Genomic DNA, 57,671 nt, shown 5'->3' with positions numbered 1-57,671 from the left:
GGCGACGAGGTGGAGAACGAGGAGACCCTTGAGGACGAGGGCCTCGAGGTGACCGACGGCCGCCTCGACGGCGCCGACCGCCCGGGCGGACCGTCGCCCGGCCCGCAGCCCAACCCGCCACGCCGCCCCGGCGAGCAACCACCGGTCTGAGCACTTCGGCCTGACCGCTGCCCCGGCCGGAGGACGGCCCGTCCGCCGAGCCGGGGCAGTGGACTACCGTGTTCGGACAGCTATCGCCGAGCCGGAGGGGGTCACCGTGGCCGTGACCATGCGTGACGTCGCGCGGCACGCCGGCGTGTCCCCGAAGACGGTTTCGAACGTGATGAACGGCTACCCGTTCATCCGCGAGGACACCCGCCGCCGGGTGCTCGACGCGATCGAGGCCCTCGGCTACCAGATGAACATCTCGGCCCGGAACCTGAAGTCCGGCCGCACCGGCATCATCGGCCTGGCCGTGCCGGAGCTGAGCCTGCCGTACTTCGCAGAGCTGGCCGACGCGGTGATCACCGCCGCCGAGCAGCACGGACTGACCGTGATGATCGAGCAGACCGGCGCTGTGCGCGATCGCGAACTGGCAGCTCTGGCCCGTCCCCGCGGCCATCTGGTCGACGGCCTGCTCTTCAGCCCGCTGGCTCTCGGCCCGGACGACGCGGAGCACCTGCGCACATCCACCCCGACGGTGCTGCTCGGCGAGCGCATCTTCCACGGCCCGGTCGACCACGTGATGATCGACAACGTCACCGGCACCCGCGCCGCCACCGAGCACCTGCTCGACCTGGGCCGCCGGCGGATCGCCGTGCTCGGCACGCACCCCGGCGAGAAGGTCGGCACCGCCGCCATCCGGTACGACGCGTACGCCGCCGCGCTGACCGACGCCGGTATCGAGCCGCTGAGCGCGCTCGCGATCCCGGCCGAACCGTGGCACCGCTCGACCGGCGCGGAGGCGATGCAGTCCCTGCTCGCGACGGGCGTGGAGTTCGACGCCGTGCTCGCTCTCAACGACACGCTGGCCCTCGGCGCCCTCCGGGTGCTGGCCGAGCGCGGCATCCGGGTCCCGGACGACGTGGCGGTGGCCGGCTTCGACGACATCGACGAGGCGCGCTACAGCATGCCCAGCTTGACCACGGTCGACCCCGGCCGGGCTCAGATCGCCGCCACCGCGGTGGACATCCTGGTCGGCCGGATGAACGGCGACGACGCCGACCACCGCGAGATCGTCGCGGAGTACGCGCTGCACGTGCGCGAGTCCACCACCGGCCGCTGACCGGCACCGGCGGCCGCACCCTCTTGACGGGTCCGAACGCCCCGGGCATCATCTCTACACCGATGTAGAAACCGCACCGGCGGTCCCGACCCAGGAGCCGGTGAGGTGATCCAGCCTGCTCAGGATCCGTGCTCCACCGCCGCCAGGAGGACACGCAGATGACCGCTCCCCCGCCCGCGCCGACCCCCCGGCCGGCCACTGTCCCGCCGTCCCGCTTGTCCCGGAGAACGCTGCTCACCGGCGCGCTCGGCCTGGCCGGTGCCACCGCCCTGACCGGCTGCGGCTCGGTGGGCCGCAACGACGCCCGGGTCCGGGAGTGGAACCTGTTCGGCGGCGGCGACGGTGCCCGGCTGCTGCAGATCCACGAACAGTTTGTTGCCGAGCGCAAAGACATCGCCTTCGAGGCGTACACGCTGGACTGGGGGCCGCCGTTCTACACCAAGCTGGCGATGTCCGCCGCCGGCGGCCGCGCGCCCGAGGTGGCCACCCTGCACCTGTCCCGCCTGAAGGGCTTCAGCCCTGCCACCATGCTCGATCCGATCCCGGTCGACCTGCTGGCGAAGGCCGGCATCACCGAGCGGGACTTCCTGCCGGAAACCTGGAGCCGCTGCCAGGTCGACGGCCGGCTGTACGCCGTACCGCTGGACCAGCATCCCTTCGTGCTCTACTACAACACCGAGATCTGCCAGCAGGCCGGACTGCTCGGGCCCGACGGCCGGATCAAGCCGGTCAAGGGCGTCGACGCGTTCCTGGAGATGCTGCGCGCGGTCAAGGACGTGACCGGCAAGTTCGCCGCGTCGGTGGAGACCACGAACCCGTGGCGGATCTGGTGGACGCTCTACGGCCAGCTCGAGGGCGAGTTCTTCGACGAGAGCGGCCGGGAGCTGGTGCTCGACGACGCCAAGGCGCTGGAAGCCCTGCAGCTGATGGCGAAACTGTCCGCCGAGGGACTCACGCCGAAGTCCGCCAACTATCCGGCGCTGGTCGCGCAGTTCAGCAACGGCGACGCCGGGCTCAGCTTCAACGGCGAGTGGGAGGTGACGACGTACCAGGCCGCGAAGATGCCGTTCAGCATGGCGCCGTTCCCGGTCGTGTACGACGTCCCGAAGTTCGCCGGTGACGCGCACACGTTCGTGATGCCGCACCAGGCGGCCCGCAACGACGCCGACACCGCGGCGACGGTCGAGTACATCGCCTGGATGCTCAAGCACAGCGCGGCCTGGGCCGCCGGCGGCCACATCCCGGCGTACCAGCCGGTGGTGGCGAGTCCTGAGTACCTGAAGCTGAAGCCGCAGGCCGAGTACCGCTCGGTCGCACCGGACGTGCTGCTCGACCCGGACGCGTGGTTCAGCGGCTCGGGCGCGCAACTGCAGAACGAAGCGGGGGCCGCCTTCTCGGGGGTGTTCTCGGGCCGGACGACGCCTCGGCAGGCGCTGGACCAGTTCAAGGCCGCCACCCGGAAGCTGCTCGACACCCCGTCCCCGGTCTGACAGGAGCTGACCCGATGGCCGTGCAGACACCACCCCGTACCGGCACCACCCAGCCACCCGCGTCCGGGCCACCCCCGCGCCCGGGACCGCCCTGGACCGAGAAGTGGGGCGGCCTGCTGTTCGTCGCGCCGTTCGGTCTGCTGTTCGCGCTGTTCCTGCTCTGGCCGACGGTCTTCGGGTTGTGGAACAGCTTCTTCAACACCAGCCTGGCCGGCGTCCAGCAGGAGTTCCTCGGCCTGCGGAACTGGCGCGAGCTGTTCGGCGACCCGGCGGTCTGGGACTCGCTGAAGAACACCTTCGTCTTCACCGCGATGAGCACCCCGCCGCTGGTCGTCGTCGCGCTGGTGATGGCCCTGCTGGCCAACCGGCGTGGCGTCTTCGGCTGGTTCCTGCGGTTCGCGTACTTCGCGCCGTTCGTGCTGCCGGCGACCGTCGTCACGCTGATCTGGGTGTGGATCTACCAGCCCGGCTTCGGCCTGGTGAACGGGCTGCTGACGGCCGGTGGCTTCGCCGAGATCGACTGGCTGAACGCCGAGAACCGGGCGATGCTGGCGGTGGTGATCACGACGGTCTGGTGGACCGTCGGGTTCAACTTCCTGCTGTACCTGGCCGCGCTGCAGGGCATTCCGCAGCAGGTCTACGAGGCGGCTGCGATCGACGGCGCCAACGGGCGGCAGAAGCTGTTCCGGATCACGCTGCCGCTGCTGAGCCGGACCACCGGCCTGATCGTCGTGCTGCAGCTGGTCGCGTCGCTGAAGGTCTTCGACCAGATCTACCTGATGACCAACGGCGGCCCGAACTACGCCACCCGGCCGATCATCCAGTACATCTACGAGAGCGGCTTCACCAGCTACCGGATCGGGTACGCCTCGGCGATCTCGTACCTGTTCTTCGCGATCATCGTGATCGTCTCGGTCGCGCAGTTCAAGCTGTTCGGCGGCCGGAAGGAGGCGAACTGATGGCCACCGTCGCCGTCCCCGTCCGCAAGACCGGTGGACCGGTCGAGCCGCGGTTCACCTTCCCGAAGGTGGCGATCGCGGTCGGCGCCGTGCTGCTCGCGCTGCTCTGGCTGGCTCCGCTGCTGTGGGCGCTGGACACCTCGCTCAAGCCGGAGCCGGAGACGACCCGGACACCGATCACCTGGTTGCCTGAAGCACCTACTGCCGACGCGTACCGGAGCGTGCTGGAGCAGGGTTCGCTGCTGCGCTGGTTCCTGAACAGCACGATCGTGGCGGTGCTGGTGACCACGATGACGCTGCTGGTCTCGGTGCTGGCGGCGTACGGGTTCTCGCGCACCACCTTTCCCGGCCGCAAGCTGCTCTTCGGGCTGGTGATCGCCGGGATCCTGGTGCCGCCGCAGGTTCTGATCGTGCCGCTGTTCCAGGAGATGACCTCACTCGGGCTGGTCGACACCTACTGGGGCGTGGTGCTGCCGCAGGTGGTCGAACCGGTGATGGTCTTCGTGCTGAAGAAGTTCTTCGACGGGATCTCCCGCGACTACGAGGACGCCGCCCGGGTGGACGGGGCGAGCCGGTGGCGGATCGTCTGGAGCGTGATGGTGCCGATGTCGCGGCCGATCCTGGTCGCGGTCGCGATCTTCACCTTCATCGGGGCCTGGAACAACTTCCTCTGGCCGTTCATCGTGACCACCGACCCGTCGATGATGACGATCCCGGTCGGACTCGCCAACGTGCAGGGCTCGTACGGCCTGCGCTACGCCCAGATCATGGCCTCGGCCGTGCTCGGCGGACTTCCGCTGCTGATCATCTACGCGCTGTTCCAGCGGCAGGTGGTCCGTGGTGTCGGCGACGCCGGCATCAAGGGCTGACCCCTCACCGGACAACGACAGGAGCCACCGCTCGTGACCTCTGCCTCACTGATTCTCGATCCCGCCTTCACCGTCGCACCGGTCCGCCGGCGCACCTTCGGCACCTTCGTGGAGCACATGGGCCGCTGCGTCTACACCGGGATCCACGAACCCGGGCACCCGACCGCCGACGAGGACGGCTTCCGCAAGGACGTGCTGGAGCTGACCCGGGAGCTCGGCGTCTCGCTGGTCCGCTACCCGGGCGGCAACTTCGTCTCCGGCTACCGCTGGGAGGACGGCGTCGGCCCGCGGGAGGACCGGCCGCGCCGGCTGGAACTGGCCTGGCACAGCATCGAGACCAACCAGTTCGGCCTGGACGAGTTCATGCGCTGGTGCGCGAAGGCCGAGGTGGAGCCGATGATGGCGATCAACCTCGGCACCCGGGGCGTCCAGGAGGCGCTCGACCTGCAGGAGTACACCAACCACCCGGGCGGGACGGCGCTGTCGGACCTGCGGGGGCAGCACGGCGCGGCCTCGCCGTACGGGATCAAGGTGTGGTGCCTGGGCAACGAGATGGACGGGCCCTGGCAGATCGGGCACAAGACGGCGTCGGAGTACGGACGGCTGGCGGCCGAGACCGCCCGGGCGATGCGAATGGTCGAGCCGGGGCTGGAACTGGTCGCGTGCGGGTCGTCCAGCTCGGCGATGCCGACGTTCGGGAGCTGGGAGCGCGAGGTGCTGCGGGAGTGCTACGACCTGGTCGACCACATCTCCTGCCACGCCTACTACGGCGACGACAAGGGTGACCCGGCGTCGTTCCTGGCCTCGGCCGTCGACATGGACCGCTTCATCGACTCGGTCGTCGCGAGTGCGGACCACGTCGGCGCGGAGCTGAAGAGCAGCAAGCGGATCGACATCTCCTTCGACGAGTGGAACGTCTGGTACGGCGACCGGTCCCGCCGCACCGACGGCCCGGCCGACGCGTGGGAGGTGGCGCCACGGCGGATCGAGGACGAGTACAACCTCACCGACGCGGTGGTCGTCGGCAACCTGCTGATCTCGCTGCTGCGGCACAGCGACCGGGTCGCCGTCGCCTGCCTGGCCCAGCTCGCGAACGTGATCGCGCCGATCAGAACCGAGCCCGACGGCCCCGCCTGGCGGCAGCCGACGTTCCACCCGTTCGCGATCACCTCCCGGCTCGCGGCCGGTCAGGTGCTGCGGGTCGAGACCACCTCGCCGCTGGTCGCCACCGACAAGTTCGGCGAGGTCCCGGCGGTCGACGCCGTCGCGACGTACGACGAGGGCAAGCTCGCCGTGTTCGGTGTCAACCGCTCCCTCAACACCCCGATCGAGCTCACCGTCGACCTCACCCGCACCGGCGTCACCGGCGTCCAGGAGGCGCTGACGATGTCCGGCGAGGACCGGCTCGCGGTGAACTCCGCCACCCACCCCGACCGGGTCGTCCCGCACCCCAACGACACGGTGAAGCTGCGGGACGGCAAGCTCACGCTCACCCTGCCCGCGATCTCCTGGACGGCGCTCAGCCTGTCCTGAACCGGAGGACGCGCAGCCTGCGGAAGTGCGTGAGCCACACTCCCGGCGCCACCTCGGTCCGGCCCGTCTCCTGGTAGCCGCGGCCGAGGTAGAGCGTGGCGGCGGGAGTGTTGGCCGTGCCCGTGGAGACCAGGCTGGTCGCGCGCGGTTCGAGGTCGTCGAGGGCGTCGAGCAGGGCGCGGCCGTGGCCTTGACGCGCGTACGCCGGGTCGACGACGAGGCGGCTGATCTCCACCGTCTCGTCGTCGGGCAGCTCGTACGCGACGGCTCCGACGAGCTCGTCGCCGGCGAAGCAGCCCAGCCAGTGCTCGGTGGACGCCGTCAGCGCGGCCAGGTCCTCCTGCAGCGGCGGGATGCCGTCGAAGCCGATCAGCTCCGCCTCCACGGCGTACGCGCGGTGCTGGATCTCGAGCAACCGCTCGGCGAGGGCGGGATCTGCGGGCCGGATGCGAAGGATCACCCGCCCACGCTAACGCCGTACCGGCCCACTCGCCGCCGATTGTGCGCCGGTCAGGAAGGACGCCAGTAGCCGAGCGCCTTCACCCGGTCCTTGGGCATCCGCAGCTCCTTCAGCGCGTACGCCGACAGCGTGCGGGTGATCACGGTGTCGCACGCGATCCACACGAAGGCCGTGGCGGGGTCACCGACCAGGTCGGACAGGCCGGCCTTGACGTCCCCGACCAGGTCCCCGGTGTCGCGGTGGACCGGCCGCAGTTCGTGCCGGACGGGGTCCAGGCGCAGCGGGAGCTCGAGGTCGGAGTCGTGGCCGATCTCGAACCAGATCGTCGCGGGCAGGTCCGGGACGGCGCCGAGCAGCGAGTTGATGGCCGGCAGCGACGCGGGGTCGCCGATCACCACCATCCGCCCGGGCAACGGGTCGGGGACCTCGAAGTCGGTGCCCTGCAGGGTCGCGTCGATGGTGTCGCCCGGCTGGGCCTTCAGCGACCAGTCCGCCGCGCAGCCGTCGTGCAGCGCGAACTCCAGGCTGAAGGTGCCGGCCTCGACGTCCGGGTCGACCAGCGTGTACGCCCGCTGGTGCGGCTTGCCCGCGTTGTCGAACCACAGCCGCACCCACATCGTCGGGTGCGCGCCGGCCGCCGCGAGCAGGCCGCCGTCGGTGAAGTGCACCCGCTGGTAGCGCTCCGTCACGCGCTCGGACCCGGTCACGGTGAAAACGAAGTCCTTGCCGCGCAACAGCTTGAGGACCACTCCCTCCCAGCCATGCCTCACGACGGTCTCCTTCGGTGAGAATGAGTTTTGCGGGCGGACAAGCTGACTTGTAAGTTAGCGCAGCCTAACCTAACGACGTGAGGATGCCGAGTTGAACGCCAAGGTTCACCGCGATGCCCAGGGCGTTCCGCACCTTCGGGCCGGTGACCCGCTCGCGCTCGCCTACCTGCAGGGCCTGAACGTCGCCGCCGACCGGGCCTGGCAGATCGAGCTGGAGCGCCGCCGGTACCTCGGCACCACCGCCGCCTTCCTCGGGCCGGAAGGCGTCGCCTGGGACGCGTTCGCCCGGCAGGCGCGGCTCGCCGACACCGCGGAACGCTGCTTGCAGTCGCTGGACGACGGCACCCGGGAGTGGATCGAGGCCTACGTCGCGGGCGTCAACCACGGTCTGCCCGGCGGTGCCGCGCGGGCTCCGGAGTTCGCGGCGACCGGGCTGACGCTGCAGGAGTGGGAGCCGTGGGCGCCGCTCGGGATCTGGATGGCGGTGCACATCCTGTTCGCCGGGTTCCCGACCAAGTTGTGGCGCGAGCAGGTCGCCCGGAAGCTCGGCGACGCGGCGATCGACGTCTTCACCTCCGAGGGCCCGCGGACGGCGGGCAGCAACGGCTGGCTGATTCCCGGTGAGCACACGGCGACCGGCGCGGCCCTGATCGCCGGCGACCCGCACCGGTACATCGAAAGCCCGGGCGTCTACCAGCAGATCCGGCTCGCCTGCCCGGAGTACGACGTGATCGGGCTGGCGGTACCGGGCATCCCCGGGATCGCGCACTTCGGCCACGCCGGGGACGTGGCCTGGGCGATCACCAACGCGATGGCCGACTACCAGGACCTCTACCGCGAGCAGCTCCGGCGGACGGCGGACGGGGTGGAGGCGCTCGGCCCGGACGGCTGGGAACCGGCCACCGCGCACACCGAGTCGGTCGCGATCGCCGGGCGCGACGCCGTCCAGGTCGAGGTGATCGAGACCGCCCGCGGCCCGGTCATCGCCGGCGGCCCGGACGACGACCACGCGGTCAGCCTGCGCTACCCGCCGCGGGTGTCCGGGCAGATCGGCTTCGACGCGTTGCCGAAGTTGCTCCAGGCAACCACCGTCGGTGACGTCGACGAGGCGGTCGGGCACTGGGTGGAGCCGGTCAACGTCGTCCTGGCCGCGGACACCGTCGGGGGGCTGCTGCACCGCACCGCCGGTCTGGTCCCGCGCCGCCACCCGGCCAACCGGCTGCGCGTCGTACCGGCCTGGGACAGCGCGCACGCCTGGCGAGGCTGGGAAGACGACCTGCCGCGGGCCGCCGTCGACGGCATCGCGGTGATGGCCAACGCCCGCGAACTGGCCGAGCCGCTCGGCGTCGAGTTCGCGGCGCCGCACCGGTCCCGCCGGATCCGCGAGCTGCTCACCGCGCGCGACGGCTGGACGGCCGACGACATGCCGACGATCCACACCGACACCTGGCTCGGCTCGGCCGGCCAACTGCTCGACCGGCTCGCCACCCTGGCGGACCTGTCGCCGGAGGCCGTCGATCTCCGTGACAGTCTTCAGCGCTGGGACCGCCGGATGGACGCGACCAGTACGACGGCCTCCAGCTACGCCGCGATCCGCAAGGCACTCTGCCGCCGGATCGCCGATCACCCGGTGCTGGCCCCGCTGGACGACGACTCCGGCTGCCCTGACCTGTTCCTTCCGTGGCTCGATCCGCTGACCCACATCTCCTTCGCCCTGGAGAACCTGCTCGCCACCGATCTGCTGCCGTCGATCGACTTCGACGACCTGCTCCGCGGCGCGCTCGAAGACGTCGCCGCCAAGGCACCGCGCGGTCCGTGGGGAGAGACCCACCAATTGTCGCCGCTGCACATGTTGCGCGGTCCCCTGTTCGCGCCGGGCGAGGAGCCGATCGACCTGGCGCTGTCCGGCGACCACCACTGCGTGATGTCGACCTCCAGCCTGCCCGGCATCACCGACGTCTGCATCCGCTCCTCCGCCGCCCGCTTCGCGTGGGACCTGGCCGACCGCTCGAACAGCCGGTGGATCGTGCCGCTGGGAGCGTCCGGCGTGCTGGGCGATCCGCACCACCACGACCAGCTGCCGCTGTGGCTGCGCGGCGAACTGGCCCCGATCGTGACCGACTGGGACCAACTGACACCGGACGTCACCGAGTTCGAGCAGGAATCACCGCTCGGCCGGATCCGGATCGTGCCGGTCGTGCCGGAGCGCGACCTCGACCTGATCGTCGGCTGGGTGCACGCCGAGCGGGCGCGGTTCTGGGGCATGACGGAGCTGTCCCGGGACGAGGTGCTCGGCATCTACACCTTTCTCGACGCGGCGCCGACGCACCACGTGTACCTGATCCACCTGGACGACGTACCGGTCGCGCTGTTCCAGACGTACGACCCGCAGGCGGATCCGGTCGGCGAGGTCTATCCGGTGCAGCCCGGCGACATCGGCACGCACATCCTGATCGCGCCGGGCGATCCACGCCCCGGCTTCACCGGCCGGCTCTTCGACGTGCTGTTCGGCTTCCTGCTCGGGCACCTGGGCCACCCGCGGGTGGTGGTGGAGCCGGACGCCCGCAACGCCAAGGCCGTCGCCCGGCTCGAACGCACCGGATTCGAGCTCGGGCCGGAGGTCGAGATCCGTCAGCACGACGAGACCTCGAAGCGGGCCCGGCTGGCCTTGCTCACCGCGGCCGGCTACCGCGCGTCGCAGCTCGGCTGACCAGCTGAGAACTTGTTCCGAGCGGCCAGGTACCGCGCCTGGTCGCCGGTCAGCCGGCCTCGGGTGAACGCCTCTGGATGCTCCTGCCGGAGCCGTTCGCCCGTCTCCGACCAGAACGCCGACGGTGGCAGCCGATCGGCCCCCTCCGGCAGGAACTCGAGCGACTGGTGCACGGCCTCGACGGCCAGGTCCCACGTCTCGGCGACGACGTCCCGGTCCGGCCGGGCGCGGCCGTCGTCCGCGAGGTCGCCGTGCCGGATCCGCTCCGCCGAGGTAGTTGCAACCAGCCACCATTGTGCGGCGTCGACGAGCTCGGACCGGCCGGCCCCGAAGCGGTGTGCGGCCGCGCGGCCGAACGGCACGGACACCTCGAGCCGCTGGAAGCCGAGGTCGCCGATCACCGACCAGGACTCCGCCCGCTCGACGAGCTGGACGTCGAGCGCCCACTCGCCGACGTCGGCCGCCATCAGATCGAGGTAGAGCCGCGCCTCCGCCAAAGTTCTGGCCTGCAACATCAGATCTCCTTTCTCACGGCCCACCCGTGCTGCCGCCGACTCCGCCCGCCCCGGCCTGGACGGTTCCCGCCGCACCGTTCCCGCTGCCCGTCGACGCCGCGGCCGGGAAGGCCGGTGGCGGATGCACCTCGACCGAGATCCCCTGAGCCCTCAACGCCGCCATGACCGCCGCCGAGAAGGTCCGCGAGGCCGCGGAGACGTCGTAGAGGGCGCGCAGGTCGATCCGGTGCCGGTCGGCCAGTGCGACGAGGGTCGGATGCAGGGTGGCGAATGCCTCGGCGAACCCCTCGTCGGCCGCGTCGCCGTGCAGCGTGCCGTCGGGCAGCGCCAGGTACGACCGCTTGCGCCCATCCGCTTCGGTCACCGTCAGCAGCACCTCCACCTGATCCTGGCGAGCCTGGTGCAGAGCGTCGGTCAGCACCCTCGACGGCGCAACCGGATCCGCCGACACCGATAGGGACCGGGTGCTCCGCGCGGTTCCGGTCGCGTGGCTCCACGCCGCGGCGAGCGTGTCACCCCGATCCAGCCGGGCGAGCATCGCGTCGTACTCGTGCTTGAACATCGTCAGGTACGCCTCGCCGGTGGCTGCGCCGGGCACCTGAGCGACCTTGAGCGACTTCTCACCGCCCTCGGCCGGCAGTTCCTTGCGTTCCAGCGTCAGGTCGTAGTCCACCCGGACCCGGGCGGTGACGATCGTGCCGTCCTGGAACCGGCTCCGCTCCGCGCGGACGCCGTACGCGTCGACGAACAGGTCCGACACCTGCTCGCCGCCGGTGACGCCGCCGTTGAGCCCCCACTGGCTGAGCTGGGACCCCTCGTCACCGCTGCTGGACAGGCCACCGTTGAGCGGGAGCAGCCGGCCGAGCAAGCACCGAGAGCGAGGTCGTCCACTGGCTGCGGTTCACCTCACCGAGCTCCCGGCCCTCGATCGGGCCGACAACCAGCTGGACGTCGGAGACCGCGGCGCGCACGGTGACGTCGACGACCTTGCGCGCGGAGCCCGGCACCGGGAGCCGGATCATCGCAGCTCCGTCGGCGGTGGCCATGCGGGAGAACGCGGCGTCCCTGGCCGATGTCGAGAAGTGGTGCTCCAGCTCGGTCCGGTGCATCCGGACGCCGACCGGGTGCAGCATGTCCCGGTGAGCGAGGTGTTCCGACACCGCCTCGAACAACTCGTCCTTGACAGCGTTCCCGCGGCCGAAGGGGATCGTGCCCTCCACGACGTAGCTGCTCGGCAAGGTCACTCTGCGGTGGTCCACCGGACCGTCCGCGGCGGGCGGCCGGAGATCGCTGCTGACCAGCTCCGCCGGCACGTACTGGACGATCGGGCCGGACAGTTCTCGCAAGCTGGTCCGCCCGTCGTTCTCGTGAATCACCTCGATCTCGAGGCGGAGGCCGCGTTCGATCCGAGCCATCCCGCCGGAGCTGCGCAGACGTTCCAGCCGGGTCAGTTGCTCACCGCTGGACACCGTCAGGCCACCGGCTCGATCGGTGCCCAGCGTGCTGGATCCCCCGTGGCCGGTGTCGTAGTTGCCTGAGGCACCAACGGACCGGCCGACGGCGGCGGCTCGGCCCTGCTCGCCGTACAGGTAGGCCTGGATGATGCCGAGCACGGTGGTGACCACCCCGTGGTTCTTCGCCGGTCCCTCGAACCGCGCCTTGACCCGCACCGTGACCTTCTGCTGAGCACCGCCGCCTGGAGGAGTCAGCGGGTAGCTGCGCACGAATCCGTTCGGACCGAGCATGTCGTCGAGCCGGCCCCACCACCGCTGGCCGGCCAGCTCGACGAACAGCCCCTCGGCCAGTACAGGATCCTGCTCGACCGGGATGCCCGTGGTCTCGGCCACCGCCGCGGCCACCGCGTCGAGCAGCCGGGTTGGTGCTCCGTCCTCGGACAGCGCCGCGCTGTCGACCAGAGCGGCACCCGTCGTTCGGTCGTAGTGCTCCGGGAGCCTCACCTCCTCGACCGGCTCGTCGGCCAGCTTGATGACGGCGTCGAGCCGCTCCTCGGGTGTGCCCGGGGGGAAGACGTACGGCTGCGTGATCAGCTTGCGGACCGCTTCGGTCAACTCGTCGGCAGTGTGCCCACGGGACAAGGCAGGCAGCGGTTGGCCTTGCTTGGCGGCCTCGGCGAGGTCGATCCGGTACTTGCGCATGACCTGCAGCGACAGCCGGCGCTCCCAGGTCGCCTTGCCGGTCACGAACCGCTCCACCGCGTCCGCCACCACGTCCAGCGGCAGGGCGAGCTTGTCGGCCGCGTACAGGCGCAGCGCGTCCGGCTCGGCGATCTCGAACAGCACCGACCCCGGGGTCCGGCCGGCCTCGGTCGGGCCGGTTCCCTGCTGGTTGCCGGTGACAGTGCCGTCGGTCACCGAGACCGCGAAGTTCACCGAAGCCTTGAAGACGTAGTGCCGGCCGGTCCTGATCATCAGCAGTTCCCGGCCCCAGATCAGCATCCGGCTGAAGATGCCGGACCGATTGCCGCTCCGGCCGCCGCCCACTCCGCCCGTCATCGCCGGATCCCCGGCCTGGGTACCCCCGAACCAAGCTTTCCAGCCTCGGCCTCTCGAACTGCTGTGGGTGGTTCCGTGGCTGCTCAACGGCAGGGTGACGCGGCCGTTGACACCGTCTCGCTGCCCGACGAACACCGGATTCTCGATCGAACCCGTCACCGACACCTGCGCCCGCCCCGGCAGCGCACCGCCGCGGACAGCAACCTGGGTGCGGTACGGCGTCTCGGTCCACTCGGGGTGGCACATCATGGCGCGGGAGTTGAAAAAGGCCGACAGGTGGAACAGCGCGGTCGGGTCCGAGCGCAGGGCGGCCGGCACCGAGGACAGCAGCCGGCCGGTCTCCAGGGCGAGCATCGTCGCGTAGCCGAGCACCTCGGAGCTCACTCGCCCAACCACAGCCGGTGCCAGCGTTCCTGACGGCGCGGGCGTTCCCGACGGTGCCGGCGGATTCGGCGAGGTCGCGGTGGCCGCCGGTGCCGGCGTTCCTGACGGCGCGGGCGTTCCCGACGGTGCCGGCGGATTCGGCGAGGTCCCGGTGGCCGCCGATGCGGTTCCCGGCGTTGCCGTCGATGGCGGCGACGGATCGGCGGCCGGGAGCAGGCCGCCGTCGACCAGTAGCCGCGCGCTGCCCGGCGTGGGGTCGCCGACGGGGACTTCTCGCCCGTCGACGAGCTCGGTGACCCGCAACGTGTGCGGAACGTCGAAGACCGCGACCGGCGAGGAGCTCTCCACCAGCGTCACGTGGTTCACCGTGCCGCCAGTCACCCAGCCGAGTGCCCGGCCCAGCGTCCGGGCGTACGACACGTCACCCTTGGGTCCGACGCCGCCCTCGGCCACATCCGGCTTGGCACTCCCGAGCAGCTTGGCCAGCCAGGGCAACGACCTCGACAATCCGCCCGAGCCCGCGGCGGTGTTCGAGCCGATGTTGAGGCCGACGACCGCTTCGTCGGTGGTGACGCCCAGCGAGGAAGCCGCATCGTGCCGAGGTGTCAGATCGATCCGCAGCACCATGGTCTCCGCCCCCTGGCCGAAGCGAGGCCGGACGACGGAGAGCAGCAGACCGGTCTGTGCCGCGATGTCGTACCCGGCTTCCAACCGCAGCGCGGAGAACTGGCTGCGAACCTCGGTCAGGTTGAGCAGCTGCCCCTGCCGCTCCAGCGGCTCCGTCGACAGCCGGCCCAGATCGAGCTCACCGTTCTCGTCCAGCGGCGGCAGGAACCCCCGCTCGCTGAGGTGCCGCACAACCTTGCGCAGCGCTTCCTGGCCCCCGGTGACGGTCTGCACCGCGAACGGGCCGGACCCGCGCAGCTGTCCCGGCTCGTCCCCGAACCAGTCGGGCAGCTCGAGCTTCCGGCCCGGGACCTCCCCGGTCATCCGCGGATCGCCCCGCAGCACCACCCGGCCGTTCTCGATCACCGGGCGGCCGGTGTCGTCGTGCACGACGATCGACTCGTCGACCGGCAGGCCGTACCGGTAGGCGTCGTTCGCGCGGAAGCGGAGCAGTGCTTCGGAAGTCTCCTGCACGGCTTCCAGGGTTTCGTTGCCCAGGACAATCGAGACGGTGTGCTCGAGCATGATCCGGTACCCCTGGGTCGGGCCGGTGTAGCGGTGCACCCCGACCTGGATCGCAGTCCCGCCGGCGCTGAGGGCCTGCGACCGCGAGGAGTTCCAGCCCAGCTGCGCCTCCGGGCCGAGGTCCAGCTCGGTGCCGGCGACGTCGGTGAGCGCGGTGCCGCCGTACCCGAGGGCGGCGGCGGCCGAGGCCGACCGGCCGAACGACTGGTCGCCGGAGGCCTGGCTGAAGCCGATGCGCAGCTTCTCCGTCCAGTGCTCGTTGCTGTCGGCACCCATCAGTTGGGCTTGCTCGTACCGCACTTTCGTCGTGATCAGCAGGTGACTGCCAGGCTTGCCCTCGATCACCAGCGGACGCACGATGCCAGGGCCGGCCGCCTCGACCAGCCGGCCCGGAAGGTCGTACATCAGGGCGTTGTCGATCTGTTCGGTGACCAGCCGGTCCAGGTTCCCGATCCGCTCGGACAGCCTCGACCGGACCTTCCGGCTCAGCGGCTCCAGCCGGGTGATCGCGCTGACCACGTGCTCGGGCAGGTTCCGGTCACGATCCTGCTTGCGGATGCGCGTCTGCCGCTCCGGCGGCGCGGCGGCCACGGTGTAGGTGTGCGAGACGTGCATGCGCAGCTCGGCGTCGTCGTCCGGGTTGCCGGTGTGGACGGTGCCGGCATCGACCCAGACCCGCCCGGTGCGGACGGCCAGCTCCCAGGAAGCCGCGCCGCTGAACAGCACCGACTCGCTGCGGTTGTCCTCCACACCGCCGCCGAGAGCGGCCTCGGACGCGGTCGCCGACACCGCTCTGGACTGCTCGACGGACACCGTGCCGCGGACTCCGACCAGCTTGCCCGCCCAGTACAGGATCGACTGCTCACCGAGCAGTTCGGTGAGCTTGCTGACCGAGAGCCCACCCGACCGGCCCCATTTCGCCGTCACCACGGTCGCGATCCGGCGGAGGCCCTGCGGAAGCAGTCCGGCCATGTTCTCCGAACTCTTCTCCTGCGGGTCGAGAACCTCCCGCAGCTCGCCGGGTGTCAGCCGCACGCGCAGCTCGCCGGCCGTTGCGCGCCCCACCCGCAGGACGGCACCATCCGCCGTGACGAGGCGATCGAACGTCGCCAGCAGCTCGTGACGCAACTGCTCGGCCGAGAACCGGGAGTCGATGCCGTGGGCCGTCAAGGCCTGGTTGACCCTGGTGGTCAACGCGGTCAGGTGCGGGAGCCGGCCGGTGGGCATCGCCGTGGCCAGCACCAGTCCCGCGGGTCCGCGCTCGGCCATCGCGACCTGGTAACCCATCACATGATCCGCGGCCTCGAGAGCTTTGGCCGCCAACACCTCGGTGGGATGCCCCGCCGGCCCGGCCAGCATCGACTGGTACAGCGCCTGAGCCGCCGTGATCCTGGCGCGGGCGGCCTCGTAGCCCTGCTTGACCTCGAGGTGCCGCGCCCGGGCCGCCGCCTGCTTGTCCGCCTCCGCCTGCTGCTCGCGGATCCGCGCGTGCCTGCCGTCGTCCTTGGTCTGCTCTTCCGCCTCGGCCTTCGTGTTCGCCGCCCGCTCGGCTTCCGCGGCTGCTTCGGCGATCGCTTCGTGCGCACCGATCCGCGCGTCGACATCAGTGACCACGGCATCCAGCACGGTGAGCTCATGCTGGATCGCCCCAACCAGCTCGGCCTCGGACACCGTCACGTCGACCGGGTCCGTGGCCGGCGTTGCGACCGGTGGCGCCACCCACGGATGCTGGGGCGCGACGTGCCCACGTCGGATGATCCCCGCCGCGAGCCCGACGATCTCCCGCCGTATCCGCTGCTCGCTTCGCCAGTCCTGCTGCTGCCCGGTGCGCTCGGCGCGCGCGGCCGCTTCCGCCCACAGCCGGCTGAGCAGGCGATGCTCGTTGTACTGAGCATGGACGCACGCGTTCTCGCCATGGTGTGCGGATCTGCGCATCGCCTCCCGCATCAGGGCGGCGCGATCCCCTCTGAGGTCCTGCAGCGTGTGGCTGATCTCGTGCACCCACATCCTGGCCAGGTTGCGGTCCGCCATCCTCGGCGCAACCCGGACCACGTGCGGCCGCCGCGCCGTACCGGATCCCACCGTGGTCGTGGCGGCTTTGTTCGGCGCCACCGGCCCGAGGTCCACCGTGAAGTGATGCTCACCCGAGACTGTCTGTACTACGACAGCCGTCGGCAGACCGGTCGCAGGATCGACAAGCACCGACGGCGCATCGGTGATCAGCCCGCCCAGATCGGACTCCTGCACCTGGCCCACGGCCGCCAGCACCTCGGCAACGGTCAGATCCGCCTGCTCGGCCGGACGGCCGGTGGCGGTGAAGGTGCCGGGGATCGCCGGCGCGCCGACGGTGTGGCCACCCTCCGGCCGCCGGCGCGGCCGGCCGGGAGGGGCCTCGGCGGCATGCTTGCCGAGGGCATCCACGGCCTCGGCCACGGAGCGGCCGTCGTACCGGACGGTCCGCCCGCCGGCCGGTTCGGTGACCTGCAGCTCGACCACCAGCGGTCGACCGTCGGCCACCTTCTGGCCCGTGGTGAACGTCACGCTGATCGAATGTCCGGAACTGATCAGTTCCTGCAGCCGAAGCTCCAGCCGGGTCATCGCCTCGACCGGCACGCCGATCCCCGGCGGAAGCACCCGAGCCGCTTGGTGCCCGAACGCCCAGTCGAACGGCACCCGCCGCCGGGCCGGAATCGGCCGCGCGTGATCGTCGTACGACGGCGGCGGCGGTTTGACCTCGCGCAACTCCAGTACTGCCCGGTCCGGCCGCCCAGGCTCGCCGAAGCTCCACTCCGCCCGGTTCCGGTGCTCGGAGGAGAACACCTGACCGGCGTCGAGCCCACCATCGATCCTGCGACCGACCGAATCGAACCCTTGCCGCACCTGTACGACCGGCGTCGCCGGCACCGGATTCAGCGCCCGGGCGATCGTGCTCCGATCGTCCACCGGAGCGGCAGCGGCCTGCTCGGAGTCTGCAGCGGCGGCGCGGTGGCGGCCGGGCGCCGTCTGCTGATCGGTGACCATGACGCGGACGAGGCCGCCGGCCGTCGCCGGACCATAGGTGTCGAGCGACTCCGCCGGGATCTTGCTGTCGGGATCGGTGACCCGCACCGAGAACCGCAACGGGTCCGCCGAGGGCGCCGGCCGAGCGACCCGGGTCACGGTGACCTCGACGACGTAGCCGGCGCGCGTCAGCTCACCCCACCTGTCCTGCAACACGCCCAGCGCCTGCGGATCATCCACAAGCCCGGCGGGCAGCCCGCCGAGTTCGCCGTCGGGCCCGACCTTTACGACGACGGTGTCGCCGACCTGGCCGAGCCGCTCGGCGCCCGGCGCCGAGCCGGCCGGCGGCGGACCGCTCGGCAGGGGCGATGGGGTGGTGGGGACGCCATCCGGTGCAGGCGTGCCGGTGGGTGGTTCACCCTCGGTTGGGCTGAGAGCGGGACGGGGCAGGCCGCCGGGGACGCCGGCTTCCAGCGCCAGACTTTCGTACGCCGCGATCTTCGCAGCCAGCTCCTCCTGCATCAACGCGTACGAGGCGGCAGTCCCCCGGCCGGTACGGCGGTGGTCGGCGTGCTGGTCGACCGCGTCTGCTGCCTGCGCGATCTCCTCGAGTACCTTCAGCCGCTGGACCAGCAGCGGCTTGCCGGCCGGTTCCGACAGCAGCAGGCCGATCGCCTGGGCAACTCCGGCCCGGACTTGGTCGGTCGGACCGCCGGTCAGCCGGCGCCCGCTCGACGGTGACTCCGCCGCGGGGTCCGGGAAGGCCTTGGTGGAGCCGTCGGTGCCGGCGATCTGCTCGTACAAGGCGATCGCGTGCGCGAGCCTCGACCGGGCCGCCGCGGCTTCGGCGCTGTTCGGGTCGTCTGCGGTACGCCAGTCCACGGCTGCGGCCAGCCGATCGATCCGGGCCAGCGCCGCGACCCGGTGGGCGCGGATCCCGAAGTTCTCCGTCGACTCCGTCCCACCGGGTGGAAGGTTTTCGAGGTGGGCCCGCCGGATCGCCGCCCGGACCCGGTCGGTGTAGTCGGGATCGGTCGGCGTCACGTCCGAGGCCGCCCGGGTGGCCGGGTTCCGGAGCTCGGCCAGTCGGTCGGCCTGGTGTCGCAACTGCTGGATCAGGTACTTCCCGATCGCGCTCTGTTCGGTGAGCTGCGAGACGTCGACCGCCTGCTTGGCGAAGTCTTCGGCGAGTTGCTCCTTGCGGGTCAGCTCGGCGCGCCGAAACAGGTACCGCGCGAACGGCGTACCCGTCAGTCCGGCCAGCGCGCCGGCCAACGTCAAGGAGACGGCCAGATCGTCCAGGTCGAAGACCTCGTCCAGGACGACGACGCCGAGGGCACCACCAACGGCCGCAGCCGCCACCTGTGCCCCGTAGACCCAGAACGGCGACTGGCCACCGGGACGCCGGCCGGCGGGAAGGGACGGTGGCTTCGGCAGCGCCGCACGATCGGTCACCCGGTCGGCCAGGGCAGGGACCGATCCTGGGTGCTCGGCACCGATCAGCTGCTCGAGATTGTCGAGCAGCTGCCCCAGCTCGACCAGCGGCGCCTCGAGCTCCTGCAGCAGCGCCTGGCCACGCCGGGCCTCGCGTTGCAAGTGGTCCCAGTTCTTCTGGTCATCGCTGGCGCGCTCCTCGCGGTTCGTGAAGAACTTGTCGCCCAGGGCACCGAGCACCCCACCGATGACCGCCGGGCCGACGGCGTTGATGATGCCTTCCAGCTGCTGACTGACGTGACGCGCGAACTCGGTGGGATCGTTGTCGACGACCTGTGGTTTCGGCATCGCCACTCGCCGGCCTGCCGCGGCGACGTTGTCGATACCTTGAGCGGCGGCGTGCAGCCACAGCGGCGGCATGCCCGGGGACTCGACAGCGGGTCGCTGGTCGCCGGTTTCCGGCCGGCTGCCGGACTGCGCTCCCGACATCACCGAGTGCAGCCGGTCCAGCCGTTGCTGGTAGTCCTGCAGCAGCGCGACCAACTGGTTCTGCAGCGACGAACTGTGCGCAAGCTGAGCGCTCACGGTCGCGTGCACCCGGGCCAGCCGGAAATCGAACTTCTTCATGTCGACCAGCCGTTCGGCGATCGCTTTGGTGAGCGTCGAGACGCCGATCACCACCATGGCCGGCATCGCCGGGACGCCCACCAGGCTCAGCACACCGGCCGCCGCTGCCGCCGGCACCGCCGGAGCCAGGTGACGGACGAAGTAGTTGCCTTGACCGGTCGCTCGCGCCGACGTGCCGTCGGCGCTTGCCCGGCGGTCCGACCTGCCGTCCAGCAACCCCTTCAGGCCGGGATGGTCCTGTTCCCGTCGCCGCCGGTCCGCGTCGTAGGCCGGCTGCCTGGCCGCCTCCTTCTTCGCATCCAGCCAGCGTTCGGCGAACGCGCCGGCCAGCGAGTTGATCAGAGTGGGCACGGCCAGCCCGATCCCGGCCGCCAGGCCACCGTCCAGGTAAGCGGCCGTCCCGATGACCACCGCGGACCAGCCCGAGCCCCGGGCTACCTTGGCCAGGTAGGTGGACGCCGAAACCCGGTCGTCCTTGGCCGGACGGCGGTCCTGGAAGCGGTTCGCCAGCGCCTCCGAGTCCGGCCCGGCCAGCGCCCGCAGGACTTTCGCGTTCGGCTGTGCCTCGCCCAAGCTCATCCCGGCGATCAGGCCGGCCAGCGCCCGCCGAACGCTCCGACGGCGTACGGCGGACCGCTGCTCGTGCTCGAAGGCGCGCTGCTGGAGCTCCGCGAGGTCACCGTGATCCTCGGCCGTCAGCCCGGGACTGCGTCGAGGATTGCTGACGGGCGAGAAGACCTTGTGTTCCTGGCGACCGGCCAACTGGGCCTCGGTCGGCCTCAGACTTGCCGCCGCCGTCTCGGCCAGCACCCGCGCGAGCACCGGTGCGACCTCGTCCAAACTCAGCCGGTCCGACAACGTCACCTCGGCGGTCGGCATCACCCCCGGTACCGCGACGTACTTCGCGACGAGGCCGTCCTCCAGCGGACCGACGTGCTTGACGAACCGGAAGGTTCGGTCGTCGCGGGTTTGGACCCGGTACACCCCGTTGCCTTCATCAACAACTTCCAGAAGCCGCGCCGCACCCTGCACATCGGGCCGCATCATCGCCTTGCCCGACTCGACGCTGACCAGAATCCACCCCGGCACGAACCGCTCCAGCCAGCGCCCGGCCGCCCGGTGATCGAACTGGTCCCCGGACTGTGAGCCGGAGGGATCACCGTCCGGCGGTTCGGCCCCCGGCGGCTCCGCACCGGGAGGATCGCCCGGCGGCGGGTCCGTCGGAGGGGGATCTGTCGGCGGCGGATCCGTCGGCGGGGGATTGGTCGGCGGATTCGGCGGCGGGCCGTCAGGGCCGGCACCGGTCGCCGCCTCCGGCCCGGAATTCGGCCCGCCAGCCGGCTCCCGCTCACCGTCAAGCGACGTCGCACTGGTCACCGCACCGTGCGGGGCAACCGCAGCGGCGGACCGCTCGGTGGTCGGTGCGCGATCGGTCGGTGTGCGGCGCGGTTCGCCGTCCCGCGATTCGGTGGCGTTGGCGGCGACGCGACTCGCGCTGGCAGAACCAGCGCCTCCCGTCCAGATCACCCGCTCGGAACCGCTGGAAGCACCTCGTTGCGGACGGCCGGAGCCGGCTGGACCGGTCCCCGGCGAAGCTCCGGAGCCGGCCCCCGGTGAAGGCGGTCGGGCCGAACCACGAGGCCCCCGGCCCGCTGGTCCTGAGGGCGCGCGGCCGGGTCCACCGTCGGACGCCCGCGACGACTCACTCGGCTTGTCCTGCACGATCACCCGCTCCGGGAAGAAGTCCGGGCCGATCGCGCCCGGGCGCTCGGCGCCGAGCGGTCCGGGCTGCTTCGGCGCGGGCTCTTGCTCAGCTACCGATGACTGCGCGCCCCTTCGCGCGGGCGATGATTTCGCGACCCTGCTCGCGGACTCAGACGCCGATGCACGAGCGGACCGCAGCCCCACGTCGCCCGACGGGCTGCTCGGCCGTTCGCCGTCTCGCGGCGGCGCGGCCGATTCCGCCTGCTGATCCGGCGACTTCTGGGTCACCCTCACAGGGTCCGAGTCGCCCGGCCCCCTCACCGACTCCTCGGGCCCGGCCTCTGCACTGTCGTCCGCCTCGACAGGTCGCGTCCCGCCCGGCTCGTGGTCACCGGCAGGCTGCGAGGCGCCGCCGGGACCGTCAGTCGGCAGTTGTTCACCGGGACCCGGACCAGCGGTCATCGGACCGGCACCGCGGCCCATGTCGTACTGGGTGATCTCCATCCCCGCCGGCTTGACCACCCCTGCGTCGACCTCGACCTGCGCGCGCACCACGTAGTACTCGAGCGCCTGCTCCGCCATCGCGCCCTCGATGGCCGCGGAGAGTTCCTTGCTGTCGCCGAGCGCCGCGGCGACCTGCGGGCGAACCGGCCGGAACGTGTACTTCGCGGGGCCGTCGTAGTCGGGGTGGGTCGGCACCACGACTTGTTCGGTGGCGAAGCTGTCCAGCACCGCCACCCGCTCGTCCCGCCCGGCCATCATCGACAAGATCGCCCGGACGTACGCCGGATGGCCCTGCTGGTAGACGTTGCCGAGCGCACCCCGCCGATGCCCCAGGTCACCGTTCACGCTCTTCGCCTCGATGATCGCGAAGCCGAGCACCGCGCGGGTTTCCGGGTCGATCCGCACGTAGACCTGGTCGAACGTGTGCGCGCCGCTGAGCTCCAGGAAGACCCGATGCACCTCCTGGCCCGGGTACTTCGACCCCAGCCAGTGCAGCATCGACTTCGCGAAGTCCTCGCCGAGCGACTCGCCGGTACGGGACGGATGCTGGACGGGGTACTTCGCGGGTGGCCGCGTGAGCTGGTCCTCGAGTTCGGCCAGTTCCGCGGGGGTCAGCTCAGCCAGCGCGGCCCGCTCGGCCTCCGTGACCACTCGCTCGGGTGTCGCCTTCTGCGGCAACCCACGACTGCGCATCCAGGTGTCGATCGTCGCCTGCAGTCCGTCGAGCAGAGCTTGAGTTGCCTTCAGCAACGGGCTGCTGAACGGAACGTGGATCGGCTCTCCGAGCGTGCGCCCTGCGATCACCTCCACTCGGGTGAACTCCCCGGTCGTCGGTGACTGGTGCAGTACGGGCAGCGGCACCGGCACCCGCCGGCCGGCCGCGTCGGTCGCCACGAACTTGCCGCGCTTGGACCGGCGGGCGACTACGCCCACGTATCTCCCGGTGCCTGGCCGCCGGTAGTACTTGGTCCGCAGCGCCACGGCCGCCGCGGTCAGCTCCCCGTTCGGCTCTCGCGCGTTGATTGCCGCCACCAACGCATCCAGAGCCGCCGGTACGAACTCCGACGCGGTCCCCGGCACCCCTGGGACCACCACGTCCCCAACCACCCCATCCCCCGCACCGGGAGGAACCGCGGCCGGCAGCTGGTCCTGCGCCCCGCCGATCGGCGGACCGGTCCGACCGGGCGGAGGCAGGACCTTCGCCGCCTCGACGTCCGGTGCCTCATCGTGCGCCTTCGTTGACCGCGCGGACCGGTCGCCGGCGGGCATCTCCTCGGGCCCCGGCTTGCCACGTGCGGCCTCGACGTCGCGAGCGTCGGCATCGCCGTCCGTTCCGGACCCGCCGCTGCCGGAGCCGTTCCGGGTGGACCCTCGCGACCCATCCGCACGGTGTGGCCGCGGTGCGCCCGCGTGCGCGTGAACCGGTGGCGGCTTCGCGGCCGGCGCCGGTGCGAGGACTGGTGGCGCCGAAGGACCGACCACGCCCAGAATCGCCATCCCGTTCTCCACCGAGCTGGGCGCACCTGCCGGAGCAGCGGTCAGCGGGGAGATACCGCCGGGCTGTTCCCTCAAGCCGTTGCGGACCGCCGTCGCATCGTTGACCGGTTCTGCTCCCAGGCTGGGGGTAGGGCCCTCGGCCGCCGAGCCAACGCTCTGGAGGCCTTGTGTCGCGGCAGCACTCGCCGATGCCGCGACAGATGATGTCTCATGCTCCTCGGGCGACCCGGAGATTGCGTCCTGACCGGACCTGCGCTTTGCGGACGCAGCTTCCGCCGAATCCTTACCGACCACTGGCTGCCCCGCACCCGCCCTGGCAGCACTGCTGGACGACGCGCCACTGGACGAATTCGAAGCCGCTCCCGGCCCGCTCGACGATGCCGCAGAAGGTCCTGCTCCGGGCGAGGTGGTCGACGATCCTGTCCCACCGGACGGCGTGGCAGCTGGTGTCGACCCAGCAGACGCCGCACCGGGAGCGGAGGCACCGGGCGCTGGGCCACTCGAGCCAGGCCCGCTCGAACCAGCGGGCGCGGGGGCCGCACCTGAAGCCGCCGCACCGGAGCCCGCCTGCGAGGCAGCAAGCACGCCTTGCCCACCTGGCTGTCCATGAGCGCCCGGGGAAGCCGACGAACCCGGCTGCGCCTGCGCGCTGGGGGCGGTCTGGGAGGCCCCGGATGCGCTGTGCGCGGGCGACTGCGCGGGTGTACCGCCGTGGTGGCCGGACGGGCCGAGTTCCCCGGCGGCAACCCCAGATCCGACGGAGGTGCCTGCGGGCGGCACGGCAGCACCCGGCACACTGGATGAGCCGGACAGACCGGCAGCAGCGGTCGGAGGCCGCATCCCGCCCAAGCCGCTGTCAGAGGCGTCGTCACTGCTGGCGTCACCGGAGTTAGCGAGGTCCTGGGCCGGGGAGAAGTCCGGCTGACCGGTGGTGTGGTGATGTTCGCCCGGAGCTACGACATGCTCGTTCGCCGGAAGTTGTTCGGTGGCAGCGCCCGCCCGGTCGACCTGGCCGACGCGCGAGTCATTGCCGCCGGCGTGTGACGTCCCGCTGCCGGCCTGTCCGCGGTCACCGGCCGGAGCGCCGTCGGCCGATCCTTGTGCACCGGAGATACCCGGGCCTCCAGCGCCACTGCCGGAGCCGGTCACAGGGGGCCTGCCCGGCGGCTCGGCGCCGACGGAGGTGTCTTGAGCAGCCGGTCCGAGTGGTCGCTTCCCAGCCAGGTCGGTCGGGCCACCGGGAGTCGTGGAGGTCGGCGGCGTCCCCGGTGGGTCGCCGGCCAGGGGCAATGTCGGAGTGTGCGTCGACGACGGGAACATGTTCTTGGCGCCGGCCAGCCAGCGCTGCCCGAGCGCGTCCCCGGAGTGCACGGAGACCGGCCGGGTCGCCCCGAGGGCACCGGCGACGATGCCTTGTTCGCCGATGGCCTGGAGGAGCTTGCCCGGCGTGACCTCGTGCAACTTGCCGTCGGCGATAGCCTGCGCCGTCGTCCCGCCGACCGGTGAAGTCAGGCCGTTCACGATGAAGCCGTGACCGGTCTGCTGCGCGACCTTCGTCCACCGATCCCCCAGACCGAGAGCGTTGGCCACTGCCGTCGCGGGCACCGACCCGACCCGGCCTACCGGGCTGACCGCCCGGCTCAGCCCGCTGCCGATCACCTCGGCCCCGGCGCTCACCAAGGTCTGCTTGTTGTCGTACTCCGTGCGGAAACCCTTCTGCTTGTCCAAGGTCTGGGCGATGCGATCGGCCAGCGCGCCTTCGCCGGCCTCGTGGGCAACGCCGAACATCACCCGGCCAACCGCCGAGCCGCCTCGGGCAGCACCTTGCTGGACCAGGCCGGCTGCCGTCCGGATCATGGTGCTGATCCTGGTCGCCAGCGACGCGACCAGCCGGAACCTCAGGATGTCGCCGATGCCTGGCGGAAGTGCGAAGGTGGCTGCGAAGTACAGGGCGTTCAGGATCAGCTCGGAGTAAATCTGGTGCTTCAGCTGGCCGACGTGGCGCGCGAGGTCGTGGCACAGCATCGCCATGTCCTCGAACGACGCGACGACCTGCCGGTAGCCGTCGACGTTCAACGCACTGTCGACACCGCGCCGGTACAGGATCGCGGAGACGTCCCGCCAGACGGCCTCGAGCGCCTGGTTCGCCCCGTCGGCCTGGTCGACGGTGGCGAGCAGCGCGACGCCCAGCTCGTGGTAGGCGTCACCCATCCGTTGTGCGGCATCCTCGTCAACCTGCGGCCAGAGGTAGGTGTCGGAGAACCGCTGCAGCCACAGCCACAACTCCGTGGTTGGCTCAGGGATCACTCGAGAGTTCTCATCTGGTCCACCTGGTGCTGACTCAGCTCCAGGTACTCGGCGACGATCCGGTGGCCAGACGCCCCCATTCGCTCGAAACTGCCTTCCACGTTGTTCGAGAGCTCGGCCAGCTTCGGCGCCAGCTCGTTGTACTGGTTGCGGAAGGCGGTACTCAGATCGTCGAACCCGGTGCCCACCTTGGTCTCGTCCTCGGCGATCGCCGGGCCGAGCGCAGCCCAGCGCGCGGCGAAGGTTGCCCCGGCCTGCTGGATCTGCTGCAGCAGGGCCTGTGTCTCGGCGGGGTAGATGTCGATGTCACCGACACCGCCGAGATTGATCGGCGCCGGGTCCGGGCTCACCGAACCGCTCCGGAGGCGCCTGGGTCGACCGGCCGAAAGAGCGGCAGGAACGCCTCGTCCGCACCGGGCGGCAGGAACTTCGTCAGGTCGTGGCGGGCACGCTCCTGGGCGTCGGCGCCCGCCTCGTTGACGACGGCCCGAATCTGTTCGGCGAGGGCGTCGGAGTCCGGCGTCCGGAAGACCCGGGGGTCGAGGACCAGGTCGGTCACCCGGCCGTGCACGTCGACGGTCGCCTCGATCAGCCCGTCGCCGGACTCCGCCGAACCGGTCGTCGCGGTCAGGGTCCGGCGCATCCGCAGCACGTCCCGCTCGAGTTCCCGGAGATGTTCGGGCAGGGCCTGGTGGCCGGTGGTCTGGTCGTACATACCGCCTCCTCGCTGACTCCCGTGCGCACCAGTGTCGAAGCGGATCGGCGGGCGACCGGGCCCTTGACCTCTTCCGGTCACCGGCACTCTCACCGTCCGGCGGTGCGGGACGCTCCTCGCGTGAGATCCATGTCAGCGCGTCGTTTCGTCTGCACGCTGGCCGCCGGAGCGCTGGCCGCCGGATGGCCGGCGATCGCGGCCGCCCCAGCCGCGGCGGCGCCACCCCGCGGTGCGTGCACCAACCCTGAACCCGGCCGGTCCACGGAGTCGCTGCTGCCGTGGGCGCAGCAACTGCTGAAGCCGCAGCGTGCGTGGCCGTTCAGCACCGGCAGCGGCGTCACCGTCGCGGTGGTGGATTCCGGCGTCGACGCCGATCACCCGCAACTTCGGCGTCCCGGCAAGGTTCTGCGCGGCCGGGACTTCCACCTCGTCGGCTCCCTGCCCGGCAACTACGACTGTGTCTCGCACGGGACCGGCGTCGCCGGCATCATCGCGGCCGGCCCCGCGACCGGGATCGGTTTCGCCGGCGTAGCTCCGGGGGCCCGCATCCTCCCGGTCCGGATCAGCGAGCGCGACAGCGCCGACAACGGTCGAACCGAGCTGATCGATCCGGTGATCCTTGCCAAAGGCATCAGGTACGCCGTCGACCAGGGCGCGCGAGTGATCAATCTGTCGATGTCCGGCGATCGCGACCAGGCCCCGGTGCGACAGGCCGTCGAGTACGCGGTCAAGCGCGACGTGGTCGTCGTTGCCGCCGTGGGAAACCGGCAGCAGACCGACGGCGAACGGCTGCCGTCCTTTCCCGCCGCCTATCCCGGGGTCCTCGGAGTCGGCGCGATCGACAACGCCGGGGCACGTCTGTCCGGCTCGCAGACCGGCCCCTACGTCGACCTGGTGGCGCCTGGCGGGTCGGTGCTGGCGACGGTCCGGCAGCACGGGCACGCCTACGTCGACGGAACCAGCTACGCCGCCCCCTTCGTCTCCGGGGCGGCGGCCCTGGTCCGCGCGGCCTGGCCGAAACTCACCGCGCGGCAGGTGGTCCAGCGGCTGACGGCGACGGCGAGTCCCGCCCGCGGCGGCAGCGACAGTACGCAGTACGGCGCCGGGATCATCGATCCGTACCGCGCGGTCACCGAGGGAATGGTGGGTACGCGGATGCGGCAGGTTCCTCCGATGACCGTACCGCCTCCCGACCAGCAGCGGCTCGCGGCGGCGGCCTGGTGGCGTTCCGCTGGTGTGGACGCGCAGCGGCTGACAGCGCTCGCGGTGGCCGGCGCGCTGACCGCGCTGCTGGCCGGGTGGCTGGTTGTTGCGGGCCGGCGCCGGCGCTGGTTCGCGGGCCGGACCACCATCGGCCATCAGCAGCGCCCGGACCTGGCGGAGCTGCCACCGGAGTACCTGTTCACTCGCCAGGACTGAGGCCAGACCGAGAAGTCCCCGGCCGGATCGGCCGGGGACTTCTGGTTCTGCGGTTCGAGCGGTGGGTCAGATCAAGCCGTTGGCGATGACCTGGCAGGTCTGCGAGGTCTCGCGACCCATGTCGACGCAGTTCATGCCGGCTTGGCCACGCTTTCCGAGGTCCTCACTCTGGTGGTGAGCCTCGTTGATGCCGAGCCTCGCGTTCATGAACACGATGTCGGCGTCCGGCCCGTTGTAGCTGCCGCCGTCGATCAGCCTGGCCATCGTCAGGCCGTGGTCGTCGGCGTCGGTGGCCCTGGCCTGGCCCAGCATCTTGTACCGCTGGGAGCTGTCGGCCATGCCCGCGAACTGCTGGAAGATCTCGTTGTTCATCGGGGGTTCTCCTTTCGATCAGGCGGTGGGCATCGACACGGACGACATCTGCTGCAACGCGTACGCGCCGTTCGCCTCGTGATGGTTGGTGATGGTCTGCAGGCCGTCGCCCTGCTCGTGCACCAGGACCGGGCCGCGCGTGGTGGCGTTGCTCGCCCAGGCGTCCACGCCGCTGCGGTTGGCCAGGGCGAACGGGCCGCGCGCCGCCGTCTCGAACGCGGCGGTGTTGTTCTCGTTGTCCCGGATGTTGACCGCCAGGCGCTCCGCGTAGGCGTGCGTCAGGTTGGCCTGATGCGCGGTCTGGTCGGTGAAGATCTTGATGAGGTCGCCGTACATCGCTCACTCCTTCCGTGGGGTGTTGCTTGCCCAGGAACCGTAGACAGCGAGCCTGCGGCCAGGCGCCCCGCGACACGTTCCTGCCATCGGGCCCGGCGGGCCGTCGTACCGGGTGATGATCGCGGCGGATCAACTCGGTGGGAGGTTCAGGATGGCGACGGTGGTGGTCCGGCGGCCGGCTCGGCGGCCAGGTCCCGATCTGCCAGGCGGTGAACTGTTGCTCGAGGCCCCTCCGGAGGTGCCCGAGCCCGGTGGCCGGCAGTGGACGCAGATGCTGATGGTGCTGCCGATGGTCGCGATGATGGGCGCGATGATGGTGATGTTCTCCGGCAGCATCGCCAGCACGCTGCGGTACGTCGTCTTCGGGCTCTTCGGTGTGGCGATGCTGGGCATGATCGCGGTCGCCGTGATGACTCGTTCCGGGACCGGCCGGGCGGAGATGGGGCAAGCCAGACGAACCTACCTGCGGCAGCTGGCCCAGCAACGGCTGCGGCTCAGCAGAATGATCGGCCGGCAGCGGGAGACATTGAGCTATGTTCACCCGCACCCGGGATCGCTGTGGGCGCTGGCGAACAGCTACCGGCTGTGGGAACGCCGTCCGGACGACACCGACTTCGGGGTGACGCGGGTCGGCACCGGCCCGCAAGGCCCGGCGGTGTCGATCGTGCCACCGGACACTCAGCCGCTGGAACGGCTGGAACCCCTGTCCGCCCTGGCGCTGCGCCGGTTCGTGTCGACGTACGCCACGGTGCCGGACCTGCCGCTCGCGATCGCTGTCACCGGCTTTGCCCGGATTCACCTGCCCGGAGACCCCGGACGGTCGGTGGCGCTCGTGCGGGCGATGGTGGCTCAACTCGCCACCTTGCAAGCACCGGACAACCTGCGGATCGCGATCTGCTCCGGTGCCGACCGGCAGGCGGAGTGGGACTGGGCCAAGTGGCTGCCGCACTGCCTCCACCCGGAGCGGGCCGACGCGCTGGGTCCGTTGCGTCTGATCGCCGGCTCGATCTCCGCGCTGGAGGCGATGCTCGACGACCTGCTGGCGAACCGGCCGCGGTTCGAGCCGGACGGTAACGGCCGGGTCAGCGGACCGCACCTGGTCGTCGTCCTGGACGGCGGCGACACCGACGGCTCCGACCACCTGCTGGCCGGCCCTGGACTGGAGGGCGTCACCGTCCTGGACCTGACCTTCCCACCGCCGCGCGCCATCGACCCGTCCGCGATCAGTCTCGAAGTCGATGCTGAAGGCAAACTCATGGCCGAGACGATGGAAGGAGAACAGTCGCTGGGGGTCGCGGACACGCTCGACCTGGGGACAGCGGAAGGGTTGGCTCGCCAGCTGGCACCGCTGCGCCTGACGGCGGGCTCGCAAGGCGAGCAGCCGCTCACCGCCGACCTCGGGCTCGCCGAACTGCTCGACCTGGGCGACCCTTACGACTTCGACCCCGACGACACCTGGCTGGCACGGCCGAGTCGCGATCGGCTACGGGTCCGGTTCGGGCTGCGCCCCGACGGACTGCCGATCGAGCTCGACCTGAAGGAGTCCGCCCAGGAGGGCATGGGACCGCACGGGCTGCTGATCGGCGCCACCGGCTCGGGCAAGAGTGAGCTCCTGCGGACGCTCGTTCTGGGGCTGGCCATCACCCATCCACCGCGATCGCTCAACTTCGCCCTGGTCGACTTCAAGGGTGGCGCCACCTTTGCCCGGCTCGACAAACTGCCGCACACCAGCGCGGTCATCACCAACCTGGCCGAGGAGCTGCACCTGGTCGACCGGATGGCGGACGCGATCAACGGCGAGCTGCTGCGCCGCCAGGAACTACTGCGTGCCGCCGGCAACTTCTCCTCGTTGCGCGACTACGAGAAGGCGCGGGCGGCGGGCGCCCCGTTGGCCGAGGTGCCGACCTTGTTCGTGATCTGTGACGAGTTCAGCGAGCTGCTCACCGCTCGGCCGGACTTCATCGACATGTTCGTCCAGATCGGCCGGGTCGGGCGCTCGCTCGGAGTGCACCTGCTGCTCGCGAGCCAACGGCTGGACGAAGGACGCCTGCGGGGTCTAGAAGCTCATCTGTCGTACCGGATCGGCCTGCGAACCTTCTCCGACATCGACAGTCGCGCCGTGCTCGGCGTGAACGACGCCTTTCACCTGCCGCGGGCACCCGGTCACGGTTTCCTGCGCGTCGGCACCGAGCAGATGGACCGGTTCCGCGCGGCCTACGTGTCCGGTGTGCACCGGCGACCAACGGGCGGCTTCACCGTGACGCCGGACAACTCCGTGGCGCTGCTGGACTACTCCAGCGCGTACGTCCCGCCGGTGATCGACGACCAGGCCGACGACCCGACGCCCGACCCGGACGGCGCCTTCGACGAGTCGGTCGGGGACAGTCTGCTGGACATCCTGGTCGACCGCTTCGAGGGAAAGGGCACGCCGGCCCACCAGATCTGGTTGCCTCCCCTGGAGACGGCACCGGCCCTGGGACCGTTGCTGCCCGGCCCCGACGGAGTGACCGGGGCGACGTCGCTGCGGCGCGGCCGGCTGGCGACCATCGCCGGTGTCGTCGACCGGCCGCTCGAGCAGCGCCGTGACCCGTTGCTGCTCGACCTGGCCGGCGGCGCCGGACACGTAGCGGTGGCGGGCGCACCGCAGAGCGGCAAGAGCACGACCCTCGTCACCGTGATCGCCGGGCTGGCGCTGACCCACACCCCGCGCGAGGTCCAGTTCTACTGCCTGGACTTCGGCGGCGGCCTGCTGGGCGCCGTCCGCGACCTGCCGCACGTCGGCGGCGTCGCCGGCCGGCAGGACGTCAACGCGGTCCGCCGGACCGTGATCGAGGCGCTCGGCATCATCGCTGAGCGGGAGAGGTTCTTCGCCCAAGCCGGGATCGACGGCATGGAGACCTATCGCGAGCAACGTCGCCGCGGCGAGCACGCGGACGCGCCGTACGGCGACGTGTTCGTCGTGGTGGACGGCTGGGCCACTATTCGCAACGACTTCGAGGACCTCGAACCGCTGCTGGCCGACATCGCCACGCGCGGACTGGCGTACGGCGTGCACCTCCTGCTCAGCGTTGCCCGATGGTTCGACCTTCGAACCAACGTGCGTGACCTGTGCGGGACGAAGCTCGAGCTGCGACTCGGCGACCCGACCGACTCGATGGTCGACCGCCGGACGGCGATCCTGGTGCCCGAGCACTCGCCCGGACGGGGCATCACCAGCACGAAGCACCACTTCCTGGTGGCGGCGCCGAGGTTACGCGAGCCGGCCGGCGAAGAGCGGCTCTCGGTCGGACTCGGTGAGCTCGTCCAGAGTGTGCGCGCCGCCTGGCCGCAGGAAGCGGCTCCGGAAGTCAAACTGCTGCCCACCGACGTCCCGTACGAAGCCGTGAACGGCGCAAGCTCACCGGAGACGGGACTCGCCGTAGGAGTGGCCGAACGCAGCCTCGAGCCGGTGCTGCTCGACCCGACGGCCAACCCCACGTTCATCCTGCTCGGCGACACCGGCTCGGGAAAGAGCGGATTCTTGCGCACACTGGCGAGCCGCATCCGGGAGACCTACACACCGGACCAGGCGCTCATGGTCGTCATCGACCATCGCCGGAGCCTGCTCGGCAGCGTCGAGGGTGACCACTTGATCGGTTACGGCAGCAATCACCAGGTCACCGCCGATCTGGTGACGAAGCTGGTGAACGTGCTCGAGCGACGCCTTCCCGGACCCGACGTCACCCCGAGGCAGCTCCGGGACCGGTCGTGGTGGCAGGGGCCCGACCTGTTCGTGCTGATCGACGACCACGACCTGGTCGCCTCATCGGACAACCACCCGCTGCTGCCGCTGCTCCCGTTCATCCCGCAGGCCGCCGACATCGGGCTGCGGATCTTCACCGCTCGGCGAACCGGGGGCGCCATGCGGGGATTGTTCGAGCCGGTCCTGGCTCGGATCCGCGACGTCGGCTCGCCAGGACTGATGCTGTCCGGCAGCCGGGACGAAGGACCGCTGCTGGGCGGCCTGCGGGCACAGCCGATGCCCCCAGGCCGTGGCTACCTGCTGAACCGGCAGGGCACCACCCAGCTCGTCCAACTCACCCATCCACCGTCGGACGAACAATCGGCCGGCTGACACCACGGCGGGGCCACCACCCGCCCCTGAGAAGGAGAACCGATGACCGCAGGAGACATCCATGTCGAACAGCTCGACGGCTTCGACTTTGCCGGCCGGGACCTGGAGAACATCACGAGCGTCTTCAGCACCGCGATGACGGCAGCCGGCAACAATTCCGCCTCACCCGCCGCAGGGGGAATGATGCAGGAAGGAGAGGAGTTCATGCGGCAGGAGCGTCAGGCCAGGGACCTGCTGGCCCAGTACATGACCAAGGTCAAGAACGGTCTGGGCGGCTACGGGACGGCGGTCGAAGCGTTGGGACAGGAGCACGACAAGCTGACTCAGCTGACCACTCGGCAGATGCAGACGCTGCTGCGTCCCCAGGAAGGACCGGTGCCGCTGGACCCCGCGTTCGACTGGCGACGTGCCCTGACGGCTCAGTCGTCCGAGGGCGCTGAGCGAGGTGGTCAGTGATGGCGCCGAGACAGTACCCCTACGACGCCGCGGCTACGGCTGCAGTGCTGATCGTCGACCTTCAGACAGCGATGAACGACATCGACGCCACGGCACAAGCGGAACGTGCACTCGAGTCCCCACTGCGCACGTCGGCGGAGATGTGGCAGAAGTCGCGGGATGCGATCGACGGTGTGATTGCCTCCTTCCCCACCGTGGCCGGCAACGTGCTGAGCATCTGGAGAAGTCGGGTGGAGTCCGAGACCTTCCGGACGGCGACCGCTGCCACCACGCAGTCGCTCGTCGACTCGCACAGCAGCATCGGCGGAGAGGCCAACGCCCGCAACTCCGGCAGCGGCATACCGCAAACGCTCGTCCTGCTCGCCGATCTGTTGCGCGATGTGGCGGGCCGGAGCACCGCCGTCAAGACCGCTCTCGATGCCGCCGTCGAACAGTTCAACCAGCACTGGGATTCGATGCCGACGATGATGACTGCAAAGGCCGCCTCCGAGCAAGCCGACGCCAGGCGGGCCGACGAGGTGAAGTTCGTCAACCAGTGGCGGGAGACCGTGGTCGGCGTCGGCAAGAACCTGAACATCGTGGCCACGACGTACCAGGTGTCCGGGCCGCAACTGGTGGCCGCCGCGCAAGGGCTGAAGTGGGCCGGACCCGCTGGCGAGAGCTCCCCTTCGACATCCATGCCTCGTTCGACCGGCGGGCCGGCAATGTCGTCCAGCGGTCCGACCGACCTGGCCGGCGGGCCGGCGGGCGGGCCGAGTGCGGTGGACGGCGGAGGGCCGGCCGAAGCTGCCGGCGGACCGACCGAAGCTGCTGGCGGGCCGACGGGCGGCGCAGGTGACCCGGCAGCAGCCGAGGGCGGTCCGGCCGGGGGTGCGGGTGGCCCTGGATCCGCCGGAGGAGCGCCAACAGGACCGGGCGGAACCGGCCTCGCCGGGACCGGCACACTACCGAAGCCACCGACCTCGTTGCCGCCGGGTTCCTTGCCACCGGGCTCCCTGCCCGGTTCGTTGCCCGGGGGGTTCCCGCCGGGCGGGCTGCCGGTGGGTGGGATTCCGCTGCCGCCGGTCGGCACCGGGACCGGTTCGAGCGCGGCGAAGGGAATCGGCGCGGGCGACCAGCTGAAGGTGCCGGGAGCAACTGGTCTCAGTGGCGGCGGACTCGCGGGCCGCGGGCTGAGTGGCGGCGGCCTGGGTGGTGGCGGGCTGAGTGGCGGCGGGCTGAGTGGCGGCGGGCTGAGTGGCGGCGGGCTGAAGGGCAGCGATCTGACCGGCGGCAGGCCCGGTGGAGACCCCTCCGTCGGCGATCGGCCCATCCCGCGGGCAAGCGAGCCGCTGACCGCGCCTCAGCAGCAGGCAACGGGCCGCGCGCCCGCAGCGCCGACCGGCATCGGAACGGGGGCACCGGCAGCACCGGTCACCGCCGGCGGCGCCCCGCCGATGATGCCGCCGGGGGCGGCGGCCGCGGCCCCCGGCGGAGGTCGCGGTGGCAAGGCGGCAACCGGGGCGGTGCGGCCGCTTGCCCGCGGGCGTAACCGTCAGGCGGGCGAGACGCCCGGCATCCCGGCCGGACTGCGTGGCCGCTCGTCGGAGCAGGCGTTCACGGCACCGACGCGCCGGCGGCCGGAACGCGATCCGCAGGCCGAGACGCTGCAGCTGCTCGACGAAGAGCTGTGGCAGGTCGAGGAGCCGGAGGCGGCCGCACCGAAGCGAGCTCGCCGCCTGGTCACCTGACGCCGCCGCCGGCCGATCCGCCTGGCCGGTGACACATCACAGGGCCCGGCTCGGACGAACTTCCGAGCCGGGCCCTCTCACGTCCGGGCTTGCCACTAAGACCGGTCGGCGTGACGGTAGGAGCTGGCCTTCTTGGGCCGGGGCGGGAGCAGTCAGACGGTCGGGCGGCTTGCTGCTACCGGGTCGAGGCCCGGGCCCTGAGGAATGCGGGCGACCAGTGCCGACGGGATGCGTACGGGCTGGACACCGTTGTAGCCCAACGTGTCGAGCACCTTCGGATCGGACAGCGGGTAGGCGCGACCCAGGTCGGTGACCACCGAGACCGTGCCGGCGGGTGCCTGGTCCGACAACATCGCCTCGACCACCACCGCCGTCCCGGGCGGAACCAGGATCCGGTCGGCCAGCGCGGTTCCGAGTGCGCTACGCCGGGTCGTCAGCGTCGCGGGGTCACGAGCCGGCAGGGTGGCGTCGACGGACACCACCGGCAGCCGCCGGCCGGGTGGAAAGGTCGCACACACGATCCCGAGGCCGTCCCGAGGCGCGACGAACTCCGGCCGCGTGCGCGGCGCTTCACCTTCGCCGGTGACGGTGGAGGGCAGGACCGCCTGGCCGACCGACAGCAGGCCGAGCTCGATGGCGGTCGGCGCCTTGCCGCCGTACGCCACGGCGAGCGGCCGGTACGCGCGCTGAATGTCGAACTGCAGCTGTGAGATGGGCTGCAGCCGGTCCTTCAGGGCCAGGTAGTGCTGTGTTCCGCCGCCGGAGGTACGCACGACGAACAACTGCCCCACCAACGTCCCCGGGCGGTCCGGCACCGCCCTTGACGCCCGGCCGAGATGAGTGGGCCGGATCGGCGCGATCGGCCGGCCGTCCGGCAGCGCGGCGACGAACGCCGCGCCCACGCGGGCCCAGGGCTCGGATCCGAGTGCGAGTCCGACCGTGGTGGTGTCGGACTTCTGGATCCGGTGGCGGTAGCCCTTGCTGATCAGGTACTGGTCCCCGGTCTCCATCACCTCGACCAGCATGGCCCGGTCGTCCAGGGGCGTCTCGGCAGCCGGACCGTGACCGACCAGCAGCACCGATTCGCCGGCCTGGGCGCCGCTTGGATCCAGTACCGGTTCCGAGCACAGCGTCCAGCCTCCGGGCAGCAGCCGGTTCCGCGGCGGCAGCGCGTCGGGCGCGTCCTCGATGCCGATCCGCGGTCCCCGCGGCACGCCGGTCAGCGATCGCTGCGACACCTGGCGCGTCGGCCCTTTCTTGCCCAACGCAAGCAAAGCCGAGACATAGTTGGCCACCGGGTGGAGATGCCCGTCGACGTACACGTAGCGGGTGCCGGTCTCCTTCTCGACGACCACCACGTCCCCGGATCGCCATGCCTTGCTGCCACCGGGCACGATCACGCCGTACACACCGGCGATCACCAGGGCCAGGACGACGACGGCGACGCTGCCGAACGCGGACGCCATCGGGCGCTTGAACGGCGGCTGCTCGGGGTCGGCCTCACGGGTCACCAGCGCGGAGATCATCCGCTGGACAGAGAACTGGTGCGACTGCAGCTGGTCCTTCCGGGTTGCCATCTCAGCCGCCCCAGCCCCGGACCACGCCGTACAGACCAAGGACCGCGGCGGCCACCGGTATCAGCGCGAGGACAACCAGCACCTCGATGATCTCCGCGCACCGGCCGAGGTACGGACTGGCAGGCCGGGCGCTGTAGCGCAGAGCCAGGAAGATCGCCGCAGTGGCGAGCAGCAGGAGCAGTGGGACGATCGTCGGGACCGGATCGTCGGTGATTCTCGTCAGCGGGCCGAGCACCAGGGCGGCCGCCCCGACGAGGCCCGGACTCAGTAGCAGTAGTCGCTGCCGCACGACCGGATAGAGGCGTGCCCGGAGCAGGCAGCCTGCCGTCACCAAGCAGGCCATGATGGTCGCCGACCGAGTACCCGCCAGCACGAGTAGCACCTGGCAGGTGCACAGCACGACTGACAGTCCGAGCAGCATGCCGGTGAGCAGGCCGTCCGCGCGAACCACCGCGCTGTAGACCACCTTGCGTGCCGGTTGCGGATCGTCGCGCACCAGGTCGGCCGTGGTCCTGGGAAGGATCGGCGTCGGCAGCCGCCCGAGCCGGATGGCCAGCGACGCGAGCAGGGGCGAGAAGACGAGTCCGACCGAGCCCGTGATCGCGGCGACGTCGGCGCCGTCCAGCGCGTTCGAGGTACCGATCCAGCCCGCAGCGATGACGAGAACGCCGAGGCTGGCCGCTCCGGCGAACAGGGTCGCGCCGTCGACCACACCCACGTAGCAAGCAGCGCCGACCAGCAGCAGCCCCGCACCGGCCGCGAGGAACTGTGGTGCGCCGACCGCCGGCCACATGGCGTCGCCGGCGAGCATCAGCCCACACCCCAGGGCAACGAACGGCAAGGCAGCGCCGCCCACGACCACACCGGCTCCGGCGTCCCCGACCACTCTCGCCAGAACCACGGCGACCGCCGTCAGCAGGACCGCGGTGATCAGCAGCCATCCCGCCGGCTCCGGCCAGGGAGCGCCCAGTCGGAGAACGCTGATCAGGACGACGAGCAGTGCAGCCACGGCCGAGATCAGACCCCACAGGCGGGTGTGCCACGCCGACCAGGCGGCGCCGAGCCGGCTCGACCCGGTGGCGATCGCGTCCACCAGGTCGTCGTACTCCAGTTCGGGCCACTCCAACCGGCTGGGCACGAGGTGGAGAATCTCGCCGTCCCTGATCCGGTGCGACCCGAGACTGCGCCCGAGAACCAGTTGAGCGCCGTCGGCACGGCGCAGTACCCAGCCGCCTTGCGCGACGCCCTCATCAGCGAGGTGCTCGCCCGCCTTCGTCAGGAGACCGGGCAGGACCTCTGCCACCGAGGCGTGTTCGGGCAGCGCGAGGTCCAGCCGGCGCTGCGGCGTGGCGATGGTGACTCGAAGCAGTCCGCTGATGTTCATCTGCCGCCTTTCTTGCTTTCCACGCCCACACTGTCCGCGCCATGTCCCGGACGTACGGCGCGATGACCTCTTGCGGTCACTCTCCCTCCGCAGCGCCGGACCGATGTTGGACGCCCGCTGGACTGGATCCAGACCACCGCGACAGCTTCCTGCCGAACGGCTCGGCGGTGGCCGTTACGCGGCTACGGTTCGACGAACCGCCCGAACCGCCCGAACGGCCCACGACGGAGGAGGTCCCTGGTGACCGCTGAGCCCTTGCTGCTGCCCGTGGGACACGATCTCGGCGCACTGCAGCCGGACGCGGCAGCCGCCCGAAGGCGGCAACAGCTCCGGGTGGGTGTCGAGCTGATCGAGCTCGCGGACCAGGACTTCGCGGTGTGGTTGCTGGCGCACGGGGTGGACAGTGATGATCGACCGACCCGAACGAGCGTCACCGCGTCGGCAGCGGCGCTGGGGTTGGATGCCGAGCAGGTCGATGCGGCAGTGCAGCGCTTCGTAGGTGTCGGGTTGCTGGTCGAGGTCGATCCGGCTGGGGAGTCTGCTGTCGTCTTCGCGCAGGAGCATCGGCTGGTTCCGTTGATGCATGGGCTGGGGCCTGATCCGGAGCAACCTTGGATGCAGACGATCGGGCTGCTGAACCAGCCGGTCGTGCAGGTGTCCACTGCGCTGTACGACGTGTGGGCGTGGTCGCAGTTGGCGCCGCAGTTGTGGACCGGGTGTCATGACGCGGCGATCGTGGCGGAGAAGGCCGGAGTGACGGACCCCGCGGAGACCGACCCGCGGCAGGTGCTCACCGGCGTACTGCGGAACGTGCATGCCCTGCTCTGCGTGCGGGCGGCGTACCTCGATCGGCGGGTGGCGCGATGAACGTCTTCCCGATCGGCCACTACTCGGGTCTGCGGCCTGGTGACGAGCCGGTGCACGTGGTCCGGGTGGGGTGGCACCAGCATCGGTTGAGCGAGGACGCGTTCGGGGTGTGGGTCCTGGCGCATGGAATGACTCAGACCGGTAAAGGGCGGTGGACCACGGCGGAAGTGGCTGAGCTGGCTCAGCAGGCGGGCCTCGGGCAACCGGACAACCACCTCGACGAGTTGCTGGCCCTCGGCGCGCTCGCACTCGTGCCGGACGAGTCCGCCGAGGCGATCGACTTCGCCCGCAAGCACCGGATGGACGTGTTGTTCGTGGGGCTGGGCAACACCGCCGAGCGCCCGGACGAGCACGCGGTCGGCGTACCAGGGCTCGGGACGGCCGCTGTGCTGGATCCGGACTGCTACGAGCTGTGGCAGTGGGGGTCGGTGGCGCCGACCCTGTGGCACAGCTGCGAGGTGCGGGCGACCGTGACGGCGGAGCTCGGTCAGACGCTCGAGCCCGTGGACGCGCTGGCCGAGATCCTCGGGGACTTGCGGTTCCTGGTGGCGCACGGGTGCGCGTATCTCGACGTCGTGGGCTGAGCGGGTGCGAAGATGACGGTGATGGCGGAGATCTCGGTCGAGCAGTTGGTGCCGCGGGCTACTGGTCCGGTGGCTTCGGTGTATCTGTTGGCGCCTGCTGCCGCGGGTGGGCGGACGACGGTGCTGAAGGTGTACCCGCAGCCGCTGGATCGGCGGACGTTCAACGCGGTCGAGGTGGAGCAGGCGAAGTTGGCGGGGTTGCGGTCGGCGGCGTCGATCGTGCTGGCGGAGTCGCTGGACGAGCTGCCGGACGGGCGGACCGGGGTGCGGGCGGAGTTCTGTCCGCAGGCGTTGCCGGAGCTGGTGGCCGAGGGGCCGCTGCCGATCGGTGACGTGGTGGTGCTCGGGCAGATCCTGTGCTCGGTGCTGGCCGAGGCGCACGAGCTGGGCGTCGTGCACGGCGGCGTGACGCCGCACAACGTGGTGGAGCGGGCCAGTGGTCAGCCGGCGCTCGCGGACTTCGGGCTGGCGTTGCGGCTCCGGTTCCCGCGGGACCTGACGGCCGAGGCGGCGTACACGGCGCCTGAAGTGCTGCGCGACGGCGAGCTGTCGCCGCAGGCGGACGTCTACGGGCTGGGTGCGGTGCTGTACCTTGCGCTGACCGGGCAGCCGCCGTTCCCGTTGCGGACCGGCGAGACACCGGAGGACGTCGTACTGCGGGTGCTGCGCGAGCCGGTTCCGGAGGTGGCGGGGCGGGACGTGCCGCCGGCGTTGACCGCGGTGCTGGAGCGGATGATGGCCAAGGAGCCCGACGACCGGCCGGAAGCCGTTGAGGCGCTGGCCGTGTTCGAGGCGCTGCTGGCCGCGCCGGACGAGCCGCAGGCCGACGAGGTGGACTTCGACGACTTCCGGGACGAGCTGGCGGCTGCCCGGCTGACCCAGCACCACTACGTCCAGGCCGCGCCGCGGACGGCACCACGACCGGTCGCCGCGGTGCAGGCGCGGACAACGTGGAAGCCTTCCAAGGGAACGCTGATCGGCCTCGGCGCCGCTCTCGCGGTCGCGGCAGTGCTGGTGGTCGTCCTGGTGCCGTGGGGTTCGCCGCCCGACAAGACACCGGCCGGCCAGATCCCCACCTTGCAGACGCCGGTGACCCCGACTCACACGATCACCAGTGCGGTGCAGGTGCAACTGAAGCCGCCGCAGGACCGTGGTACGTCGGTTGTGCTGGAGTGGAGCAGCTCCAAGCCACTGACCTACGTCGTCAATGTCGCGTTGCAGGGCGGCGGCGAGGCGGAGAGGATCTACCGCGGGACCGGCACCACGACGACCGTGGCCGTCACCCCGGGCCTCAAGTACTGCTTCGAGGTCATGGCGTCGGAGGGAACAGCGGTGTACATCAGCGCGCCCCAACCGTTGCGCGGAGCAACCTGCCGTCGTCGCTAGGGCGCGTTGATCAGCTCCCTGCAGTCGCGAGCAGGTGCCGTGCCGGGTGCCGCGCAGCACGCAGGGAGTTGATCAACACGCCCTAGAACAGACTGCGGGGCTCCAACGCTGCCTGCAACCGGTCCAGCCACGGGCGCGACCGCAGCCCCCGGCGTACTTCACGGACGCCGGCCCAGGCCTGCTTGCTGATCTCGGGCCCGACCGCTCCCCCGGACCACAGGGCTCGGTCGACGCTGCTCGCCACCACGGCCAGCCCGGCGTTCGCTCGGGCATCGGTGACGTCGGCGGCCGCTACTGCGAGGTCGCGGACCGTCATGCCCGGGCTGACTGGCACTCCGTGGTCCCGGAGCCGGTCGCGGACCTCTGCCCACGCTCCGACCACTGCTGCATCGCCCGGTCGGCGTCTGCGTCGCACCGCCCGCAGGGACTTCAGCAGCGGCACACCGGCCAGCCACAACACCAGCAGGCCCGCGGAGACCAGGAAGATGCCGAGCACCGGTACGTCGAGGCCGTCCCAACTGCTCTTGTCCTCGCCTGCGGCCGGTGGCGCCACCTCCGGGTCCTCGATCTCGTTGACCGGTGGGACCGCGGCGCGGGCCTGGTCGGTGACTTCGGCCTCCGTCCCGGCGGTCGCCTTCGTGCCGGCCGTCGCCTGGCCGGCCGGGTCCAGGGGCCACCAGCCGACGCCGTCGACCGCCACCTCCGGCCATGCGAACGCGTTGCCGTTGCGGACCGTGTACCAGCCGTCCGCGTCGGGCTCGGCCGGGGCACGGAACCCGACCACCAGCCGGGCCGGGATGCCGTTGGCCCGCGCCAGGACGACGTACGCCGCGGCGAACTGCTCACTCGTCCCCGGCTCGTTGTCGAGCAGGAACCGCCGCAGCTGCGGCCAGCCGTGACCGGTCGGCAACGGCTCGGTCGTGGCCAGCGAGTACCGCTTCCGCAGGAACGACTCCAGCGCCAGCGCTGTCGCAAAGGTGGCGCGCCGATCGGCCAGCGCCTCCGTCGCAAGGGCGGCCACCTCGTTCGGAATGGCGCCGAGCTCACCGAGCTGAGGTTGCGGGTCGACGCCGGCCTGCACGAGCAGGTTGGCGTCGACCGTGGGCTTCGACCAGGTCAGCTCGTAGCGCTCCGGCATCTCCCGCGTCACCAGCGTCCCGCCGACCGGCTCGACCTGCGGGTCGACGGCGCCGCGGACGGATGAGGGCAACGCCTGCCCGGGCAGCCAGGGGCCGGACAGGTTCTTCGGCTCGACCACCGCCTGCTGCGTGGTCACGCCGACGCGGACGTCGGGCCCTGGCTCCAGATCCGAGCCGAGGCGCAGTACCGGGTGATCGGTGCTCCAGTTGGATCCGTCGAACTGGTCCAGGGCGACCTGACGCCACCGGGTGACCGGAGCGGGCGACTGGTAGCGGAAGACGACGGTGCCGGCGTTGTTCGGAGTGAGACGGCTTGCCAGCTCGTCCAGCGGGTTGGTCTGCCGGGTGACGGGCGCCGCAGCGCTCTGCAGCTGCTGCAGCGTGTACGGCGTACGCCCGGCGGGGTCGAACGCTGTCAGGACGGCAGAACCGACAACTGCCACCGCGGTGAGCACCACCGCCGCCACCAGGGGCGCGAACGACCGAGACGCTCGTCGCTGCGTGTCCGGAGCCAGCACAGCCGCCAGCACCAGTCCATAGCCGAAGGCAACCAGGACCGCAGCCGCCCCGTCCAGCGCGATGTAGAGCTGGCCCACTCCGGCCACCAAGAGTCCCGGTAGGACCGCCACCAGCGGTGGCGCCCGGTCGAGCAGCTCCACGGCGAGCAGGCACGCCAGCAGCACCAGCAGCGGGACGAAAACTATTAGGTCCGGCTCCGGGCGCGCCGGCCAGGTGGACTCCAGCGTCGACCGCCAAGCGGTCAGCCCTCGGCCCAGCGCCCGCAGCGACTCGGCAGTCGGTACACCGAACGCCGTCGTGCCTCGCAGCACGGTCTCCACCACAGCAAGCAGGCCGACCAGCACCACAAGAAGTGGCCGCCACGCGGCGACACCCGCTCGCAGCCGGCAGAGCTCGGTGACGGCGTACACGGCCGCCCCCACGACCAGGACCGGCAGCAGGAGGGCAGTGACACCGAAGACAGGGGCGAAGCACAGACCGCCGAGCACGGCGCCCGCCAGCACTGCGAGCGTCCTGCGCCGGCTGCTCACTGGATCACCCCGCTCCACTGCTGCAGAGCCTCCGGTGCGTCCGCTGCCAGGATGACGCGCGCGCCGAGGATCGGAGCGACACCGTGCACCGGTCCGATCCCCAGCACGGTCACCGAGCTGTACCGGACCAGCAGCGGCGCGAGGTCACTCGCCGTGCCCCGGGCGCCGGTGACGACCACGATCGCGCCACCACTGGACGGACCGGTGGTCAGCGCGCTCGGCAGCAACGCCACCCGGTCTTCGGTCTGCTCCACCAGGCACAGCTCGTCCAGGAACCTGCGTGACGCCAGCGGACCGCCGGGGGCGGCCAGGTCGCTTCCGGCCGAGGTCAGCAACCGGCACCGGTGGCCCGCCATCGACGCCGCGAACAGGATCGAGGCGGCGACCTCGACCGCTTCCTCGAAGGTTGCCGGCGGCAAAGACTCGGTGCGGGTGTCCAGCAGGACGGTGAGCCGCGGCTGGTCCGGGTCGACGAAGTCGCGCACCATCAGCTGGCCGGTCCGCGCGGTCGCCTTCCAGTGCAGGTGCCGCACCTCGTCGCCGACGACGTACGGGCGGACGTCGCGCAGATCGGCCGAGCCGCGGAGCGAGTCGTCGGCGGTGCGGCCGACGTGGTGATGTCTGGGCCGGCCGGCAACCACGGTCCGGGTCGGGTGCCGCTTGGGATGCACCCACAGCGTCGCGGTCTCGCCGGTCGCGAGCCGGTTGTGGGCCAGCCCGAGCGGGTCGCTGCGCTCCAGCACCAACGGGCCTACCTCGAGCCGGCCGCGCCGGACGGTCGGCAGCTCGTACCGGTACGTCGCCTCGCCGTCCGGGCCGAGCCGGCGGATCCGGACGTGCTGCCGCTCCGCGCCGGCCGAGTCGTGAGCGGCGAAGCCGGGCTGCCACCGGGTGCCGGTGTTGCGCACGCGCAGGGTCGCCAGGGCCGGGCGTCCCCGCTCGACCCGGTCCGGTGACAGGCCTCGCTGGACGTCGACGTGCGGACGGCGGACGGTCAGGAAGGTTGCTGCCAGCAACGCTCCGAGCCCGATGCCGGCCATCGCCCGGAACAGGGCGTACCCGGCCAGCTCACCGAGCAGGTACGCCGCCGCGGACCCGGCCAGGACGGCGATACCGCGCCCGGTCAGCCGCATCGTTCACCCTGGCCGCGTCGTTGGGTCATCGGCTCGCCTCGCCGGGGATCAGCTCGCGCCCACGCTGGCGGTGGGAGCCGGGGTGGCGGCGAGGACCTCGTCGACCACCGAGGACGGCGGCCGCTGGCTGAGCTCGGCGTCGGGCGTGAGCACGAGCCGGTGGGCGAGCACCGGCTGGGCCACCTGCTTGACGTCGTCCGGCGTGGTGAACGCCCGGCCGTCGGTCGCCGCGTACGCCCGGGCGGCCCGGACCAGGGCGATACTGCCGCGCGGGCTCGCGCCGTACCGGACGGCGGTGTGCTCGCGGGTGGCGGCGACCAGCTTCACGGCGTACGAGCTGATCGCGGGGTCGACGTGCACCGAGCGCACGGCCGCGATCGCGTTGCGCAGGGCCGGTACGTCGATCACCGGGCTGAGCGAGTCGGGGCCGATCCGGCCGGTGTCGCCGAGCACGATCCGGACCTCGGCGTCGTGGTCGGGGTAGCCGACCGCGATGCGCATCAGGAAGCGGTCCAGCTGCGCCTCGGGCAGCCGGTAGGTGCCCTCCATCTCGATCGGGTTCTGGGTGCCGATCACCAGGAACGGGTCCGGCACCGCCCGGGTCACCGAGTCGACCGTGACCCGGCGCTCGGCCATCACCTCGAGCAGCGCGGACTGCGTCTTCGGCGTGCCCCGGTTGATCTCGTCGGCGACCACCACGTTGGCGAAGATGCCGCCGGGGTGGAACTCGAACGTCTCGTTGCCCTGGTGGTAGACCATCACGCCGGTGATGTCGCCGGGCAGCAGGTCGGGGGTGAACTGGATCCGGTTCCAGCTCGCGTCGATGCTGCGCGCGATGCACCGGGCCAGCGTGGTCTTGCCCAGGCCGGGCACGTCCTCGATCAGCAGATGCCCCTCGGCGAACAGCGCGGTCAGCGCGAGCCGGACCACCTCGGGCTTGCCGTGCATCACCCGCTGCAGGTTGTCGGCCACCAGCCGGTAGGCCTCGCCGGGCGGGATGGTCGCGCTCATCTGCTACCCCAGTTGAACTTGTTGGAAGTGATCTTCTCGCCGTCCGGTCCGGTCGCGACGACCCAGACCTGCTGGCCGGATGCGTCAGTGGCGAACCGGTCGTCGATCAGGATGCTGCCGTCCGCTTCGGTCCTCAGGTCAGCGCCGCCGTTCGACGGCTGCCACTTGGTCGTGTAGGGCACAAACTCGTACTCCGTGTTCGGCTTCAGACCGGTCCCGACGATCCGGATGTAGGCGCAGCCCGGCGGCTCACACGCGTCGTCACCGGAGCCGTGGCTGGTGGACGCGCCCCGCGACGCGGTCAGCCGCGGCTCGATCACCCCGCTGCCCAGCTTGATCGACTTGGCCACAGCCCGTCCGTAGATCTGGCGGCCGGAGCTGTCGGTGGTGACCGCCCGCACGCTGACCCGGTACGTCGTGCCGTTCTTCAAGCCGGTGATCGTGTGCCGGGTGCTGGTCACCCGCGTACTGGTCACTGCGGTCTCGACCTGGTAGCCCAGCAGCCGGTTGCCCTGCAGGTCCGGCCGGCTCCAGCTCACGGCGATCCTCGCGTCGCCACCGGTCAGCTGAAGATTCCCCGGGGCATCCGCGGCACCGCCGGTCGGCACGAGCCGGCTGGTGCTGCTGGCCGGGCCGGTGCCCACCCGGTTCACCGCGCGGACGGTGACGGTGTAGCCGGTTCCGTTGGTGAGGCCGGTGACAGTGAAGCTGCGCGCCGAGGCGGACAGGGTCCGGCTGCCCCCTGCCCAGGACACCACGTACTGCGTGACGGCGGCTCCGTTGGCCGCGGCCGCCTCCCAGTTCACGCGGACGGAGCTCTCACCCGCACTGCCGGAGACCGCTCGGGGCGCACCCGGCCGGCTCGCCTGTACAGCCGGCTTGACCGGTGGCGTTGTCGGCCGCTTCGGCTTGCCGCTGGGCCGCTCGGTGGTGGCGTCGCCGCCCGGCCGGTCCTGCGGCCGGTTGGTCGGCCGGTCCTGCGGCGGCCGGTTGGTCTGCTCCGGTGGATCCGGCCGCTGAGTCGTGGTGGTCGGTGGGCTGGGCTTCACCGGCGGCGGGCTCGGCTTCACCGGCGGTGGGCTGGGCTTCACCGGCGGTGTGCTCGGGCGCTGGGTCGGCTTGGACGACGGCCGGTCGCCCGGCGTCGGGTCGCCGCCCGGCTTGGCCGGCCGGTCCGCGGCGTTGGTGTCGACCGCGGTGACGTCGCCGGTGTCGTCGACGACCATCACCTGCTCGCCGGAGCGGCCCGCGACGTACAGCCGGGCGTCGCCGCCGCGGTACAGCCCGGTCTTGGCCTTCGGGTCGACCTTGGCCTGTTTGGTCGGCGGCGGGATCCGCCGGAAGGACGTCTCCGTCCCGTTGCGGTCGAGCGTGACGAGGGAGTCGGTGCTGTCGTCGATCAGCGCGAGGCTCGCGCCGGTCGAGGCGATCCGCTCGTACCGGCCCTTGCGCAGCGGCTTGCGGACCGGTTCCGGGTCCGGCTTGCCGGTGGTCAGCTCGCTGGTGCCGACCAGGTGCAGCACGTTGCGCTGCGGGTCGACGATGGCCAGCCGCCCGCCCACGTCGTTCGCCGCGACGATCGCGCTGCTCGGCAGGTCGGCGACCGGGAGCGGGACCTGACGGCCCAGGCCGCCCTCGTCGACGGCGGCCACCTCCCGGGCAGTGGTGTCCACGAAGACGACCTGGTCCTCACCGAGCACCGACAGGGCGCCGCCGTGCCCGGCCGGCACCTTCGCCGGGCAGGCCAGCCGGTCCGCGTCCAGCGGCAGCAGGCAGAGCTGGCCGTTGTCCGAGCGGTGCACCCAGACCGTGCCGTCCGACGTCACCACCGGCGCCCCCAGCGGTACGCCGACCGCCGCCACCGCCGGGTGGTCGTCGAACCGGACGATCCGCCCGGCCTGCCGGTAGATCGCGAACGCCGCGCCGCCGCCCTCCAGCCCGACCGGCAACTCGTTCGCCGGGGCGGGCTGCGGGTCGGCCACCTCCAGCGTCGACTTGCCGAACTCGAAGGTGCGGCCCTCGGCCAGCACGTAGCCGTTCTCGTCGGACTCGACCACCTGGGTGCCCGGGCCGGCGTCCGGCAGCGGGATCTGCTGATCGACGTTCTTGGTGCTGCCGTTGACGTGGAAGATCTTGCCGAGCGTCGCGTTGTAGACGTAGCGGCCGGACTGGCTGAACTCGACGCCGGGCGCGGCACTGCCCGCGCCGGCCACCGCGACCCCGGTCACCGCGACGCAACCGGCCACGACCGCGGCCAGCGCGGCGCGCGGCCGCCACACCTCGGAACGACGGGTCGGCTCGCCTGTCTCACGCTCGGTGAGGCGGCGGCGCATCTGCGTGAACGGCTTCACACCTGGAAGGCTAGGCGAGCCGTGGTCCAGGGCCAATCCAGATCCGGTCCAGTCTCAGCGATCGGCCCCGTCCGGCGGCGCGGCCACCGGCAGCGAGAACTCGAAGATCGCGCCGCCCTCCTCGCCGTTGTAGACCTTCAGGTCGCCGCCGTGGGACAGCGCCACCCACCGGACGATGGACAACCCGAGGCCGGACGAGCCGCCGCCGCTGTGGAACCGCTCGAACATCTCCTCCCCGCGCGCCAGGTCCACCCCCGGGCCCTGGTCGGCCACCGTGACCCGGCCGTCGGCGACGGTCACTGTCACGACCGCCTGCCCGTTCGGCCCACGGCCGTGCCGCAGGGCGTTGCTGAACAGGTTGCCGATCGCCCGCATCACCAGCGAGGGGTCGGCCCGCACCATCGTCGGCACCGTCACCACCGAGACCTGGGCGGACCCCGCTGGGGTGTCCTCGACCACTCCGGCCACCAACTGGTCCAGCCAGACCAGCTGCATCGACAGCTGCTCGACACCGGCGGCCAGGCGGGCCCGGACCAGCAGCCCGTCGATGATGTCACCCATCCGCCCGGCCAGCCGCACCGTGCGCGGCAGGAGCTCAGCCCGCTGCTCCGGGTCCTGCGCCGCCGCCTCCGCCAGCGCCCGGAGTGCCGCGACCGGCGTACGGAGGTCGTGGGCGGTATCGGCGAGCAGTCCCTCCTGCTGCTCCAGCGCGGCCATGGCCGGCCGGATCGCTCGACCGGACAACCAGTAGCCGAGCAACGCGGCCGCGGCGATCAGCACGGCACAGCTGGCCAGCACAGTGAGCACCAGGTTGCGGTGCTGGGCCGCTTCGTCGGCGGTGTCGTCCCACGCGACCACCGCCCCGGCGTACCGCTGGCTGGAGTCCTTGAACGGCAGCGCGAGCATCCGTACGTCGCGGCCGTTGGTCGCCTCGCGGTCAGCGCGGACGCGGTTGCCGCTGGAGACGGCCTCGGTGGCGACCTGGTCCAGCACCGCCTGGTCGACCGGTGCGCAGACCCGGCCGCTGTGACTGGGCGGGAACGACGTCGCACCGCCGGGCAGCACCACGAACGACGGGCAGCGGTCGTACAGCGGGTCCCGGGACAGCTGGTCCAGGCCGAGGGTGTTGTCGTCGCGAATCAGCCGCACCATGGCCTCGGTGACCAGGTCGAGCTCGTGGTTGACCCGGTCGTCGGTGCGGGTGCCGTTCAGCACGATGAGCAGCGGCGCGAGCACGACCAGGCCGAGCGTGTTCATCACGGTGAAGAGCACGGTCAGCCGCCAGCGCAACCGGCGCAGCCGCTCGACCGACCGGCCCCTCATCCCGCGGTCCTGACCAGCCGGTACCCCTGGCCGCGCACGGCGTGCACCAGCTCCGGCCGGCGCAGCTTGGTCCGCAGCCGCTTGATCGTCACGTCCACCACGTTGGACATCGGGTCGGCCGCCGAGTCCCAGCAGTGCTCGATCAGCTCGGACCTGGACACCACGTGCTCGGCTCGGCTCATCAGGTACTCGAGCACCGAGAACTCCTTCGCTGTCAGCGTGAGCAACACACCGGCCCGGCGTACCTCCCGGCGCCCGGTGTCCAGCTCGACGTCGTCGTACCGCAGGACCGGTGGCCGTCCGGTGCCGGCCCGGCGGCACAGGCTGAGCACGCGAGCGGTCAGCTCGGCCACCGCGAACGGCTTGACCAGGTAGTCGTCGCCGCCGTGCTCGAAGCCTTCCACCCGGTCGGCCAGCGTGTCCCGGGCCGTCAGGAACAGGACAGGGACCGCCCAACCCTCCCGGCGCCTGGTCCGCACGTACCCGACCGAGTCGCCGTCGGGCAGCATCCGGTCGAACACCACGCAGTCGTAGGAGTTCACGAACAGCGCCTCGTCCGCGGCCGCGATGTCGGCGGCGCTGTCCACCGCCAGCGCCGCCGACCGCAACCCGGCCGAGACCGCCACCCGGAGGTCCTCGTCGTCCTCTACCACCAGTACGCGCACTCGGGGCCTCACGTGTCATCGAAATGTCATCGTCGACACGGATCGTATGTGTCATGAACGGTCACGCAGCGCACACACCGGCCCGGCTCGCCTTCCGCGTGCTCGGTCCGCTGGAGGTGGACGGCCCGGACGGCCGGCCGCTCGACCTGTGCGGCGGCAAACCGGCGACGGTGCTCACGCTCCTGCTGCTGCACCGCAACGCCTGGGTCAGCACCGACCAGCTGATCGAGGCCGTCTGGTCCGGGCTCGACGCCCCCGCCTCCGCCCAGCGCAACCTGAAGACCTACGTCTGGCAGCTGCGCCGGGCCTTGCCGGACGAGCGGATCGAGAGCCGGCCCGGCGCGTACCGCGTCCGCGTGCTGCCCGGAGAGCTCGACGCGGACGAGGCGGCCTCGCTGGCCGACTCCGCCCACAAACTGCTCACCGCGGACCGACCCTGCTCCGCGCAGGCGGCGGAGGAGGCGGCCCAGCTGGTCGAGCACGCGCTCGGACTGTGGCGCGGATGCCCGTACGACGGACTGACCGGGGACGCCACGTCAGCGGTCGACCGGCTCACCGAGCTGCACCGGACGCTGCGAGAGGACCTCGCTGACGCGCACCTGGCCCTCGGCCGGTCGGCCGACGCGATCGCACTGCTCCGGGCGCTGACCGACGAGGACCCGTTGCGCGAGCTGGCCTGGACCCGGCTGATGGCCGCGCTCTGGCAGACCGGGCGCCGGCACGACGCGCTGGCGGCGTACCAGCGGGCTCGCGGTGTGCTGATCCGGGACCTGGGCATCGAGCCCGGGGCTGAGCTCACTGCGCTGCATCACCAGATCCTGACCTCGGACGTCACCCCGGCTCCGCAGCCGATCGCCGTGCAGGCGATCACCGCTGACCCAGAGCCCCTCGACGCCACCTACAGCGATCTTCCGCCGCGGACCGCGGGCTTCGTCGGCCGCGCCGCCGACCTTGCCGCCGTTCGGGACGCGGTCAGCCCGGAACGGATGACCGTCGTGGCGGTCGAGGGACTGGCCGGGATCGGCAAGAGCGCTTTCGCGGTGGAGGCCGCCGCCCGGATCAAGGGCGTCGAGTGGAAGCACCACGTCGACCTGCGCGCGCACCGGGACGGGCCGGTCAGCCCCTTCGAGGCGCTCGGCGTGCTGCTCCAGGCCGACCGGCCCGAGACGTCGTTGCCGACAGCAACTGCGGCGCGAACTGCGCTCTGGCGCTCACACGGCCGGCCGGTGCTGCTGGTGCTGGACGACGTCGCCGACGCGGAGCAGGTGCACCAGCTGCTACCCAACGCCCCGGGCTCGCTCGTCATCGTGACCAGCCGCAACCGCCTCGCCGGTCTGGACTGCGACGTTCTCATCACCCTCGATCCGCTGCGCGCCGAGGAGGCGGAGCAGTTGACCGACAGCGCGCAGGTACTCCGCTGGAGTGCGGGCCACCCGGCCGCACTGCGCCGCCTCAGCGACTCCCTGCGGAGCCGCCGGCCGTGGACCGCCGCCCGGCTGGCCACCCGCTTGGACGACCAGACCACCCGCTACCGCGAGCTGGCGACGGTGCACGCGCAGCTGGACCCGACGTACGAATCGCTCCCGGCGCAGACCCGCAGGTTCTACCGCCTGCTCAGCCTGACGCCGCAGTTCGACGTACGCCGGGCAGCTCAGCTGACCGGCTTGGCCCAAGCTGAGGTGGAGCAGCAGATCGACGAGCTGATGGACCGGTACCTCCTCTCCGAACCCGCACCGGGTCGGTTCGAGCTGCATGTGGTCGTGCGGGACCACGCACACCGCTTGGCGCTGGCCACTGAGTCGCACGACGACCTGCTGGCCGCTGCACAGCGAGTACGGATCAGCCACCGAGCTGCGCTGGAACTGGTCGCTCCTGACGATCCGAGGGTGGCATGAGGCCCTCGGCCGCGGCTGCAGCTGCTCCTGGGCAGCCGGCCGCCTACGCGTCGACGGCTCCCGCCGTACCGCAGGCAACAACCATCGGTACGCCGGTCACCCGCACCGCCGCGGTCCAGCAGCGCCCGACGGCCAGGCCGAACGTGGTCAAGACGGCATCGGTTGCGCCCGCGGCAACACGGTCGTACCTGGTCGAGCAGCCGCCGAGGTCCGCACCGCCGGTCCCGGACAAGGTGCGGCTTCCGGAGCGCGAGATCCGGGTCGGCCAGGTCGTGTGCTGGCAACTCGTGGTCGTCGCGGTCGCGGCCGCCACTGCGGGCTCTCGGCTGACTCTGGTGCTGACCAGCCTCGGTGCGATCACGCTGGTGCTGCTCACCGCCGTACGAGTTCGCGGGCTCTGGCTGTACCGCTGGGTCGGGGTGCTGCTGGGCTTCTTGGCCCGTCGCCGCCGCGCCGACCTCGGCAACGACACCGCGCTGAACCTGGTCAGCCTCCTGTGCGGCCAGACCACGACGGACACCTTGGTCATCCGCGAGCAGCCGTACGGCGTACTGAGCCACCCGCGGGGAGTCTCCGTCGTCCTGCGGGTTGGTACCGACGCGCAGCAGGCGCTGCTGCCCCAGCTGACCGATCTGACCGCGTCCGCCGACGAGCAGCCGGTCGGCGTCGCCGTACAGCTCGTGCTGCACACCGGGCTCAAGCAGAGCCGCCAGTCCCGGGCATGGATCGCTGTCAGCGCTGACCGGTCACCGGAGCTCCCCACCGACGAGCAGGTGCGCCAGGTGCTGGCCAACGCCAGCCGACGGCTCGTACGCCGCTTCGACCGCGAGCAGGTCGAGTACTTGCCGCTGGACGAGCCCGACGCCCTGGCCTCGATCGGTGCCCTGGCCCACACCAACGCCGGCCGCGGTCAGCTTCGGGAGCGCTGGTCCTGCTGGACCGCAGGCCCTGTCCTGCAGGTCACCCTCCGGCTCAGCGGATTCGCGGCCATCAACAGGCCGGCCGCACAGGCCTTGGTCGACACCCTGCTCGGTACTGCGACCGGCTGCGCGCACACCCTCGCCATCACCGTCACCGCGCCGGCTGACGGCCCAGAACCCACCCAGCACGACGCCGTACTGCGAGTCGCCGCCTCACATCCGGCCACACTCGACGCGGCGGTCACCGTGCTCACCACCCTGGCTCGCTCCTACGGAGTGGTGCCCGAACGCCTCGACGGGCGGCACGCGACCGGTGTCGCCGCCACGCTACCTCTGGGGGTCCCTCTCTCATGACTGTCACCGTGCTGAACCGCCCCGCCGGCTTCCACCACGTGCCCGCCCAGGACGGCATCGCCGCGCTGCTGGCCGAGGCCCGCGACGAGGTCATCGCGATGAGCAACCTGACCCCGGCCGGGCCGGCGTTCGGGCCGCGCGACGTCCGGTCCGGCCTGCGCTACCGGGCGATCTACCCGGACACCGCCCGAACCGCCCCGGGGCAGAGCCGCCACCTCGGCGCGCTGTCCGCGGCCGGCGTGGCCGTCCGGACGCTGCCGCACGTCCCCCTGAACGCGCTGATCATCGACGGCGCGGTCGCTGTCCTGCCCGCCGACAGCTCGAACGGGAGCGTCGCGGTGCTGCGGCTGAGCAGCGTCGTCGCCACGGCGACCGAGCTGTTCGAGCGGGTCTGGCCGGACGCCGTACCGCTGACGGACAGCGACCTGCCGAGCGACGCCGACCTGGACGCGCGGAACCGGGAGATGCTCCGGCTGCTCGCGCTGGGCGTCACCGACGAGGTCGCGGCGGCCCAACTCGGCTGCTCGGTGCGGACGGTACGCCGGATGGTCTCGCAGATCATGGGCCGGCTGGGCGCCCGCAGCCGGTTCCAGGCGGGTGTCAAGGCGGCCGACCGGGGCTGGCTGCTGGACCGGGCCAGCTGATGCGGGTCCTGACCGTCGCGGCTGACCGCCCCGGCGCCTACTCGACCATCGGCTCGGCCCTGCTGGACGCACCCGACGGAGCCGTCGTGGCGATCGCCGCGGGGACGTACGCGGAGACGCTCGAGCTGAGCGGGCGGTCCGTCACGCTGCAGGCCGAAGCGGGCGCGACCGTCGTACTGGACGGTGACGGCGCGGACTGGCCTACCCTGCGCGCCGTCGACGGCGCGCTGACCCTGCGTGGCCTCGAGGTCCGGGCCGGCGACAACCTGGCCGTCTCGGTCGACCGGACCGCGCTCACCGTCGAGCAGTGCGAGATCCGCAGCCGGACCCGGCCGGCGATCAGCGTGCACGCCAGTACGACGTTCACCGTGGACCGGTGCACGGTGGCGGGCGCCGAGACCGGCATCGTGGTGGAGGGAGCCGGCGGCCGGATCCTCGACACGGTCGTCCGCGACGTCGCCGGCGACGGCATCGTCGTTGCCCTGGGCTCCGATCCGCTGATCCGCGGCTGCACGGTGACGGGCTGCGGCGGCCGCGGCATCTACGTCTACCAGTACAGCCGGCCCGAGCTGACCGACACCACCGTCTCCCGGACCGGAACCGACGGAATCGGCGTCGCCCACGGCAGTACGCCGACCATCCGGCGGGTGACCGTCCAGGACACCCGCGGCGCCGGCATCGCGTTCACCCCGGGCTGCGGCGGCGTGGTCGAGGGCTGCCGGACCGACAACACCGGGCTGCCGGGCCTGGTGATTCCCGACGGCGCCGACGTCCAGGTGACCGAGCAGGCCTCGGTGCGGCCGGCGGAGAGCGGCGGGCCGCTGGAGGACCTGCTCGGCGAACTGGACGAGATGGTCGGGCTGCCCGGCGTGAAGGCCGAGGTGCACGCGCTGGTCGACGAGATCCAGGTGAACGAGTGGCGGCGGGCGGCCGGGCTGTCGATCGGTGCCGTCAGCCACCATCTGATCTTCGCCGGGGCGCCCGGCACCGGAAAGACCACCGTCGCGCGGCTGTACGGCAAGCTGCTCAAGGCGCTCGGGGTGCTGCCGCACGGCGAGTTCACCGAGGTGTCGCGCCGCGACCTGGTCGGCCAGTACGTCGGGCACACCGCGGAGAAGACCGCGACGGTGTTCGAGAAGTCGCTCGGCGGGGTGCTGTTCATCGACGAGGCGTACACGCTGTCCCGCTCGGCCGGCACCGGCGGCGACTTCGGCCAGGAGGCGATCGACGCGCTGGTCAAGCTGATGGAGGACCACCGCGACGAGATCGCGATCATCGTGGCCGGCTACACCACCGAGATGGACGACTTCCTGGCCGCCAACCCCGGCCTGGCCTCGCGGTTCTCCAAGACGATCGAGTTCGAGAACTACTCGGCCGAGGAACTGCTGCTGATCACCGGCCGGATGGTGGCCGGCGGCGACTACCTGCTCGACCCGGCCGCCGGTGAGCCACTCACCGCGTACTTCGACCGGATCGCCCACGGCGCGAACTTCGGCAACGCCCGCGAGGCCCGCCGCTTGGTCGAGGCCATGCGCAAGGCCCAGTCCCAGCGCCTGCGCGCCCTCGGCCGCATGCCCACGACAGAGGAACTCCGCTCCCTGCTCGCCAGCGACGTCGTGTCGGCCGCCGGACACTAGGCGGGCTTGCCCGAGGAGGCATCGGCAAGGCAGTGGCGACCCGGGCACCCGGGGGTCGAGGGTTCAGGGGCTGGTGCCCGGGTCGCCGAGGCAGTGCAGCAGATCACTGCCTCTTCGGTGGCGGCGAGTACTGGTCACCTGCCACCGGGAGGGAAGTCAGGCGGCCGCCGGGCGGTCGGCGGCGAGAACCAGGGTCTGGCCGGCCGGATCGACCAGGGTCTGCTCGGCCCGGAGCTCGTCGGCTGAACGCTGGTCCACGAGGGTCTGATTGACCAGAGCGGCCAGGCCGGGATTGACGCGCTCGACGTACAGGGCAGGGGCGGTGCCGGCGATCGCCGGAGGCGCCCAACTGATGGCCGGCGGGGCCGTTGGTGTGCTGGGCGGAGCCGGGGTGGCCAGGCCGGCGAGGCGGAGGGTGAGGTGGACGGTGACGGCGGCGGACAGCACAGCGACACAGCTCAGCAGCACCGACACCGCGCCCATCGTCCAGTTGGCCGGATCCGTTGCCCGCATGCTGCCGATCGCGCCCAGGTAGAGGGTGTTCGTCAGTCCGGCGCTGCCGGCCAGCAGGACGGCAGCACGCATGGCCGGGCGGTCCAGCTGCAGCTCGTCGGCCGCGGCGACCAGGCAGGCGACCAGACCGGCCGTCACCGGCAACGTGTTAGAGCGCGGCCATCAGCACGCCGCCGCCGACCATCAGGTAGAGCAGGTCGAAGATCAGGGCCGCGCCGGCCAGCACACCGGCGTACAGGGCGAACATCGGGTGGAAGGCCCGCGCGAGCGTCCGGGTCGGCGGGGCGACGGTTTCGGGGGGCAAGACATCCTTCCTGGCAGACAGCGTCGAACGGTGGACGGGGACGAAGGAAGCGGACGGCTGCCGGCGGCAGCCCGTGCGCCCGGGTGCGGCTGCGGTGCACCACGCACCGCCGTTGTCGCCGCCGGGCAGCCGTCCTGGTGAATCGACCGGCTGGATCGGTTGTCAGGGCATCACCACCTTCCAGCGATCGGTCCGGCGGCGATCCTCAGCTGCTCAGCTGCTTCTGGCCGCCGGACGCCTCGATCGAGATCTTGCGCGGCTTGGCCTGCTCGGCGACCGGGATGCGCAGCGTCAGCACGCCGTCGGCGTACGCCGCCTGGATCCGGTCGGTGTCGAGGGAGTCGCTCAGGAACAGCTGGCGGGAGAAGACGCCCAGCGGGCGTTCCGCCACCTGCAGCTCGACGCCCTCCGGGACGTCCGTCGGACGCCGTTCGGCCTTGATCGTGAGCACGTTGCGCTCGACGTTCAGCTCGATCGCGTCGGGCGCGACGCCCGGAAGATCGAAGGCGACGACGTACTCGTCGCCGGAGCGGTAGGCGTCCATCGGCAGCGTGGCCGGGCGAGTCCAGGTGCCGGAACCCGTCGAGCCGAGCAGCTGCTGGGCCATCCGGTCCAGTTCGCGGAAGGGATCGGTGCGCATCAACATCGTCTTTCCACCTCCTGCGTCGACAGTTCCTCGGTGTTTCTGCGCACTACTGTTGTAGCGCGTCATCCAAATGATGACAAGTCCCAGTGTCGTCGTTTCAGTGACATTTCTCGGACTTTCGCCGGACACAGCGCAGCGCCGTCACGGACGACGTGACGGCGCTGTGGTGGTGCGGAGTGGTGCTCAGGTCAGGACGCGCTGGCCCTTCTCGTCCTGCCCCTTGCGCTCGTGACCGGCGGTACGCCGCTCGGCCGGTTGATGGTCGGCTCGTGGTGCTGGGCAGACCGGGCCGCGGCGGATCGGACCGCCACCCAGCCTCCGGCTCTTCCACTGCTTCTCTTCGTAGTCGTAGTAGGTGTCGACTCCTCCGACTGCCATCCTGGACCTCCCGTCAACCCCCCGGGTGACTTCTCCCTGCTGCTGTTTCAACAGTCCGTCACCGCAACCCCGTTGCACAAGCGATTCCACCGGTACCCACCCACAAACGAGGCCCGAGGCAAGCTTGCCCCGGATTTGTCCATCCCTGTCAAGACATCGATGCGGTCGCAGTCTCGTCTCAGACGGCGAAAACCCCCACCGAGTGCCCGGCCAGCCGAACACCGTCCGTGACGATCTCGGCCTCGCCGAACGCCGTCACCACGTCCCGCGGAACACGGTCGACCGGCACCACCCGCTCGGCGTCGGCCAGGTTCACCACCACCCGCAGGTCCCCGCGGCTGACCACCATCCAGTCGCCGCCGGCGTCCGACGTCACCGCGACCGATCCGAGCCGGTCGTCGCGCAGGTTCTCGTCGCGGGCCCGCAGTGCGAGCAGGTCGCGGTACCAGGCGAGCAGCTCGCGGTGCGGCGACGCGTCCAGCTCGGTCCAGTCCAGCAGCGACGCCTGCCAGGTGGCCGGGTCCTGGGGGTCGGGAATCTCGTCGGCGTCCCAGCCGTGCGCGCCGAACTCCTCGCGCCGCCCGTTGCGGACCGCGTCCGCCAGCTCCGGCTCCTCGTGGTCGGTGAAGTACCGCCACGGCGTGGACGCACCCCACTCCTCACCCATGAACAGCATCGGCGTGTACGGCGAGGTGATCACCAGCGCGGCCCCGATCGCCAGCTGGCCCGGTGTCAACGCCGGCCGGTCGCCGAGCGCGCGGTTGCCGACCTGGTCGTGGTTCGAGGTGTAGGCCAGGAACTGCGACCCACGGTGCCGGGCCGGATCCACCGTGTGGCCCCAGTCCTTGCCCCGGAACGACGAGTAGGACCCGTCGTGCAGGAACACCTGGGTGAGCGTCTTCTCGAAGACCCCGGGCTGCGCGAAGTCCTCGTAGTACCCGGCGCTCTCGCCGGTCAGCAGGGCGTGCAGCGCATGGTGATAGTCGTCGCTCCACTGCGCAGTCATCCCGAGACCGCCCTCGGCTACCGGCTCGACCA

The 57,671-nt window shown here is 71.4% G+C and carries 40 protein-coding genes (2 of these 40 only partly in view); 18 read left to right on the top strand and 22 right to left on the bottom strand.

The features are described from left to right. The 6 genes from KFLA_RS03875 to arfA all read left to right on the top strand — a co-directional run. On the top strand, positions 1-150 hold the 3' portion of the coding sequence (locus KFLA_RS03875) for a hypothetical protein (protein ID WP_012918452.1). The gene continues 42 nt to the left of window position 1, outside the view; 150 of the gene's 192 nt are visible here — the last part of the coding sequence; the start codon falls outside the window, past its left edge; the stop codon is at positions 148-150. Positions 151-268: 118 nt separating this feature from the next. Beyond that, entirely contained in the window at positions 269-1,264 is a 996-nt protein-coding gene (locus KFLA_RS03870; RefSeq protein ID WP_237706719.1) for a LacI family DNA-binding transcriptional regulator, read from the top strand. Positions 1,265-1,422: 158 nt separating this feature from the next. After that, positions 1,423-2,754: an extracellular solute-binding protein gene (locus KFLA_RS03865; RefSeq protein WP_012918450.1), complete on the top strand. Its 1,332-nt coding sequence runs from the start codon at positions 1,423-1,425 to the stop codon at positions 2,752-2,754. 14 nt (positions 2,755-2,768) lie between these two features. Then, positions 2,769-3,713 (top strand): carbohydrate ABC transporter permease, encoded by a 945-nt coding sequence (locus KFLA_RS03860; RefSeq protein ID WP_012918449.1) that lies wholly within the window; start codon positions 2,769-2,771, stop codon positions 3,711-3,713. Beyond that, entirely contained in the window at positions 3,713-4,582 is an 870-nt protein-coding gene (locus KFLA_RS03855) for a carbohydrate ABC transporter permease (RefSeq protein WP_012918448.1), read from the top strand. Before KFLA_RS03860 ends, KFLA_RS03855 begins: the two co-directional genes overlap by 1 nt. A 33-nt stretch (positions 4,583-4,615) precedes the next feature. Beyond that, positions 4,616-6,115 carry an arabinosylfuranosidase ArfA gene (gene arfA, locus KFLA_RS03850; RefSeq protein ID WP_012918447.1) on the top strand — a complete coding sequence of 500 codons (1,500 nt, stop codon included), beginning with the start codon at positions 4,616-4,618 and terminating at the stop codon, positions 6,113-6,115. Here the strand turns inward: arfA and KFLA_RS03845 are convergent. Then, positions 6,102-6,575 (bottom strand): GNAT family N-acetyltransferase, encoded by a 474-nt coding sequence (locus KFLA_RS03845; RefSeq protein ID WP_012918446.1) that lies wholly within the window; start codon positions 6,573-6,575, stop codon positions 6,102-6,104. The two genes, arfA and KFLA_RS03845, sit on opposite strands and share 14 nt — an antisense overlap. Positions 6,576-6,625: 50 nt before the next feature. Then, entirely contained in the window at positions 6,626-7,345 is a 720-nt protein-coding gene (locus KFLA_RS03840) for a siderophore-interacting protein (protein ID WP_012918445.1), read from the bottom strand. 91 nt (positions 7,346-7,436) lie between these two features. Here KFLA_RS03840 and KFLA_RS03835 point away from each other — a divergent pair, with 91 nt between their 5' ends. After that, complete coding sequence (locus KFLA_RS03835; RefSeq protein ID WP_012918444.1) at positions 7,437-10,055, top strand: GNAT family N-acetyltransferase; 2,619 nt, start codon at positions 7,437-7,439, stop codon at positions 10,053-10,055. Here KFLA_RS03835 and KFLA_RS03830 read toward each other — a convergent pair. From KFLA_RS03830 to KFLA_RS35295, 5 genes are read right to left on the bottom strand one after another with little or no spacing between them, the layout of a single operon-like run. Beyond that, positions 10,031-10,570, bottom strand: a complete 540-nt coding sequence (locus KFLA_RS03830) for a hypothetical protein (protein ID WP_012918443.1) — start codon at positions 10,568-10,570, stop codon at positions 10,031-10,033. The two genes, KFLA_RS03835 and KFLA_RS03830, sit on opposite strands and share 25 nt — an antisense overlap. 13 nt (positions 10,571-10,583) lie before the next feature. Further along, positions 10,584-11,438 carry a hypothetical protein gene (locus tag KFLA_RS03825; protein ID WP_012918442.1) on the bottom strand — a complete coding sequence of 285 codons (855 nt, stop codon included), beginning with the start codon at positions 11,436-11,438 and terminating at the stop codon, positions 10,584-10,586. Continuing rightward, a complete protein-coding gene (locus KFLA_RS03820; protein ID WP_012918441.1) occupies positions 11,389-25,731 on the bottom strand; it encodes a WXG100-like domain-containing protein in 14,343 nt (4,780 codons plus the stop codon). Before KFLA_RS03820 ends, KFLA_RS03825 begins: the two co-directional genes overlap by 50 nt. Next, entirely contained in the window at positions 25,728-26,081 is a 354-nt protein-coding gene (locus KFLA_RS03815; protein ID WP_012918440.1) for a hypothetical protein, read from the bottom strand. The genes KFLA_RS03820 and KFLA_RS03815 overlap by 4 nt, the downstream gene beginning before the upstream one ends. Next, positions 26,078-26,446, bottom strand: coding sequence for a YbaB/EbfC family nucleoid-associated protein (locus KFLA_RS35295; RefSeq protein WP_012918439.1), 369 nt, complete (start codon positions 26,444-26,446; stop codon positions 26,078-26,080). Before KFLA_RS35295 ends, KFLA_RS03815 begins: the two co-directional genes overlap by 4 nt. A 129-nt stretch (positions 26,447-26,575) precedes the next feature. Here KFLA_RS35295 and mycP point away from each other — a divergent pair, with 129 nt between their 5' ends. Continuing rightward, the gene (gene mycP / locus KFLA_RS03805) at positions 26,576-27,865 is read left to right on the top strand and encodes a type VII secretion-associated serine protease mycosin (RefSeq protein ID WP_012918438.1); all 1,290 of its coding nucleotides are present in this window, start codon (positions 26,576-26,578) and stop codon (positions 27,863-27,865) included. A 66-nt stretch (positions 27,866-27,931) separates the two neighbouring features. On the opposite strand, the gene KFLA_RS03800 is transcribed toward mycP, so the two are convergent. Together KFLA_RS03800 and KFLA_RS03795 are read right to left on the bottom strand one after the other, a co-directional pair. Continuing rightward, on the bottom strand, positions 27,932-28,237 hold the full coding sequence (locus KFLA_RS03800; RefSeq protein ID WP_012918437.1) for a hypothetical protein: 306 nt from the start codon (positions 28,235-28,237) through the stop codon (positions 27,932-27,934). Positions 28,238-28,255: 18 nt separating this feature from the next. Continuing rightward, entirely contained in the window at positions 28,256-28,573 is a 318-nt protein-coding gene (locus KFLA_RS03795; protein WP_012918436.1) for a hypothetical protein, read from the bottom strand. 217 nt (positions 28,574-28,790) lie between these two features. Here KFLA_RS03795 and eccCa point away from each other — a divergent pair, with 217 nt between their 5' ends. Genes eccCa through KFLA_RS35290 form a run of 3 tightly spaced genes read left to right on the top strand, consistent with a single transcriptional unit; the run spans position 28,791 to position 34,873 of the window. After that, positions 28,791-32,687 carry a type VII secretion protein EccCa gene (gene eccCa, locus KFLA_RS03790; RefSeq protein ID WP_237706718.1) on the top strand — a complete coding sequence of 1,299 codons (3,897 nt, stop codon included), beginning with the start codon at positions 28,791-28,793 and terminating at the stop codon, positions 32,685-32,687. Positions 32,688-32,729: 42 nt separating this feature from the next. Further along, on the top strand, positions 32,730-33,143 hold the full coding sequence (locus tag KFLA_RS03785) for a hypothetical protein (protein ID WP_012918434.1): 414 nt from the start codon (positions 32,730-32,732) through the stop codon (positions 33,141-33,143). Next, positions 33,143-34,873 carry a hypothetical protein gene (locus tag KFLA_RS35290; protein WP_012918433.1) on the top strand — a complete coding sequence of 577 codons (1,731 nt, stop codon included), beginning with the start codon at positions 33,143-33,145 and terminating at the stop codon, positions 34,871-34,873. The genes KFLA_RS03785 and KFLA_RS35290 overlap by 1 nt, the downstream gene beginning before the upstream one ends. Before the next feature lie 152 nt (positions 34,874-35,025). Here KFLA_RS35290 and eccB read toward each other — a convergent pair whose 3' ends face one another. After that, entirely contained in the window at positions 35,026-36,450 is a 1,425-nt protein-coding gene (eccB, locus tag KFLA_RS03775; RefSeq protein WP_012918432.1) for a type VII secretion protein EccB, read from the bottom strand. A 1-nt stretch (position 36,451) separates the two neighbouring features. Further along, positions 36,452-37,834 (bottom strand): type VII secretion integral membrane protein EccD, encoded by a 1,383-nt coding sequence (gene eccD, locus KFLA_RS03770; RefSeq protein WP_012918431.1) that lies wholly within the window; start codon positions 37,832-37,834, stop codon positions 36,452-36,454. A gap of 240 nt (positions 37,835-38,074) precedes the next feature. On the opposite strand from eccD, the gene KFLA_RS03765 reads away from it, so the two are divergent. From KFLA_RS03765 to KFLA_RS03755, 3 genes are read left to right on the top strand one after another with little or no spacing between them, the layout of a single operon-like run. Further along, positions 38,075-38,701, top strand: a complete 627-nt coding sequence (locus KFLA_RS03765; RefSeq protein WP_012918430.1) for a hypothetical protein — start codon at positions 38,075-38,077, stop codon at positions 38,699-38,701. Next, positions 38,698-39,285, top strand: coding sequence for a hypothetical protein (locus KFLA_RS03760; protein WP_012918429.1), 588 nt, complete (start codon positions 38,698-38,700; stop codon positions 39,283-39,285). The genes KFLA_RS03765 and KFLA_RS03760 overlap by 4 nt, the downstream gene beginning before the upstream one ends. 12 nt (positions 39,286-39,297) lie before the next feature. Next, entirely contained in the window at positions 39,298-40,671 is a 1,374-nt protein-coding gene (locus tag KFLA_RS03755; protein WP_012918428.1) for a protein kinase domain-containing protein, read from the top strand. Positions 40,672-40,753: 82 nt separating this feature from the next. Here KFLA_RS03755 and KFLA_RS03750 read toward each other — a convergent pair whose 3' ends face one another. Genes KFLA_RS03750 through KFLA_RS03725 form a run of 6 tightly spaced genes read right to left on the bottom strand, consistent with a single transcriptional unit; the run spans position 40,754 to position 49,342 of the window. Then, complete coding sequence (locus KFLA_RS03750; RefSeq protein ID WP_041289132.1) at positions 40,754-42,859, bottom strand: transglutaminase TgpA family protein; 2,106 nt, start codon at positions 42,857-42,859, stop codon at positions 40,754-40,756. Then, the gene (locus KFLA_RS03745) at positions 42,856-43,992 is read right to left on the bottom strand and encodes a DUF58 domain-containing protein (RefSeq protein WP_012918426.1); all 1,137 of its coding nucleotides are present in this window, start codon (positions 43,990-43,992) and stop codon (positions 42,856-42,858) included. Before KFLA_RS03745 ends, KFLA_RS03750 begins: the two co-directional genes overlap by 4 nt. Before the next feature lie 48 nt (positions 43,993-44,040). Continuing rightward, positions 44,041-45,003, bottom strand: a complete 963-nt coding sequence (locus KFLA_RS03740) for an AAA family ATPase (protein WP_012918425.1) — start codon at positions 45,001-45,003, stop codon at positions 44,041-44,043. Continuing rightward, positions 45,000-47,354, bottom strand: coding sequence for a fibronectin type III domain-containing protein (locus tag KFLA_RS35285; protein ID WP_012918424.1), 2,355 nt, complete (start codon positions 47,352-47,354; stop codon positions 45,000-45,002). The genes KFLA_RS03740 and KFLA_RS35285 overlap by 4 nt, the downstream gene beginning before the upstream one ends. A gap of 54 nt (positions 47,355-47,408) precedes the next feature. Then, positions 47,409-48,677 carry a sensor histidine kinase gene (locus KFLA_RS03730; protein ID WP_012918423.1) on the bottom strand — a complete coding sequence of 423 codons (1,269 nt, stop codon included), beginning with the start codon at positions 48,675-48,677 and terminating at the stop codon, positions 47,409-47,411. Beyond that, on the bottom strand, positions 48,674-49,342 hold the full coding sequence (locus KFLA_RS03725) for a response regulator transcription factor (protein WP_012918422.1): 669 nt from the start codon (positions 49,340-49,342) through the stop codon (positions 48,674-48,676). Before KFLA_RS03725 ends, KFLA_RS03730 begins: the two co-directional genes overlap by 4 nt. Positions 49,343-49,395: 53 nt before the next feature. On the opposite strand from KFLA_RS03725, the gene KFLA_RS03720 reads away from it, so the two are divergent. The 4 genes from KFLA_RS03720 to KFLA_RS03700 are packed head-to-tail and all read left to right on the top strand — an operon-like array spanning position 49,396 to position 54,792. Further along, positions 49,396-51,237: an AfsR/SARP family transcriptional regulator gene (locus tag KFLA_RS03720; RefSeq protein WP_012918421.1), complete on the top strand. Its 1,842-nt coding sequence runs from the start codon at positions 49,396-49,398 to the stop codon at positions 51,235-51,237. After that, positions 51,234-52,511, top strand: a complete 1,278-nt coding sequence (locus tag KFLA_RS03710) for a hypothetical protein (RefSeq protein ID WP_012918420.1) — start codon at positions 51,234-51,236, stop codon at positions 52,509-52,511. Before KFLA_RS03720 ends, KFLA_RS03710 begins: the two co-directional genes overlap by 4 nt. After that, on the top strand, positions 52,508-53,155 hold the full coding sequence (locus KFLA_RS03705) for a helix-turn-helix transcriptional regulator (RefSeq protein WP_049797254.1): 648 nt from the start codon (positions 52,508-52,510) through the stop codon (positions 53,153-53,155). The genes KFLA_RS03710 and KFLA_RS03705 overlap by 4 nt, the downstream gene beginning before the upstream one ends. Continuing rightward, positions 53,155-54,792, top strand: coding sequence for a right-handed parallel beta-helix repeat-containing protein (locus KFLA_RS03700; RefSeq protein WP_012918419.1), 1,638 nt, complete (start codon positions 53,155-53,157; stop codon positions 54,790-54,792). Before KFLA_RS03705 ends, KFLA_RS03700 begins: the two co-directional genes overlap by 1 nt. A 156-nt stretch (positions 54,793-54,948) precedes the next feature. On the opposite strand, the gene KFLA_RS03695 is transcribed toward KFLA_RS03700, so the two are convergent. From KFLA_RS03695 to treZ, 5 genes are all read right to left on the bottom strand, one after another. Then, entirely contained in the window at positions 54,949-55,443 is a 495-nt protein-coding gene (locus KFLA_RS03695; protein WP_012918418.1) for a hypothetical protein, read from the bottom strand. A 10-nt stretch (positions 55,444-55,453) separates the two neighbouring features. After that, entirely contained in the window at positions 55,454-55,609 is a 156-nt protein-coding gene (locus KFLA_RS37785; protein ID WP_012918417.1) for a hypothetical protein, read from the bottom strand. A 205-nt stretch (positions 55,610-55,814) separates the two neighbouring features. Continuing rightward, on the bottom strand, positions 55,815-56,249 hold the full coding sequence (locus KFLA_RS03690; protein WP_337466401.1) for an Hsp20/alpha crystallin family protein: 435 nt from the start codon (positions 56,247-56,249) through the stop codon (positions 55,815-55,817). 189 nt (positions 56,250-56,438) lie between these two features. Further along, complete coding sequence (locus KFLA_RS03685; protein WP_012918415.1) at positions 56,439-56,633, bottom strand: hypothetical protein; 195 nt, start codon at positions 56,631-56,633, stop codon at positions 56,439-56,441. A 178-nt stretch (positions 56,634-56,811) separates the two neighbouring features. Further along, a protein-coding gene (gene treZ, locus KFLA_RS03680; RefSeq protein ID WP_012918414.1) for a malto-oligosyltrehalose trehalohydrolase crosses the window boundary here: on the bottom strand, positions 56,812-57,671 show its final stretch. Its footprint extends 868 nt past the window's final position; 860 of the gene's 1,728 nt are visible here — the last part of the coding sequence; its start codon lies off the right edge, out of view; it ends in the stop codon at positions 56,812-56,814.

The sequence above is a fragment of the Kribbella flavida DSM 17836 genome (assembly GCF_000024345.1).
Lineage (GTDB): Bacteria > Actinomycetota > Actinomycetes > Propionibacteriales > Kribbellaceae > Kribbella > Kribbella flavida.
This window is presented reverse-complemented; position numbering and strand designations above follow the sequence as displayed.

What these genes read in the sequence shown, in the direction of transcription:
- KFLA_RS03870 (WP_237706719.1), top strand. Translation starts at nt 269, where the DNA reads ATGCGTGACGTCGCGCGGCACGCCGGCGTGTCCCCGAAGACGGTTTCG.
- KFLA_RS03865 (WP_012918450.1), top strand. Translation starts at nt 1,423, where the DNA reads ATGACCGCTCCCCCGCCCGCGCCGACCCCCCGGCCGGCCACTGTCCCG.
- KFLA_RS03860 (WP_012918449.1), top strand. Translation starts at nt 2,769, where the DNA reads ATGGCCGTGCAGACACCACCCCGTACCGGCACCACCCAGCCACCCGCG.
- KFLA_RS03855 (WP_012918448.1), top strand. Translation starts at nt 3,713, where the DNA reads ATGGCCACCGTCGCCGTCCCCGTCCGCAAGACCGGTGGACCGGTCGAG.
- KFLA_RS03830 (WP_012918443.1), bottom strand. Translation starts at nt 10,570, where the DNA reads ATGTTGCAGGCCAGAACTTTGGCGGAGGCGCGGCTCTACCTCGATCTG.
- KFLA_RS35295 (WP_012918439.1), bottom strand. Translation starts at nt 26,446, where the DNA reads ATGTACGACCAGACCACCGGCCACCAGGCCCTGCCCGAACATCTCCGG.
- mycP (WP_012918438.1), top strand. Translation starts at nt 26,576, where the DNA reads ATGTCAGCGCGTCGTTTCGTCTGCACGCTGGCCGCCGGAGCGCTGGCC.
- KFLA_RS03800 (WP_012918437.1), bottom strand. Translation starts at nt 28,237, where the DNA reads ATGAACAACGAGATCTTCCAGCAGTTCGCGGGCATGGCCGACAGCTCC.
- KFLA_RS03795 (WP_012918436.1), bottom strand. Translation starts at nt 28,573, where the DNA reads ATGTACGGCGACCTCATCAAGATCTTCACCGACCAGACCGCGCATCAG.
- KFLA_RS03785 (WP_012918434.1), top strand. Translation starts at nt 32,730, where the DNA reads ATGACCGCAGGAGACATCCATGTCGAACAGCTCGACGGCTTCGACTTT.
- KFLA_RS35290 (WP_012918433.1), top strand. Translation starts at nt 33,143, where the DNA reads ATGGCGCCGAGACAGTACCCCTACGACGCCGCGGCTACGGCTGCAGTG.
- eccB (WP_012918432.1), bottom strand. Translation starts at nt 36,450, where the DNA reads ATGGCAACCCGGAAGGACCAGCTGCAGTCGCACCAGTTCTCTGTCCAG.
- eccD (WP_012918431.1), bottom strand. Translation starts at nt 37,834, where the DNA reads ATGAACATCAGCGGACTGCTTCGAGTCACCATCGCCACGCCGCAGCGC.
- KFLA_RS03760 (WP_012918429.1), top strand. Translation starts at nt 38,698, where the DNA reads ATGAACGTCTTCCCGATCGGCCACTACTCGGGTCTGCGGCCTGGTGAC.
- KFLA_RS03755 (WP_012918428.1), top strand. Translation starts at nt 39,298, where the DNA reads ATGACGGTGATGGCGGAGATCTCGGTCGAGCAGTTGGTGCCGCGGGCT.
- KFLA_RS03745 (WP_012918426.1), bottom strand. Translation starts at nt 43,992, where the DNA reads ATGCGGCTGACCGGGCGCGGTATCGCCGTCCTGGCCGGGTCCGCGGCG.
- KFLA_RS03740 (WP_012918425.1), bottom strand. Translation starts at nt 45,003, where the DNA reads ATGAGCGCGACCATCCCGCCCGGCGAGGCCTACCGGCTGGTGGCCGAC.
- KFLA_RS03730 (WP_012918423.1), bottom strand. Translation starts at nt 48,677, where the DNA reads ATGAGGGGCCGGTCGGTCGAGCGGCTGCGCCGGTTGCGCTGGCGGCTG.
- KFLA_RS03720 (WP_012918421.1), top strand. Translation starts at nt 49,396, where the DNA reads ATGAACGGTCACGCAGCGCACACACCGGCCCGGCTCGCCTTCCGCGTG.
- KFLA_RS03710 (WP_012918420.1), top strand. Translation starts at nt 51,234, where the DNA reads ATGAGGCCCTCGGCCGCGGCTGCAGCTGCTCCTGGGCAGCCGGCCGCC.
- KFLA_RS03705 (WP_049797254.1), top strand. Translation starts at nt 52,508, where the DNA reads ATGACTGTCACCGTGCTGAACCGCCCCGCCGGCTTCCACCACGTGCCC.
- KFLA_RS03700 (WP_012918419.1), top strand. Translation starts at nt 53,155, where the DNA reads ATGCGGGTCCTGACCGTCGCGGCTGACCGCCCCGGCGCCTACTCGACC.
- KFLA_RS03690 (WP_337466401.1), bottom strand. Translation starts at nt 56,249, where the DNA reads ATGCGCACCGATCCCTTCCGCGAACTGGACCGGATGGCCCAGCAGCTG.
- KFLA_RS03685 (WP_012918415.1), bottom strand. Translation starts at nt 56,633, where the DNA reads ATGGCAGTCGGAGGAGTCGACACCTACTACGACTACGAAGAGAAGCAG.